The following is a 55,563-nucleotide window of genomic DNA, read 5'->3' as shown; positions in this document are numbered from 1 at the left end:
GATGGGACACCGAATCCCGCGCCGTACCGCCATTGTCGGGGCTCTTGGCGGCACCGCGGCGGTCTGTGGTCTGCTCGCGCGTTCGTTGCGGTCCTCCTCGGTGGACCCGCGCATCGCCCCCTACATCGTCGGCAAGGGCCTGATATCGGATCTCGAGGCAACCGGGCACTGGCTGCGGCGCGAGGCCTGGCCGATCGGCTGGCTGGCGCTGGTGTCGATGCCACGCTCCCGCTGGGCCCGGCTCGGTGCCGGCGTCATGGTGGGTCCGATCATCCGGGAATGGTTCGATCGCCGTCCGGACGTGGACATGGCGCGCTATGTCGCGCTGCATCTCGCCGAGGACGCCGCGTACGGCAGCGGCGTCCTCGCGCGGGCCCGGGGGCTTCACGGTCTTGCCGTGCTGGCGCCGCGGATTCGCCTGCCTCATCTGCCCCGCAGGGCCGCGATGAGGCAGGCGAACCGCCAACGCTAGATCAGTCATCACCCATGGCGATTTCGGCGCGCTTGTCGTCGCTGAGCGCCGTGAACCGCGCCGAAATCGATCATCAGAAGAAGCCCTGCGCCTTGTTGCTGTACGAGACCAGCAGGTTCTTGGTCTGCTGGTAGTGGTCGAGCATCATCAGGTGGTTTTCCCGACCGATGCCGGACTGCTTGTAGCCGCCGAACGCCGCATGCGCGGGGTACTGGTGGTAGCAGTTGGTCCACACCCGGCCGGCCTTGATGTCGCGGCCCGCCCGGTACGCGGTGTTGCCGTCGCGGCTCCACACACCCGCACCCAACCCGTAGAGCGTGTCGTTGGCGATCCGGATCGCGTCGTCGTAGTCGGTGAACGACGTCACCGCCACCACCGGGCCGAAGATCTCCTCCTGGAAGATCCTCATCTCGTTCTTCCCGGTGAACACCGTGGGCTGGACGTAGTAGCCACCAGCCAGATCACCGCCGAGATCGGCGCGCTCACCCCCGGTGAGCACTTGGGCGCCCTCGCTCTTGCCGATCTCGATGTAGGACAGGATCTTCTCCAACTGGTCGTTGGAGGCCTGGGCACCGATCATCGTCTCGGTGTCCAGGGGATCGCCCTGGCGCACCGCCTTGGTACGGATCGCCGCCATCGCCAGGAACTCGTCGAAGATGTCGGCCTGGATCAGCGAGCGCGACGGGCAGGTGCACACCTCACCCTGGTTGAGGGCGAACATGGTGAAGCCCTCCAGCGCCTTGTCCTGATAGTCGTCATTGGCGGCCAGGACATCGGAGAAGAAGATGTTCGGGCTCTTGCCGCCGAGCTCCAGGGTGACCGGGATCAGGTTCTGCGAGGCGTACTGCATGATCAGCCGCCCGGTGGTGGTCTCGCCGGTGAACGCGATCTTGGCGATCCGGTTCGACGACGCCAGCGGCTTGCCGGCCTCCACCCCGAAGCCGTTGACCACGTTGACCACGCCGTCGGGCAGCAGGTCAGCGATCACCGACATCAGGTACAGCACCGACACCGGGGTCTGCTCGGCCGGCTTGAGCACCACGGCGTTGCCGGCGGCCAGCGCCGGAGCCAGCTTCCAGACCGCCATCAGGATCGGGAAGTTCCACGGAATGATCTGGCCGACCACCCCCAGCGGCTCATGGAAGTGGTAGGCGACGGTGTCCTCGTCGAGCTGCGACAGCGAACCTTCCTGAGCCCGGATCGCGCCGGCGTAGTACCGGAAGTGGTCCACCGCCAACGGGATGTCGGCGTTGAGCGTCTCGCGGATCGGCTTGCCGTTGTCCCACGACTCGGCGAGCGCGATCGACTCCAGATTGGCTTCGATCCGATCAGCGATCTTGTTGAGGATCAGGGCCCGCTCGGCGGGCGAAGTCTTGCCCCACGCCGGGGCGGCCGCGTGTGCGGCGTCCAGCGCGAGCTCGATATCGGCCTCGGTCGAACGAGCTACCTCACAGAACACCTGGCCGGTCACCGGCGTGCGGTTCTCGAAATACTGCCCGCCGACCGGCGCGACCCATTGCCCGCCGATGAAGTTGTCGTAGCGGGCCTGGAAGGACATCACGGATCCTTCGGCGCCGGGCCTGGCGTACACGGTCATGGCACTTCTCCCCATTCAGGACGACGACCCTATTCAGGACGACGAAATATGTGTCGGTCGTCACTCAAGGTAGGCAAAGTGGGGTTGCACCACAGTTGCATGCGGGATGCGCCGTGGGACGGGCGTGTCAGGCCAGGTCGAGATCAAGGCCGGCGAGCCGGCCCCGGGCCTGGGCCTGAGCCACCGAACCGGGCAGCGTGCCGTCGCGCAGGGCCCGCCAGCCGTCCCGATCGTCGCGCCCGTCCGGACTGTCCAACCAGCGTCGCAACACCGCCGGGTTGCCGGCGGCCAGCACGGCCGACCGCAACGTCATGGTCAACTCGGTGCGCAGGCGCGCCACCGCCGGGGACATCGACTGCGGAAGCAGTGGACCCGGATACCGATCCAGCGCGGCCGTGACGTCGCCCGCCTCCAGCGCGTCGTAGACGTCGGCGATATCGGTGGTGATCGCGACGAGCAGCCGGTACGGGCGAGAGGCGATCACGTCAGCGCCGACCACCTTGCGCAACCGCGACATCTCGGCGCGCACGGTCACCACGTCGAGGTCCTTGTCGTCGAGCAGCATCGCCAGGTGATCGGCGCTCAGCCCCTCCGGGTGGCGGCTGAGCAGCACCAGGATGTCGGCGTGCCGGCCGGTCAGCGGGGTGGCACGCAGGTGACCGTATTCATCGGTGACCAACCAGCGGGGCCGTTCTGAGCCCAGCACCGCCAGCCGCGGCCGGCGCGGTGCGAGCTCCACCGTCGATCCGGTGAGGTGCAGCAGCGCCAGCTGGCTTTCGACCGCGACCGCGGTGGCCCGGACCAAGGCCAGCGCCTGCGGGGTCCCGACTTCCGGGCCACCGGTCAGGTCGAGCGCGCCCAGTAGGGCACCGGTGGACGGGTCGTGCAGGGGTACTGCGGTGCAACTCCACGGTTGCACCACCCGGGAGAAGTGTTCGGTGCCGTGGATCTGCAGTTCGGCGTTCAGCGCCAAGGCGGTGCCCGGCGCGTTGGTTCCCGCGCTGCGCTCGCTCCAGTCCGCACCGGGGACGAAGTTCATCCCCTCCGCGCGCCGACGGGCGGACGGATCGCCTTCCACCCAGAGCAGCGTGCCGTCGGCCGCGCTGACCGCGACCAGGACGCCCGACCCGGCCGCGTCGTCGACCAGCAGGCGCCGGATCAGCGGGAGGGTGGGGGCCAGCGGGTGGGTGTCGCGGAACCGCGCCAGCTGCTCCCCCACCGGCGACGGCTGAGCGCCCGAATCCGGGTCGACGCCCTTGGCCAGGCTGCGTTGCCAGCTTTTCGCCACGACGGGGCGCAGGCTCGATTCGAGATAGGAGGCGTCGACCTCGCCCGCGACGAACAGTTCGTGGACCGTGCGCAGAGCAGCAGAAGGCCCGGACCTGGACCCCCCGCCGGATGATCTGGATCTGCCCATCGGCGTTCACACTCCTCGCGCGGCCGCCCCGGCCGGCGTGTTCGGCCACGATACGCCAAATTCTGGCTGTTCGGGGCCGTGCGGTTCCGGCGGCTCTCCTCCGCCGGAACCGCACGAAGATCAGTGCCCGATACGCGTCAGCCCCACAGCCGGGCAGCGCGCCGGTCGGCCTCGGCGACGTCGGCAGCGCCGTCGCGTACCGCGTTGCCCAGCCGCACCAGGATGTCGTTCAAGGCCGCGGCGGACTGCTGCCAGCGGGCCTGCTCGGCGTGATACGCGGTGGCCGCTTCGCGCGTCCACACCTGCTGCAGCGGCGCGATCTGGCGGCGCAGATCATCCAAGGCGGCCCCCAGCCGTGCCGAGGTCTGCTGGATGTCGGCGAGCACGCCGGCGTCGATCTCGGCGAAGTTGTAGGACAGGATCGGTTCCACGGGACTCTCCTTCTACAGTTCGGCCGTGACGCCGCCGATGCGCGCGGCGTGCTGCTGGGCGGCGACGCGCAACGTCTGTTCGTTGTGCCGGATGGTTTCGGCGATGGCAGCCAACGCATCGGACAACCGGTGGGATTCGGTGTTCCACTGCATGACGACATCTCTGAATCGGGTGGCTGCCGGTCCGCCCCACACCGACGGCGGCACGGACTGCATGCGTGCGATGAAGCCGGCCAGCAGTGCCCGGATCTCCTCGTTGCGGGCCTCGGTGGCCGATGCGATGGTGCGCATCATGTCGAAATCAGTGTTGAGCGCCGCCATGGCTGTCTCCTGTCGAATTATGGATCTCCACAATGGTTTTGACGTTCATCGGGGTGCATCGGTTCCACCTGCTTCGTGTGCCGATCCGACCACTTGATCACAGACCGCGCTGACGGTCTCGAAACGGCCGGGCGGGCACTGACATCCGATACTGATCCGGGTGAAGCCGTCGATCAGGATGAACCAGTGGATGTCGCGCCCGACGCGCGCTTCGCGATAGCTCACGACCACACGGCCGGCGCGGTGGCCATTCGGTTCGAAATCGGCGAAGACACCGGGCGGTTCGAGTCCGATTGCCCGTTGCAGGACCTCGACCATGGTGTCGTGGGTCTGTCCCGGCGCGTAGGACCCGGTGATGTGCAGAGCTGCGGATGGATCGGTGTCGGAGACGAGTTCCACCCGTCGCGAACCCGGTCCGGTGGTGACCCGGCGCAGCTGCCAATCGGCGGGCACCTGCACGACGACGCGGCCCTCGGCCAGGGTCATGGTCCGACCCGGGGTTGTCGGCGGTTCGCCCCCGCGGCCGGCGAGCAACGCGACCCCACTCAGCGTGATGGCCACCGCGGCGGCCGCGGCGGCGGTAGCGACCCGGACCGGCACGCGGGGCGCGGCCGGCGAATCGGCACGTCTGACTTCGGGACGAGCGGCCGGTGGCACCGCGTCCTCGAACCGGCCGATACTGGCCCGGATACCCCTGGACGACAGTGTCTTTCGCAGCTCATGGGCCAGGTGCTCGGCGCCCGGAATGCCGTGCGGTGCATCGATAAGAACCTGCGATACCCCTTCGATGTCGCGGATGCGAGCAGCCAGGGCGTCAGGGTCGACGGTCCCGGACAGCACCTGCGGGGGCGCCGGACCGCGGCAGATCGCCACAGCGTCGGTACCGAGCTCGATCACCACCGCTGCCTGGCCGCCATGCGCCGTCAGCGTCGATCGAGCTCGGGTCTGCACCCGTCGCGCCGGCGCGCTCGCCCAGCCGGCGAGCCGTGCCACCCGGTGCGCCGGCCACCAGGATGGGTGCACCATGGTGAGGACGTCGCCCGACCGGAGCGCCGGTGCCGACAGAATCTCGCGCCACAACTGCTCGACGGCGACGGGCCGCTCGTCGAGCAGCACGGTGGTGTCGTCGATGCCGGCCAGCGCGGCGCGGATCCAGTCGGGGTCGGCCATGACGTCGTCTCCCGACGGCAGCTGGCGTACCGCCACGGGGCCCACTTCGAGGACCGTCACGGCGGACTCCAGCACACCTGAACACGGTGCGCGACAACAGTACTCACGAAAAGACCGCGTCCCGGTGGCTGAGGCGACGGTCGATGTCCACCGATGACCGATCCTTCTTCGGGAGAGCCGCTCATCAGCAGGGCCGGACAACGATCGTCACGCAGATGCGCGAGCAGCGGGTCGTAGAACGCGCGGGCGATGCCCGCGCAGCGCCGCGCAAGGACGACGTGCAGACCGATATCCGATGCGTGCGGCAGCAGCTCACCCAGCGCGGTGAGTGCCTCGCCACCGAGGCTGCAGACAAGGTCGTGATCGTCGATGACGACGAACACATCAGGGCCGTCCCACCAGGATCGGCTGCGCAGCTGGTCGGGTGTGAGATCGGCGGTCGGCAGTCGAGCGCGCAACAACGCGAGCAGGGCCGGCAGGGAGTCGGCGAGGGCCGCAGCGGAGAAGGCATACCCGCTCAGGTAGGCCGGGTCGACCAGGCCGAGTAGTCCGCGCCGGAAATCCACCACATAGAGCTGGGCCTGCTGCGGTGCCGCATTGCGGATGATCTCGAGGCACACGACCCGCAGTGTGGCGGTTTTGCCGCACTCCCGATCGCCGAGGATCAGCAGGTGGCCGTCTCTGGTGAGGTCGAGAACTGCAGGAGCCACATCGGATTCGCCGATGCCGAGGAGAACACCCGGGCGGTGGCCGGCCTGGTCGAGGACCGCGGTGTAGTCGACCAGTGCGGGAAGCAGCCGCACGGGCGGGGCCCGCCACGTCCCCACCGTGCCGGCTTCCAGCTCCGCCGAGGTGGCGATGGCGAAGTGGTGGCCGTCGCGGGTGACGCCGCGCCCAGGCCGGCCGAGCGGGACGAGAGCCGCTTGCTTGCGGTCCATCTCAGAGTCCTGCGGATCACCGAGACGCAGCTCCAGGCGGGTGCCGATCTGGTCTTTCAGCGCCGGCCGGAGGTCGGCCCAGCGTCCTGCGGTGAGGATGAGGTGCACACCGTAGGACAGGCCGCGGGTGGCCAGCGCGGTGAATCGTGGCTCGAGATCACCGAATTCGTCGCGCAGGGTTTGCCATCCGTCCACGACGAGGTAGACATCCCCGAACTCGTCGCAGTGCCCACTCTCGCGTGAGCGCACGATCGCTTCGACATGCCGGACCGTTGCCGCCACCAGCTCGGTGTCCCGGCGGGTGGCCAGCGAACCGAGGTGCGCAAGCACCCGCAACACCTCGAGTGCACCGCCGCCGAAGTCGAGGCAGTAGAACTGGATTCGACGGGCGTCGTGCCGGACGGCCAGCCCCGTGATCAGGGTGCACAGGGTCTGTGATTTACCACTCTGCGGCGCGCCGACGATGGCCACGTGGCCGCCGGCGCCGCCGGTGTGGACCGTCAGCGGCACCCGGCACTGGTCGAAGGGCCGGTCGATGAGTCCGATGTCCGCGCTCAGCTCTGGACCGGCGGCCGGCAGGTCAGACAGCCGCGGCGATGCGCTCAGTGGTGGCAGCCAGATCTGGCGCGACGGTGTTCCCCGGCGGGTGAGGTGGTCGAGGATCGAGTCCAGGACGGTGCGGTCCTGGGCGCCGGCCGGCGGTGGGCCAGGCTTCGACGTGAAGAGCCGGGCAGCGCCCCGGTGCTGCGCGGGAGCGTCGTCGACGAGCGGGACACCGAGGTAGGTCGCGTGGAACCTGGTCAGCCGCCCGTCACCGTCGCGCAGGAACGCCGAGCCCGGTGTGGTGGGCAGGTCGGCGGCGTCGGCCACGCCGATCACCGCGCGGGATTCGGCAGCTGTCGACGTCTTCAAACAGATCCGATACGACAGATGCGATTCCACCCCGCGCAGGCGCCCCTCGTCCAGCCGCTGGCTGGCCAGCAGCAGGTGCACCCCCAACGACCGGCCGAGCCGCCCGATCATGGCGAACAGATCCGCGAAGTCGGGTCTGCGGGCCAGCAGTTCGGCAACTTCATCGACGAGGATGAACAGTGACGGCAGTAGTGGAAGGCTCGGATCCTGTTGTCGCGCTTGTCGATAGGACTCCAGGTTGATCGCCTGTCCGGCGCTGGCCAGCAGCTGCTGACGGCGATGGATCTCCCCGGACAGCGCTTCCTCGGCTCGCATCACCAGGTGGTCGTCCTCGGCCAGGTTGGTGATGACCGCCGCGACGTGCGGCAAGCCGTTGAGCCCGCGGAACGTGGCGCCGCCCTTGAAGTCGACGAGGACGAAATTCAGTTCCTCGGGCGGATGCAGGCAGGCCATGCCGGTGACCACCGTGCGCAGGAGTTCGGACTTGCCCGATCCGGTCGCCCCGATGCACAAGCCGTGCGGTCCCTGACCGCCGGCAGCGGGCTCCTTGATGTCGAGTTCGACGATCTGGCCGTCGGGGGCGCGGCCGATCCGAACGCGCAGGGCGGCACGCTGGTCACGCGACGTCCGGGGCGCACCGTCGGCGGACTCGAAGCGGGCGAGCCAGTGCGCAACGTCGTCGGCGCCAGGGTGGTTCGCCCGGTAGCGCGCCAGTCGGCGGGCGCAGTCGCGCGCCTGGTCCACCGTCAACGCATCGGCGCGGGCGCAGTCCTCGCCGGTCACGGTGATCCGTTGAGATTCCAGATGCAACGGCAGCGCGTCGACATCCCCGGTGGCGCCGATCCGCAGCGCGGTCATCGGTGCCCGGTGTCGGGGCGCGCACCCGTCCGAGCGGTCCACGATCACCACGAGGTGGGGCCGCTGCGCATCGGCGACGAGAGCCTCGAGGTCGGTGGCGTCGTCATAGACCATCGGCGCGCCGGTGCGTGGATGACGAGTGTGCGGCAGCCACTTCAGCCAGTCCCATTCGGCGCGTCTGCTGCCGTCGACGAGCGCGGTGACGAGCACCGTCGCGGGCGCGTGCGACACGGTGAGCTGACAGATCATCGCCCGGATCAGCGCACGCGCCTCGGCCAGCGCGCCGTCGAACGTCACCGCGGGCACACCGGTGAGGGCAAGGGCGATCGGAAGATCCGGGACGACGGCGTGGTTGCGCACACAGCGTCGCAAGGCCTCGGCGGTGACCGGGTCGAGGTCCTCGGCAGGCGGTGTCGGGGGAAGAACGATGGGCCGGCAGAGTCGTTGTGGGCCGATCCCGATCCGCACGTGGCCGAAATCGGGGTCGCTCGCTCGGCGCTCCCACATCCGCGGACCGCCGACGAGCGACCACAGCGCTGCCGGCGGCGGATGCAGCCATGTCAGCGCGTGGTGTTGACGGTGCGCCGCATCGCGCATCTGAGCGCCGAGACCGTCGAGATGGTCGAGATATCGGCGCCGCTGGTCGTCGAGGCGTGCGCTGCCCCGCTCCCGGCCGCCGTGCACCATCATGGCGATCGTCGAGATCAGGGCCATGCCGGGCAGCAGCACCATCATCGGACTGATGGCGGTTCCGGATCGGACCGCCCAGACCAGCATGCCCGCCGCGGCGACGAGGCCGACCGCCGCCATCGCGGAGAGCCGTGCCGAGCCGCCGGTGTGGTCCGGCAGCGGCGGGGCGGCGACGACCACGGCGTCGGCGGGGATGGCCGGTGGTGTCAGCCGAGCATCACCGCTGAACTCGATGGTCGTCGCGGGCATGAACGGACGGTAGGCACCGGATGCGCACCCGGCAATTCACCTGTGGACAACGGAGTTCGCGGCCACTGCCCGATGACTACCGTGCGCCCCATGGCTGCCATGACCGCGATGTGCCGGTTGTCGATCAGGTCCGCGCTGACCGAGGTGGACGTGGAACTGCCCGCCGATCTGGCTGTGGCCGAGCTGCTCCCGACCGTCGTCGACCTGGTGGGTGAGATCCCATTCCCGGGCCCACTGCGGCTGGCCCGGCCGGACGGGACCGTGGTGGACGTCCGAGCCTCCTTGGCGGAGTGCGGTGTCCACGACGGTGACGTGCTGTTCCTGGTGCCGGTGGATCTCCCAGACCCACCGGTGCCGGTCGAGGTGGGTGCGGCCGTGGCGCAACTGAGCGAACAGGGCGGCCGTGCAGTGCCGGACTGGGCAACCGCCGTTCTGGTCACGGCGTGGTCGGCGATCGCTGTCGTGACGGCGCTGTGCGTGGGCTCCCGCACTACCGGTGTGTCTCTCGTATTTGCTACCGCTGCAATCGCTTTCACGCTGTGGGCGGCGGTCAGGGTGCGCCGGCACCGGACCGCGTCCACCGGCCTCGGCGTGATCGCCGCCGTCGTGGGTACGGTGTCGGCCTGGGGCATGGTCCCGGGGCTGGCCGGCGGCATGCTCGGGTCGTCGGCGCTGGCCGGCGTAGCACTGGTGGCCTGGCGGGTGCTCGATCACGGAGCACAGGTGTTCGTTCCGCTCTCCGGTGTGGGGCTGACCTCGGCCGCAACCGCGGCGGCGGTGATGTCGGACGTGCTGCCTGCGGCTGCGGCCGGCCCCCCGATGGGCACCGCAGCGGTGGCGATGCTCGCCGTGTCCCCGCGGTGGTCTCTCCGCGCCGGCGGGGTCTCCCCCTCGGCTCACCCGCAGGACGTGAAGAGCGGCGTCGGACGCGCGCGCAGCGCACTGGCCGCCACGGTGGCAGCTGCTGCCGGGGTGGGCATGTCCGGCGTGATGATGACCGCGGCGTGGTCGGCCGAGCCGGGCTGGGCTGCCACCTTCACCGGGCTGCTGTCGGCGGAATTCCTGTTGCGCAGCCGCTTTCACCAGGGATGCCCCTCGTGGTGGGTGATGATGAGCGCCGCGGCCAGCGCGGCGACGGTGTCCACCGGCCTGTTGACACGCAGCGCACCGTGGGCGACCGGGTGGGTGTGCGCGGCGGTCCTCACGGTGGCGGCAGGCACGGTGGTGGGGTCGACGGCCGCGGCCCGTTCTGTGCTGGCCGCCAGGGCGTTGGGAATCCTGGATGTCGTGGTGGGGGCGGCGGTCGTCCCGACGGCGTGCGCGGCGGCGGGTGTGTTCACCGCAATCGGTGCATTGCGGTGAGGATCGTCGCGATGGTGGCCGTCGCCGTTCTGGTCGCTTTACACTGTGCACCAACAGCTTTCGCCGTCTCACCGCCGCCGGTCGATGGTTCGCTACTGCCGCCGCCGGCCGCAGCGGCGCCGCCGGAGCCGACCGAACAACGCGAACCGTGCACGGTGCTCACCAGGACCGCACCGAAGGTCCGAGCGCATCAGCTCGACGGTGTCGACCTGCCGACTCTGTGGCGGCTGACCCGGGGAGCCGGTCAGCGGGTGGCCGTGATCGACACCGGGGTGCAACCGCACCCACGGCTGCCCGCTGTGGTCGCCGGCGGCGACTACGTCTCCACCGGGGACGGGAGGCAGGACTGCGACGGTCACGGCACCATCGTCGCCGGAATCATTGCGGCCCAGCCCGACGAATCGGACAGCAGCGGATTCGCCGGTATCGCACCGGATGCCACGGTGATCGCCGTGCGTCAGTCGAGCACGATGTTCGGGCCGACGTCCCAACCGTCGGCCCGGGGATCCGGTGACGTCGAGACGCTGGCGAAGGCGGTACGCACCGCGGCGGACATGGGGGCGTCGGTGATCAACATCTCCTCGGTGGCCTGTGCCGAGGGGATGCTGGATGACCGGGTGCTCGGCGCGGCGCTGTCCTACGCGGTGGATGTCAAGGATGCGGTGGTGGTGGCCGCCGCCGGCAATGTCGGCGGCCCGGGGCAATGCTCGGCGCAGAACACCGGCGGACAGTCCTCCGTCATCTCCAGCCCGGCCTGGTACGACGACTATGTGCTGACCGTGGCCTCGGTGGACGTACACGACAACGCGTCGCCCTTCAGCCTTCACGGACCGTGGGTGGATGTCGCGGCGCATGGGGAAGCCGTTGTCTCCCTGGACCGCAGCGGTCCGGGCGTCGTCGACACCATGGCGGGAACATCGGGACCGCTGCCGATCTCGGGTACCAGCTATGCCGCCCCGGTGGTCAGCGGCGTGGTGGCCCTCGTGCGGGCCCGGTTCCCGCGGCTCACGGCACGACAAGTGATGAGCCGGATCACCGAGTCGGCCCACAAGCCCTCCCGGGGCTGGGATTCGGCGGTCGGCAATGGTGTCGTGGACCCCCTCGCGGCGCTGAGTGATCAGCCGGTAGCAGCACCGACGACACCGCCCGCACCGGTTGCCGTCCCGGATGTGAGCCCAACCCGCCGTGCCGAGCCGCGGGCCGTGATCGGGGCCGGTGCGGTGGTGTGCCTGATCGGTATCGCGGCAGCGGCGTCGATGTGGTTACGGCACCGTCCCACCGATCACATCGCGCCCCGCTAACGCGGCCTGCTTGCTGAGTTCGGGTCCGGCGGGCAGCGCGGCGAGGATGGCCCACGGGATTGGCGTGGGCTGCCGACCAAGTCCGATCGCGGCCGCCGCGGTCGAATCCCGTACCGGAAAGACCACTCCCGCGTCGGTGACGACGTAGCGGCCCGCGGTCGCGGTGGCTGCCTCGACGTCGACTCCCGAACCGGGGGCAATGCTGAACGCGTCGAGATTGGGCCCGTCCCCATCGGCGACGGCCAACGGCACCGCGGTGGCGTCCGGTTCGACCGCGCCGGTGGCGACCCGGGTTGTTCCCTGGCGCCATGTCGCGCACACCCCCGCGTCGTGCGGATCCAGCAGTCGCGGTGCGGCGTCGGGATAGCCGCCCACGTCCAGGGAGTCGACCATGGTCGCGGTGGCGATCACGTCCGGCGGCACAAACGGAATGTCCGTACCGGCCATCGGGTCGGCGAATCGGATCAGGTCCGCAGTCAGCCGTCCGATGCGCTGGATACCCTGCGGCACAACGACATAGAACTCCTCAGCATCGGCCCGGGCGGTGCGCAGCACACCACCGACCCGGACCCCGGCGACCTCGGCGGGCGATCCGATGATCGGCGGCGGACCGATGGCCGGCGCTTCCGGGAGGACGTTGAGCAGCGTCGCCGACACCGGCCGGGGCCGCACCCCCTCGAGGTGCAACGCCCGTGCGGTGGCCGGGTTGCCCACGTCGATCCGCGCCCGCCTGCCGTCGTAGAGGAGGTAGACCGAGCCGTCGCCGTGTGCTGCTGACACCACGACGGCGGTGCCGGGCTGGAGTGTGGGCGGCCCGATGTGCGCGGTGACAGTGATAGCGGTGCTCCCGTCGGCGCGGTCGCAGACCGTCCAGTGCTGCTCGGCCGGGGAGAGCATCGTCCCCACCGAATGGGGCGCTCCAGGAATGCCCAGAACCGGCCCGCGTGCAACGGTGCGCAGTGCGGCGTCGTCGACAAGTCTCGGCGTTGCCGGTGTCCCCAGGATGAGCTGGGCCGACACCAGATTGGCCACCGGCCGCAGCCGATCACCCACCCGGACGAACAGCGCTCCGGATTGGCGTGACATGACCAGCGGGCTCTGGCCCGGCCCGCCGGGCGGGATCGGGAATGCAGTGGCCAGAACCCCGATGCCCAGGGCCACCGCACACCCGGCGGCCAGCGCACGGCGATGGGCGCGCACGGGATCGCCACCGGCGGGCATCGGATGCCCCAGAAGCGCGTATTCCAGCCGGCGCCAGAGGAACCGATCGCCGCTGGACTGCAATCGAAGCGATCCCTGGCGCCGCATGCACCCACGCTAGAGCGGCGGCGACGGGAGGGCTTTCCGGTATCAACAGCCCGACGTCGACTAGCTTTCCTTGGACCGCCGTTCCCGGTAGGCCGCCACGTGCTGACGGTTTCCGCAGTTGCCGGTGTCGCAGAACATCCGGGACCGGTTGCGGGACAGGTCCAGCAGCACCGCGTCACAGTCGGATGCCGCGCAGATCTTCAGCCGCCGCAACTCGCCGGAACGCACCAGGTCCGCCAATGCCATGGCCATCTCGGCACCCATCCGCTGCGCCAGCGGATCATGGATCGAGGCCAGGTGCAGGTGCCAATCGGGCATCTCCGGGTGGCGGGTCAGCCACGGCGAGGCGTGGGTGTCCGAGAGCAGGGCGTTGATCTGGCCCACCGCCCGCACCTCGTCACCAGCGGTCGCCCAGATCCGGCCCAGCCGCGCTCGAAGGGTGTGCACCGAGCCCAGCTCGGCGTCGTCGTGGTCACGCCGCCCGGTCCACCCCCAACTGGTCAGGTAGGCGTCCAGCGCCTGCTGGTCGCCCAACTGTTCACCGTCGCTGCGATCGCTGTTGACCAGCGCACAGGCAGCACGCAACGTGAGTTCGGTGTCATGACTGAAAAGCATTTGACGCATGACTCCTTCGGGACGTAACGTCATGAGCAATCTTCATTTTACTCATTACAGGCGGGGAGGTGCCTCATGTCGACCATGGTGCGCGGTCACGACCACTTCCGGCTCGGTTTGCTGTTCGCAGTCGGGTCGGCGTTCACCTTCGGAATGTCCGGGCCCTTCGCCAAAGCACTGATGGGCGCCGGATGGACGCCCACCGCCGCCGTCACCGCCCGCCTCGCCGGCGGGGCCCTCGTGATGGCCATCTTCGCCACCATCGTCAAACCGGACTGGATCCGCGAAGCCCGTGACCACATCCGCGTCGTCGTCGCCTACGGGCTGATCCCGATCGCCGGTGCCCAGCTGTGCTACTACAACGCCGTCTCGCACCTGTCGGTCGGCGTTGCTCTCCTGCTGGAGTACACCGCCCCGATCCTGGTCGTCGGCTGGATCTGGGGCACCACCCGCCGGCGGCCCCGCACGCTGACCCTGGCCGGGGTCGGGCTGGCGGTCGCGGGCATCATGCTGGTCCTCAACGTCTTCAGCGGGAATGCCCACATCAACGCCGTCGGCGTGGCGTGGGGACTGGCCGCGGCGATCTGCGCCGCCTGCTACTTCATGATGTCCGACCAGGTCAGCGCCGACGGCAACGGACTGAGCTCGATCACGCTGTCCGCGGCCGGACTGGTGGTCGGCACCGTCGCGGTCGCGGGCCTGGGCCTGACCGGCATCATGCCGTTGACCTTCACCACCAACGACGCCGTCGTGGCCGGACTGACCGTGCCGTGGTGGGTGCCGGTCGGCATGCTCGCCGTGGTCGCCACGGCGATCGCCTACACCCTGGGCATCAGCGGGGTGGCCCGGCTGCGTCCGAGCTTCGCATCACTGGTGGGCCTCGGCGAGGTGCTGTTCGCGGTGTTGTGCGCCTGGGTGCTGCTCGGCGAGTCGGTCAGCGTGACCCAGGGCCTGGGCGGGCTGGTGGTGCTGCTGGGCTTGGCGTTGGCCCGCCAGGGCGACCGCAGCGCCGAGATCACCGCGGCGACCTGGCCCGATGCCGGTCCGCTCGAGGAGATCGCGGCCGGCGCCCGTACCTAACACGCCACGCGAGAGCAAACGTCGGGAATGAAACTCACTTAGCTTGCGTAACATTACGGCGTGACGTTCTCCCCAGTCCTGCGTGCCGCCGCGGTCACCGCCCTGGTGACGGCAAGCGCCCTCGTCAGTCCGGTTCTGCCGGCAGCCCACGCCGACGGCTGCCGCGACATCCAAGTGGTGTTCGCCCGTGGAACCAGCGAGCCGCCGGGCATCGGACGGGTCGGTCAAGCGTTTGTCGACTCGCTGCGTAGCAAGGTACGGAACCGGTCGATCGGCGTCTACGCCGTCAACTATCCGGCCAGCTACGACTTTCTGGCGGCCGCCGACGGCGCCAACGACGCCAGCGCGTTCATTCAGAACGTGGTGAACACCTGCCCCGACACCAAGCTGGTCCTGGGCGGCTACTCGCAGGGTGCGGCCATCATCGACGTGATCACCTCGGTCCCGTTCCCCGCCGTCGGGTTCAACAACCCGCTGCCACCCGAGGTGCCCGACCACGTCGCCGCGCTGGCCGTGTTCGGCAACCCGACCACCAAGGTGGGGCTGCCGCTGACCTCCAGCCCGGTGTACGGCCCGAAGGCCATCGACCTGTGCAGTGTCGGGGACCCGGTGTGCTCGGACGGCAACGACGTTCCGGCCCACAGCAACTACAGCCAGGTCGGGATGACGAGCCAGGCGGCGTCCTTCGTCGCGGGCCTGCTCTGATGCCGACGAACGGTTTTGGGCACCGTGTCGCCTTGTGTGAGGATGAGCTGATTGTGGATCACGTCGATCAAGAGGGATGTGCGCGCGTGTTGAAGCCGCTCAAGACACCGGCCCGCCGACTCACCGTCGCCGGCGCGGCCATGGCTGCTGCGGCCGCCGCGACGCTCACCGCCACCGCGCCGGCCGCCGCCGCAGATCCCTGCCCGGACGTCCAGGTCGTCTTCGCCCGCGGCACCAGCGAGCCCGCCGGAATCGGCCGGGTGGGCCAGGCCCTGACCGACACGCTGCAGGCACAGCTGGGCGCCCGCACCGTCGGAACCTACGCGGTGGACTACCCCGCCACCTACGACTTCCTGGCCGCCGCCGACGGCGCCACCGATGCGACCAACCACATCCTGGCCACCGCCGCCGCCTGCCCGTCGACCCGCTTCGTGCTGGGCGGTTACTCGCAGGGCGCCGCGGTGGTCGACATGCTTCTGGGCATTCCGCCGCTGGGCAACAAGATCGGTGAGATCGGCTCGGCACCGCCGCTGCCGTCCAGCGTGGCCAACAAGGTCGCCGCCGTCGCGGTGTTCGGCAACCCGGCGACCAAGTTCGGCAACCCGGTATCGGCGGCGGGTGCACCGTTCGCGGGCAAGGGCATCGACCTGTGCAATGACGGCGATCCGATCTGCTCGCAGGGACGCAATCCGTTCGCGCACACCGATTATGAGAGCACCGACCTGCCAGGCCAGGCCGCCGGCTTCATCGCCGGGCTGTTGTAGATCTGTAATTCATTTGCTGGCAGGGGTCCTCGGGCCTCGCGTACGATGGCTGGCATGCAGACCAAGCGGCTCCTGAGCAGCCTGACGGCGGTAATGTCCGCTGCCGCTGTGATGTTGCTCGCTCCGGCGGTGTCACCGTCGGATTCACCGGTATCGGCCCCGAAGGCCAGTGCAGCACCATGCCCCGAGGTCGAGGTGGTGTTCGCCCGCGGGCGCGTCGAACCGCCGGGGACCGGCAAGGTCGGCCAGGCCTTCGTGGATGCGCTGCGCTCCAAGACATCCAAGAACGTCGGCTTCTACGCGGTGAACTATCCCGCCGACTATCAGGTCGACGTGGGCGCCAATGATATGAGCAAGCACATCCAGTACATGGCCAAGAACTGCCCGAACACCCGCCTGGTTCTGGGCGGGTACTCGCTGGGAGCGGCCGTTACCGATCTGGTGCTCGCCGCGCCGTCGCCGGTGTTCGGTTACAACAACCCGCTCCCGCTGGGCATGGACGGCCACGTCGCGGCAGTCGCCCTGTTCGGCAACGGCACTCGTAAGGTGTTCGGCCCGGTGTCCGACAACAGTCCGCTGTGGGGGGACAAGACCATCGATCTGTGCACCCCCGACGATCCGATCTGTAACGACAACATGGATCCGGAAAGCTGGGCGGGCAACTGGAATTCCCACCTGCAGGCGGCCTACATCGATTCCGGGTTGGTCGACCAGGCTGCCAGCTTCGTGGCCGGGAAGCTCTGATCAGAGCGTACGCAGATCGCGGGTCACCGCGATGCGGGCCGCCAGTTCATCGTCGGGCGGATAGTCCACGCCGACCAGGGTGAGCCCCCGCGCCGGAGCGGCCGCGAAGGCGCTGGATCGTTGCGGTTCGCTCAATAATGTTGCGCACCAAGCCGAATCGCGTCGTCCCTCACCGACGGCCAGCAGTGCCCCCACCAACGAGCGGACCATCGACCAGCAGAACGCGTCGGCGGTGACGAACGCGGTCACCATATCGCTGTCGGCCTCCCAGTCCAGCCGCTGCAGATCCCGGATCGTGGTGGCGCCCTCACGATGCCGGCAGAACGCCGCGAAGTCATGCAACCCCACCAGTTCCCGCGATGCGACGGTCATCGCCGCCACATCAAGCCGCCGGGGCCAAGGCGTGACGTACCGCGCGAGCTGCGGATCGACACCGTACGGTGCCGACGACAACCGGTAGACGTAATGGCGGCGCAGGGCAGAGAACCTGGCGTCGAAACCTGCTGGGGCGCGCGTGATCTCGCGGACGCGGACATCTTCAGGGAGGAATCGCGCCAGTCGGCGGATCAGCGGAAGGAACTCCGGATCACCGGGCCTGGGGTGACGGGGATAGGCATGCCCAAGGGCATCGGCCGGGATGTCGACGTGGGCAACCTGCCCGGTGGCGTGAACTCCGCTGTCGGTGCGGCCCGCGGCGAACAGCCGCACCGGGACCCTGAACACCGTGGATAGTGTCTCGTCGAGGACACCGGCGACGGTGCGATGCCCGTCCTGCGCCGCCCATCCGGTGAATTCGGTTCCGTCGTAAGCGATATCGAGCCGCAAGCGCACCGGGTCGGATAATGCGACGTGCCCGCCACCGAATTCGGTGGCGGGCACGTTCGCACTCATTGCGTCAGGACTTGTCAGCGTCCGAATCCTCGGCAGCTTCCTCGGCGACCTCAGCAGTCTGCGCGTCGGCGATCGCGGCGTCTTCAGCCTTGATCTCCTCGACGCTGTCGGCCACCGGCGCCTCCTCGACCGCAGACTCCTCGACCGGGGCCTCCTCGGCCTTCGGAGCCTCGGCAGCCTTCGGCGCAGCAGCCTTGCGAGCCCGGTTGGCCTCAGAGGTCACCGTCTTCTCGCGGACCAGCTCGATGACGGCCATCGGGGCGTTGTCACCCTTGCGTGCCTCGACCTTGATGATCCGGGTGTAGCCGCCCTCACGGTCGGCGAAGAACGGACCGATCTCGGCGAACAGGGTGTGCACCACGTCCTTGTCACGGATCTTCTTCATCACCTCACGCCGGTTGTGCAGCGTGCCCTTCTTGGCGTGGGTGATGAGCTTCTCCGCGTACGGCCGCAGCGCCCGCGCCTTGGGCTCCGTGGTCTTGATCCGGCCGTGCTCGAAGAGCGAAGTGGCCAGGTTGGCCAGCAGCGCCTTCTGGTGCGAGGACGACCCGCCGAGACGGGGGCCCTTGGTGGGCTTAGGCATTGCGACTATCTCCTATGTGGGGCCGACCCCCGTATCAGGTAGGGCCGGGACGGTTCTCTTTCGAGTGCTTAGAGCTGTTCGGTTTCGGCGTAGTCCTGGGTGTCGTCCAGGTCATAGCCGGCATCGCTGTTCCAGGTGCCGGTGGCCACGTCGTAGCCGGCGACCTCCGACGGATCGAAGGTGGCGGGGCTGTCCTTGAGCGACAGACCCAACTGGTGCAGCTTGATCTTGACCTCATCGATCGACTTCTGGCCGAAGTTACGGATGTCCAGCAGATCGGACTCCGTGCGGGCGACCAGCTCGCCGACGGTGTGCACACCCTCGCGCTTGAGGCAGTTGTACGACCGGACGGTCAGATCCAGATCGTCGATCGGCAGCGCGAACGCCGCGATGTGATCGGCTTCGGCAGGCGACGGGCCGATCTCGATGCCCTCGGCCTCGACGTTGAGTTCCCGTGCCAGACCGAACAGTTCGACCAGGGTCTTGCCGGCCGACGCCAGGGCGTCCCGCGGGCTGATCGAGTTCTTGGTCTCGACGTCCAGGATCAGCTTGTCGAAGTCGGTGCGCTGCTCGACGCGGGTGGCCTCCACCTTGTAGGTGACCTTCAGCACCGGCGAGTAGATGGAATCGACCGGGATACGGCCGATTTCAGCACCCGAGGCCTTGTTCTGAACGGCGGGGACGTAGCCGCGGCCGCGCTCGACGACGAGCTCGACCTCCAGCTTGCCCTTGTCGTTCAGGGTCGCGATGTGCATGTCCGGGTTGTGCACGGTCACCCCGGCCGGCGGGACGATGTCACCGGCGGTGACCTCACCCGGGCCCTGCTTGCGCAGGTACATGGTGACCGGCTCGTCCTCCTCGGACGACACGACCAGGCCCTTGAGGTTCAGGATGATGTCGGTGACGTCTTCCTTGACCCCGGGCACGGTGGTGAACTCATGCAGCACACCATCGATGCGGATGCTGGTGACGGCCGCGCCGGGAATCGACGACAGCAGCGTGCGCCGCAGCGAATTGCCAAGGGTGTAACCGAAACCCGGCTCCAGCGGTTCGATGACGAACTGGGAGCGGTTCTCGGCAATGACCTCTTCGCTCAGTGTGGGTCGCTGAGAAATCAGCATGGTGTTTCCATCTCCTTCTCGGCACCCGCTATTTGATGCCGTTAGGTGACCCGCGGAACGGATGTCCCGCGGACGTCTTCATTACTTCGAGTAGTACTCGACGATCAGCTGCTCGGCGAGCGGGACCTGGATCTGCTCGCGGGTGGGCAGCTGGTGCACGAGGATGCGCTGACGCTCCCCGACCACCTGCAGCCAGCCCGGGATCGGACGATCGCCTGCGGTCTCGCGGGCCACCTGGAACGGCAGCGTGTTGAGCGACTTCTCCTTGACGTCGATGATGTCGTACTGCGACACCCGGTAGCTCGGGATGTTCACCTTGACACCGTTGACGGTGAAGTGGCCGTGGCTGACCAGCTGACGGGCCATCCGGCGGGTACGCGCCAGACCGGCGCGGTACACGACGTTGTCCAGCCGGCTCTCCAGGATCTGCAGCAGGTTCTCGCCGGTCTTACCCGAGTGCCGCGAGGCCTCTTCGTAGTACTTGCGGAACTGCTTCTCCATGACGCCGTAGGTGAAGCGGGCCTTCTGCTTCTCCTGCAGCTGCTGGCGGTATTCGCTCTCCTTGATCCGCGCGCGGCCGTGCTGGCCGGGCGGGTAGGGGCGCTTCTCGAACGACTGATCACCGCCGACGAGGTCGACGCCGAGACGGCGCGACTTGCGAGTGACGGGTCCGGTATAACGAGCCATTTTCTAGATCCTCCCTAGACCCGGCGCCGCTTGGGCGGACGGCAGCCGTTGTGCGGCTGCGGAGTGACGTCGGAGATGGCGCCGACCTCGAGGCCGGCCGCCTGCAGCGAGCGGATTGCCGTCTCGCGACCCGAACCCGGGCCCTTGACGAACACGTCGACCTTCTTCACGCCGTGTTCCTGCGCCTTGCGGGCCGCGTTCTCGGCAGCCAGCTGCGCGGCGAACGGGGTCGACTTACGCGAGCCCTTGAAGCCGACGTGACCGGAGGACGCCCATGCGATGACGTTGCCCTGCGGATCGGTGATGGAGACGATCGTGTTGTTGAACGTGCTCTTGATGTGGGCGGCGCCGTGGGGAACGTTCTTCTTTTCCCTGCGGCGGGTCTTGGCTGCACCCTTCTTGGGAGCGCCACCCTTCTTTGCTTGTGCCATCCGGGATTACCTGGCCTTCTTCTTGCCGGCGATGGTGCGCTTCGGGCCCTTGCGGGTACGCGCATTGGTCTTGGTTCGCTGGCCGCGCACCGGCAGACCGCGGCGGTGCCGCAGACCCTGGTAGCAGCCGATCTCGATCTTGCGACGGATGTCGGCCTGCACCTCACGGCGCAGGTCACCTTCCACCTTGAGATCGTTGCCCTCGATGTAGTCGCGGAGCTGGGTCACCTGATCGTCGGTGAGGTCCTTGCTGCGCAGATCCCGGTCGATACCGGTCGCCGCAAGGATTTCCTGCGAGCGGGTACGGCCAATGCCGTAGATATAGGTCAGCGCGATCTCCATGCGCTTGTCGCGCGGGAGGTCAACGCCCATGAGACGTGCCATCAGGCAGTGATTCCTTCTTCTATGCGGAGGTCTGTTCCCAGTCCGTTCCCCGCCCGAAAAAGATCGGAGCGTCGGGGCCCGGCCTCCGTCCGGGCGTGTCTGGCTGGCGAATCCAGTCAGTGGTACTGGGAGGTCTGCATTCAGTTGTGTTGGCCGATCAGCAATCTGCTGTCGGCAGGCTCAGCCCTGCCGCTGCTTGTGGCGCGGATCAGAGCAGATCACCATGACCCGCCCATGCCGGCGGATCACCCTGCACTTGTCGCAGATCGGCTTGACGCTCGGGTTCACCTTCACGGCTGTTCGATCCTTCTAGTTCTCGTCGGTTGACTGTTTCGTGCTGACTCGAAGTCTGGGCAACTACTTGTACCGGTACACAATGCGACCCCGGGTCAGGTCGTAGGGAGACAACTCCACCACCACCCGGTCCTCGGGAAGGATGCGGATGTAGTGCTGCCGCATCTTGCCGCTGATGTGAGCGAGCACCTTGTGACCGTTCTCCAGCTCAATGCGAAACATCGCATTGGGCAGGGGCTCGACCACGCGGCCCTCGACCTCGATGGCACCGTCTTTCTTGGCCATAACCTCTCAGATCCTGCATTGTCGGTTCTGCTTGCACCCGCCGCTCGCGGCGACGAGTCCTCGCAGTCGGGGCAGCATTCGCCCCGACTGCAAAACGTGAGCCGGTGACAGGAAATTCCAGGACTGGGCACGCGAGAGTCGGCGCGGGCACCGCACCGTTGGTCCACGATACCCGCTTCGCGGCGCTACTCCAAAACGCGAGCTGAGCTGGTCACCACACATTAATGCGCAGGTGAACGATCTGCGACCGGAATCGCGGGCAAGCCAGCCAATCCTCATAACCACTGGACGCGCACGGCGCCCGACGGCGCATACTGGACAGTGATGACTGGACCTCTCCCCCAGCCCAAAAAACCCGTGATTCTCACCGTCGACGACGACCCTGCCGTTTCCCGTGCGGTGGCCCGGGATCTGCGTCGTCACTACGGCGAGAGATACCGGATCGTGCGGGCCGAATCGGGACTCGACGCGCTGGAAACACTCAACGAACTGAAGCTGCGCGGGGAAACCGTGGCGGTCTTCGTCGCCGACTACCGGATGCCGCAGATGAGCGGCATCCAGTTCCTCGAAGAGGCGATGGACGTCTACCCCATGGCGCGCCGCGTCCTGCTGACCGCCTACGCCGACACCCATGCCGCGATCGACGCCATCAACGTCGTCGACCTCGACCACTACCTGCTCAAGCCGTGGGATCCGCCCGAGGAGAAGCTCTACCCCGTTCTCGACGCGCTGCTCGAGGCCTGGCACGCCACCGGCGACCGCGCCATTCCGCACACCAAGGTGATCGGCCACCGCTGGAGCGAGCGGTCCTGGGAGGTGCGTCAGTTCCTGGCACGCAACCAGCATTCGTTCCGCTCGTTCATGGCCGACGAGCCCAAGGGCCGCCAGTTGCTCGACGCCGCCGGCCTGGACGGCTTCCAGCTGCCGGTGGTCATCACCGAACAGGGTGAGACCCTCGTCGACCCCACCGATGCCGAACTGGCGGGGATGCTGGGGCTGTCGACGGTTCCGTCGCTGGAGATGTATGACCTGGCCGTCATCGGCGGCGGCCCGGCCGGTCTGGCGGCCGCGGTGTACGGCGCCTCCGAAGGCCTCAAGACGGTGCTCATCGAGGAGACGACGACGGGCGGGCAAGCCGGACGCAGCTCGCGCATCGAGAACTACCTCGGCTTCCCGACCGGGATCTCCGGCGCGGAATTGACCACCTCGGCGCGCAGGCAGGCCGAGCGGTTCGGTGCCGAGGTGATCACCACCCGCAAGGCGGTCGGACTGACTGCCGGTGACGCCGGCACCGCGCGCACCATCACCTTCTCCGACGGTGGCGAAATCGCCGCTCGCTCAGTCATTTTGGCCACCGGCGTGGATTACCGGCAGCTTCGCGTCACCGGCTGCTGGGACAACCCGGACGACTCGTCCTGCAACTATGTCGGCCGCGGGGTCTACTACGGCGCCTCGGTGTCGGACGCCTCGGAATGCGAAGGCGAGGACGTCTACCTGGTCGGCGGCGCCAACTCCGCGGGGCAGGCGGCACTGTTCATGGCCGAGCGGGCGAAGTCGGTGACCATGCTGGTGCGCGGGCCGTCACTGGAGGCCTCGATGTCGCACTACCTGATCGCCCGGATCGAGAAGCACCCGAAGATCACCGTGCGCACCTGCACCGAGGTGGTCGACACGCTCGGCGAGGACGACCACCTGACCGGCCTGATCCTGGAGAACAAGCAGACCGGCGAACGCGACACCGTCGCCTCGACCCGGATGTGCTGTTTCATCGGCGCCGAGCCGCGCACCGAATGGCTCAAGGAGATCGTCGCCGTCGACGACCACGGATTCGTCCTGGCCGGACCGGACCTGCGTGACGTCGCCGGCTGGACACTGGACCGCCCGCCGCACCACCTGGAAACAAGTGTGCCCGGTGTGTTTGTTGCAGGAGACGTGCGCGCCGAGTCCGCCAAACGGGTGGCGGCCGCCGTCGGCGAAGGATCGATGGCGGTCATGTTGGTGCACCGGTACTTGGCGGAGGCCTAGAAAGGCGACGGATATGGGCCACACCTGTCTGCCCGACGAACTGAGGACGTTGTTCCTCTTCGAGAAGCTGTCCGACGACCAGCTGCAGACGCTGTGCGACAACGGCCACATCGCGACCTTCGAGCCCGGCCCCGTTGTGGTCGAAGGCGACCCGGCCACCTGCTTCTACGTGCTGCTGGACGGCGAACTGGTGATGTCCAAGCGGTCCGGTGGGGTGGACATCGAGACCAACCGCACCTCTCAGCGCGGTGTCTACTGCGGCGCGTGGTCGGCCTACATCCCCGACGAGGAGCAGCTCTACCAGGCCTCGGTGCGGGTCACCACACCGTCGCGGTTCTTCGTGCTCGACGCCGAGGCCTTCGCGCGGTTCATGCACGACGAGTTCCCGATGGCCGTCCATCTGCTCGAGGGCCACATGGTCGGCGGCCGGCGGCAGAGCCAGATCATCGGCCAGCGGCAGAAGCTACTGGCGCTGGGCACCATCACCGCCGGCCTGACCCACCAGCTCAACAACCCGGCGGCGGCGACCGCGCGTGCCGTCGCCGATCTGCGCGAGGGCGTCGGCAAGATGCGGCACAAGCTGGCCATGCTCGCCGACGGTAAATTCACTCCCGAGGCGCTGCGCGCCCTGGTCAGCATTCAGGACGAGGTAGCCGAGCAGGTGGCCAAATCCAAGGTCCAGCAGCTGACCGCGCTGGAGACCACCGACCGCGAAGATCAGGTCGGCGACTGGCTCGAAGAGCACGGCATCGCCAGCGCCTGGGACTACGCACCCACCTTCGTCGAAGCCGGCCTGGACGTCGAATGGCTGGAGCGAATCGAAGCGTCCATCGATTCGGTGGACTGCTCGGCGACACTGCAGAGCGCCATCGGCTGGCTGAAGTACACCATCGACACCGAACTGCGGATGAACGAGATCGCCGATGCCAGCGAGCGGATCTCGGGCCTGTTGGCCGGGGCCAAGAAGTACTCCCAGATGGACCGGGCCGAATACCAGGTCGCCAACGTCCACGAGTTGCTGCACAGCACGCTCAAGACGCTCTTCGGCGACAAGGTCGGCCCCGACAAGCCCATCAAGCTGGTCAAGGACTGGGACAAGTCGCTGCCCGAAATCGGTTGCTACCCAGGCGGTTTGAACGAGGTCTGGGACGTCGTGATCAACAACGCGATCCAGGCGATGCGCGGGCGCGGCACGCTGACGATCCGGACCGCGCGCCAGGGCGACGACATGATCCGGGTCGACATCAGCGATGACGGCCCCGGTATCCCCGAGGAGATCATCGACCGGATCTTCACGGCGTTCTTCACCACCAAGCCGTTCGGCGAGGGTGACGGTCTCGGATTGGACCTGGCGCGCCGCATCGTCGTCGAAAAGCACCAGGGCGACATCCAGGTCACGTCCGAGCCCGGCAACACCTGCTTCACCATTCTGCTGCCTCTGGTCGCGCCAGCGCCCCTGGCCACGACACCGGTGGAACTGCCCGCGCCGGAATAGTTGGCGACCGAAGTGAGGTTGGACGAGCAATGAGCGACACCAAACCTGACTTGGGCCGCTTCGGCTCGTTCAGCCGCGGCGTCACGCCGCAGCAAGCCAAGGAGATCGAAGCGCTCGGCTATGGAGCGGTGTGGGTGGGCGGCTCGCCGCCGGCCGAATTGGATTGGGTGGAGCCGATCCTGGAGCAGACCACCACGCTCAAGGTGGCCACCGGGATCGTCAACATCTGGACCGCCGCGGCCGGCCCGGTCGCCGAGTCGTTCCACCGCATCGAGGCCGCCTACCCCGGCCGGTTCATCCTGGGCATCGGCGTCGGCCACCCCGAAGCACATCAGCAGTACCAGAAGCCGATCGACGCGCTCACCACGTATCTGGACAAGCTCGACGAATACGGGGTACCCAAGGGCAGCCGCGTCGTCGCCGCACTCGGACCGAAGGTTCTGACGCTTTCGGCGCGGCGCAGCGCCGGTGCGCATCCCTACCTGACCACGCCCGAGCACACCGCGCAGGCACGCGCCCTGATCGGACCGGAGGCTTTCCTGGCACCTGAGCACAAGGCCGTCCTGACCACCGACCCGGAGCAGGCGCGGGCCGTCGGCCGCAAGGCCCTCGACATCTACCTCAATCTGCAGAACTACCTCAACAGCTGGAAGCGGTTGGGCTTCACCGACGCCGACGTCGCCCGCCCGGGCAGCGACAGGCTGGTCGATGCCGTCGTCGCCTACGGCACGCGGGAGGCCATCGCCGCACGCCTGACCGAGCACCTGGACGCCGGCGCCGACCATGTGCCGGTGCAGGTCTTGACCTCACCCGACAAACTCGTCCCGGCGCTGGCCGAACTGGCCGGACCGCTCGGCCTGTAATCCGAAGGAGAAACGTCGTGACCGACCCCACCCTGCTCAAGCCCGACCTCGGCCGATTCGGGGTGTGGACCGCCGGTGCGCCGCATCTCGAGCAGGCCGGTGAGATCGAACGACTGGGCTACGGCGCGGTCTGGGTCGGCGGCTCGCCGCCGGCCGGACTGGATTTCGTCGAACCGATCCTGGCGGCCACCGAGAACCTGTCCGTGGCCACCGGCATCGTCAACATCTGGAGCGCCCCTGCCGACGAGGTGGCCGCGTCGTATCACCGCATCGAAGCGGCCTACCCGGGGCGGTTCCTCCTCGGCGTGGGCGTGGGCCACCCCGAACACACCCAGGAGTACCAGAAGCCCTTCTCGGCGCTGGTGGACTACCTCGACGCGCTGGACGCCCAGCAGGTGCCCACCAGCCGACGCGTGATCGCCGCGCTGGGCCCCAAGGTATTGCAGCTGGCGGCCGAACGCAGCGCCGGCGCCCATCCCTATCTCACCACCCCGGAACACACCGCCCAGGCCCGCGATCTGGTGGGCGGCTCGGTGTTCCTGGCTCCCGAGCACAAGGTGGTGCTGTCCACCGACGCCGAAGCCGCCCGCGCACTCGGCCGCGACAGCGTCGGCTTCTATCTGGACCTGAGCAACTACGTCAACAACTGGAAGCGGCTGGGCTTCACCGACACCGACGTCACCAAGCCGGGCAGCGACAAACTGATCGACGCGGTGGTGGCCCACGGCACGGCCGAAGCGGTGGCCGCGCGCCTGACCGAGCACCTCGACTCCGGTGCCGACCATGTGGCGATCCAGGTCCTGGGCGGTCCGGACACGCTCATCCCGACGCTGACCGCACTGGCCGGCCCGCTGGGGTTGACCGACTGAGCAGCCCGCTGATGGGCAGTGGCCGCCGGTTAGGGTGAGCCGATGCGACTGTTGGTCACCGGCGGGGCCGGGTTCATCGGCGCCAATTTCGTGCACAGCACTGTGCGGGAGCGCCCCGGCACCTCGATCACCGTCATCGACGCACTCACCTACGCCGGAAGCCGGGAATCGCTGGCCGGCGTGCAGGACCAGATCCGGCTCGTCGAAGGCGATCTGACCGACGAGGTGCTGGTGGAGCGGCTCGTCGGCGAGTCCGACGCAGTGGTTCACTTCGCCGCCGAAACCCACGTGGACAACTCGCTGGCCGATCCGTCGATCTTCTTGCGCAGCAACGTCGTCGGCACCTTCTCCGTCCTGGAAGCGGTGCGCAGGCATGGCGTTCGGCTGCACCATGTGTCCACCGACGAGGTCTACGGTGACCTGCCGCTGGGCAGCGACCTGCGCTTCACGGCGTCGACGCCGTACAACCCGTCGAGCCCGTACTCGGCGACGAAGGCCTCGGCTGATCTGTTGGTCCGGGCCTGGGTGCGCTCTTACGGTGTGCGCGCGACGATCTCGAACTGCTCCAACAACTATGGGCCGTATCAGCACATCGAGAAGTTCATTCCGCGCCAGATCACCAACATCCTGACCGGGCGCCGACCCAAGCTGTACGGCGCGGGCACGAATGTCCGGGACTGGATCCACGTGGCGGACCACAACACCGGGGTGTGGCGGATTCTCGAGGAGGGCCGGATCGGTCGGACCTATCTGATCGGGGCCGACGGCGAACGCGACAATCTGTCGGTGCTGCGGTTGATCCTGCACCTGATGGACCGCGACCCCGACGACTTCGACCACGTCACCGACCGGGTCGGCCACGACCTTCGCTACGCCATCGACTCCAGCGCGCTGCGCGCCGAACTCGGCTGGACACCCGAGCGCACCGATTTCGCCGACGGGCTCTCGAACACGATCGCCTGGTACCGCGACAACCAGTGGTGGTGGGGTCCGCTGAAAGAACAGGTCGAGGCGACCTACGCCAAACGCGGCCACTGACAGTCGCTTTCGAGGAGCCCGCATATCGGCCCTTGCGATAGCTCGGCCCACGTTACTAGGATGTCCTAGTATTCACCCGCCAGGCCATGCGAGGGACAGTTATGAGCACAACCATCCAGCACTTCATCGACGGCAAGCGCAGCAATCTCAGCAGCACGCGCACCGCTGATGTCCTGAACCCCAGCACCGGCGAAGTACAGGCCCAGGTGCTGCTGGCCAGCGAGGCCGACGTGGCCACCGCAGTCGCCTCGGCCGTGGAAGCCCAGAAGGAATGGGCCGCCTGGAACCCGCAGCGCCGCGCCCGGGTCTTGATGAAGTTCATCGAGCTGGTCAACGCCAACGCCAATGAACTGGCCGAGCTCCTCAGCATCGAACACGGCAAGACCGTCGCGGACTCCCTCGGTGACATCCAGCGCGGCATCGAGGTCATCGAGTTCGCCATCGGCATTCCGCACCTGCTCAAGGGCGAGTTCACCGAGGGTGCCGGCGGCGGCATCGACGTCTACTCGATCCGCCAGCCGCTGGGCGTGGTCGCCGGCATCACCCCGTTCAACTTCCCCGCGATGATCCCGCTGTGGAAGGCCGGCCCGGCCCTGGCATGCGGCAACGCGTTCATCCTCAAGCCCTCCGAGCGGGACCCCTCGGTGCCGGTGCGGCTGGCCGAACTCTTCCTCGAAGCCGGCCTGCCCGCGGGTGTGTTCCAGGTGGTCCAGGGCGACAAGGAAGCTGTCGACGCGATCCTGACCCACCCCGATGTCAAGGCCGTCGGCTTCGTCGGCAGCTCCGACATCGCGCAATACATCTACTCCACCGCGGCTGCCAACGGGAAGCGTTCACAGTGCTTCGGCGGCGCCAAGAACCACATGATCATCATGCCCGACGCCGACCTCGACCAGGCCGTCGACGCCCTGATCGGTGCCGGCTACGGCAGCGCCGGTGAGCGCTGCATGGCGATCAGCGTCGCCGTGCCGGTCGGCGAAGAAACCGCAAACCGGTTGCGCGCCAGGCTCGTCGAGCGGATCAACGGCCTGCGCGTCGGCCACAGCCTGGACCCGAAGGCCGACTACGGCCCGCTGGTCACCGGCGCCGCCCTCAAGCGGGTGCGGGACTACATCGACGCCGGCGTGGCCGCCGGTGCCGAGATCGTGGTCGACGGCCGGGAGAAGGGCGCCGATGATCTGACCTTCGGCGACGCCAACCTGGAGGGCGGATACTTCATCGGCCCCACCCTGTTCGATCACGTCAGCACCGACATGTCGATCTACACCGACGAGATCTTCGGACCGGTGCTGTGCATCGTGCGGGCGCACGACTACGAAGAGGCCCTTCGCCTTCCGACCGAGCACGAATACGGCAACGGCGTGGCGATCTTCACCCGCGACGGTGACGCCGCCCGCGACTTCGTCTCCCGTGTCCAGGTGGGCATGGTCGGCGTCAACGTGCCGATCCCGGTCCCGGTGTCCTACCACACCTTTGGTGGCTGGAAGCGTTCCGGCTTCGGTGATCTCAACCAGCACGGCCCGCACTCGATCCTGTTCTACACCAAGACCAAGACCGTCACCGAGCGCTGGCCCTCGGGGATCAAGGATGGCGCCGAGTTCGTCATCCCCACCATGGACTAGAGGGGCCATGAGCCTCTTCACCCTCGATGACGACGAGCGCGTGATCGCCGAGACGGCGGCCGCGTTCGCCGCCAAACGTCTTGCGCCCCATGCCCTGGAGTGGGACCACTCCAAGCAGTTCCCGGTCGAGGTCCTGCGTGCGGCCGCCGCACTGGGGATGGGGGCGATCTACTGCGGCGAGGACGTCGGCGGTAGCGGTCTGCGCCGTATCGACGCGGTGCGGATCTTCGAGGAACTCTCCGCCGCCGATCCGGCCCTGGCCGCGTTCATCTCGATCCACAACATGTGCGCCTGGATGATCGACACCTACGGGACCGCCGAGCAGCGCCGCTCGTGGATCCCGCGACTGGCGTCCATGGAGACGATCGCCAGCTACTGCCTCACCGAACCCGGAGCCGGTTCGGATGCAGCGGCATTGCGCACCCGGGCCGTCCGGGACGGCGACGAGTACGTGCTCGACGGCGTCAAACAGTTCATCTCCGGTGCCGGCGCCTCCGACGTCTACCTCATCATGGCGCGCACCGGGGCGGACGGACCACGCGGAATCTCGGCCTTCATCGTCGAAAAGGGCACTCCCGGGCTCAGTTTCGGCCCCAACGAAGAGAAGATGGGCTGGAACGTCCAGCCCACCGCTCAGGTGATCCTGGAAGGCGCCCGGGTTCCCGCATCGGCGATGCTCGGCGGCCCTGACGGAGAAGGCAGCGGATTCGGCATCGCGATGAACGGCCTCAACGGCGGTCGGCTCAACATCGCCGCCTGCTCGCTGGGCGGTGCGCAGGCGGCCTACGACAAGACGGTGTCCTACCTGGCGGATCGGGAAGCCTTCGGCGCTGCACTGCTCGACGAGCCGACGATCCGGTTCACCCTCGCCGATATGGCCACCGCGCTGGAAACCTCACGGCTGATGCTGTGGCGTGCGGCGGTCGCCCTGGACGGCGGCGAGCCGGACAAGGTGCAACTGTGCGCGATGGCCAAGCGCTACGTCACCGATTCCTGCTATGACGTGGCCGACCAGGCGCTGCAGTTGCACGGCGGCTACGGCTATCTGCGGGAATACGGGCTGGAGAAGATCGTTCGCGATCTGCGCGTGCACCGAATCCTGGAGGGCACCAACGAAATCATGCGTGTGGTCATCGGGCGCGCGGAAGCCGCCCGGGTGCGCGCGACGGCTTAGGACACTGAGGCACGAGGGCAAAGGAGCCGGCACATGACGACGATCGCATTCCTGGGGCTGGGCCACATGGGTGGCCCGATGGCGGCCAATCTGGTCAACGCCGGCTACACCGTGCGCGGCTTCGACCCGGTGCCCGCGCTGCGCGCCACCGCCGAAGAGAAGGGGGCGACGGTGTTCGAGACCGGTGCCGCGGCGGTGAGCGGAGCCGACGTCGTCATCACCTCACTGCCCAACGGCACGGTCGTGAAAGCCTGCTACGCCGAAGCACTTCCGGCCGCAACGCCCGGCACGCTGTTCATCGACACCTCCACCATCTCCGTCGACGACGCCCGCGAGGTCAACGCCCAAGCGACGGCGGCCGGAATGGCCCAGCTCGACGCGCCGGTGTCCGGCGGCATCAAAGGCGCGACCGCAGGCACCCTGGCCTTCATGGTCGGTGGTGACGGCACCGCACTCGAGACGGCCAGACCGGTGCTGGACCCGATGGCCAGCAAGGTGATTCACTGCGGGGCATCCGGCGCGGGACAGGCCGCCAAACTGTGCAACAACATGGTGCTGGCGGTGCAACAGATTGCCATCGGCGAGGCGTTCGTGCTGGCCGAGAAGTTGGGCCTGCCCGCACAGTCGCTGTTCGACGTCATCACCGGAGCCACCGGAAACTGCTGGGCTGTGCACACCAATTGCCCTGTGCCCGGACCGGTTCCGGCCTCACCGGCCAACAATGACTTCAAGCCTGGCTTTGCCACCGCCCTGATGAACAAGGATCTGGGTTTGGCGATGGATGCCGTGTCCTCGACGGGTGCATCGGCACCGCTGGGCACTCACGCCGCCGAGATCTACCGGCAGTTCGCCAAGGACCACGCCGACCTGGACTTCAGCGCGATCATCCAAACCCTGCGCTGAGCGCCGATCACCCCTGCTCAGGGTGGGCGATGACCATCACGACATGGGCGGCCTCGTGCTCAACCAACCGCCATCGATGCCGTAGCGAGGCCGGGTGGGTGAGAAAGTCACCACTGTGCAGACGCACGCTGGGGTGACCTTCGACGTCAACCTCGAGTAGGCCGCTGACGAGATAGAGGCCGAGTTCGCCGGGTGAGGAGAACCACTCCTCGACATACTGACCCGGCTCGATCCGGTATTCGATGACCTCGAGCGGATTTTCCGGCTGCATCAGAATGGCGCGCCCCACCGCAGCATCCGCACGGTTCGCCACCGGGATCGTCCGGCCCTCGTCAGCGCGGACGACAGTCACCCGGGTGGGCATCAGGGCCGGCAACAACGCGCCCGGGAGGATGTCGAGAGCCTCGGCCAATCGGTAGATGGTCACCATCGAGGGCGCGCTGACGCCCCTCTCGATCTGACTGAGGAACGGCTGGCTGACCCCGGCGCGGCGGGCGAGCTCACGCATCGATAAGCCCGACTTCTCACGCATGGTCCGGACGGTCTCGCCGATCAGGACGTTCACCGTGCGGTCGTCATCGTCCATGCAGTAACACCCCAGTAACCCAATCTGAACGCTGAGGACATTCAGAAAGCCCAAAGTGATTGTTCACAGCTATCGCATTGCCGCGGATGGCCGCCCTCCTCACTACACCGCATCCCAGGGAGAACTCAATTATGACTGCAGATGCCACCGTCGCCCTGTCCGGGCAGCAGCCACCACCGATAACCACCGCCAGTCAACCGCTGATCGAGAAGCACGGCATCGACCTCATCGACCACGATGAACGGCACGGGACGGCACGACAGATCGGCATGATGTGGAGCGGTCTGGTGCTCAACGTGCAGGTCGTCGTCTACGGCGCGCTGTTGGTGGTGTTCGGGCTCAACTGGTGGCAGTGCGTCCTGGCGATCCTGCTGGGCAACCTGACCTGGGTGCTGACCGGCCTGTGCAGCCTGGCCGGACCCGCCGCGGGCACCACGACCTTCACCATCAACCGGGCGGCCTTCGGCCATCACGGTAATCGGCTGCTGGCCCTGTTCAACTGGGTCATGCAGATCGGCTATGAAGTCCTCGACCTCGCCCTGATGTCGCTGGCCGCCATCGCCCTGTTCGGCCTCGCCGGTGTCACACTGGGCACCCCGGGCACGGTCACGGTGGTTCTGGCGCTGGCCGTCGCGCAGAGCCTGCTGCCGATCCTCGGCCACCGGGCCATCACGAAAGTGCTTCGCAGCCTGATCATCCCGTTCACCGCACTGTTCCTGGTACTGGCCTGGTTGACCGCCAGCCGGCTGGAGATCACCACCGTCGCCCCCGGCAGCCTCGCGGTCTTCCTCGGCGGGGTCGCGTTGGCAGCCAGCGGGTCCGGGCTGGGCTGGTGCCCCAACGCCGCCGACTACTCGCGCTACCTACCCCCGACCGTCTCCAAGAAGGCACTCGTGGGTTGGGTGTTCGTCGGTGGCGCACTGCCACAGAGCGTGCTGATGCTGCTCGGCGTGGCCGTCGCCATGGTGATCCCCGCCGCCACCGACCCGATCGGCGGGCTCACCACCGGATACCCGGCCTGGTTCGTGGTGCCCTACCTGATCTTCCTCATCATCCAGATGATCACGGTGAACGCCGTCGACCTGTACTCCTCCGGAGTCACCCTGCAGGCCATGGGAATTCGCATCGGCCGATGGCAGGCGGTCGCCGTGGACGGCGTGATCTGCGCCGCGGTCGGACTCCTGGTCGTCCTGTCCGGGTCGTTCAACGCCTTCCTCGGTAATTTCCTGTTGTTCATGATCGTCTGGTTTGCACCCTGGGCCGGCATCTTCATCGTCGACTACCTGCTGCGCCGCGGCAGCTACGAGCCACGGCTCCTCACTGGCGGCGGACCCGGATTCGGCTACCGCGGCCTGGCCGCCCAGGCCGCCGGCATGATCGCCGCGCTGCTCTGGCTGAACACCACCCCGTTCGTCGGGCCACTGGCTGCCGCCACCGGTGGCCTGGACCTGAGCGCACCAGCCGGCCTGATCGTCGGTGCGATCACCTACTACCTGCTGTCCCGCCGTATCACCCTGAGCGCCAAGGAGATCTAACAGATGATTCCCCTCATCGACATTCGCCCGTGCCGGACCGGCTCGGACACCGGCATCACCACAACGGCCCGGGCAGTCGACGACGCCCTGCGCACATCGGGTTTCATGATGCTGACCGGGCACCCAGTGAGCGCCAACCTCGCTGCTGACATCCGCGCCGCGGCACGACGGTTCTTCGCCCTGCCGGCCGAGACCAAGACGCGCTACGCGGCACCCGTCTATGGCCGCGGATGGGTAGGCCAAGGCAGGGAGACCAATAGCTTCTACGGTGAGTCCACCGACAACACCCCCGCCGATCTGAAAGAGAGCTTCACCCTCGGGCGCCCGCTTCGGACCGGCAACAAGACCGTCGACCGCGAGTGGTTCGCCGAGAACGTCTGGCCGGCCGAAGTCCCTGAGCTGCAACCACTATGCGAGCGGTACGCAGCCGACATGCACGCCCTCTACTTGGACCTGCTGCGCATCTGTGCCGCCGCGCTCGGATTGCCCACCGATTGGTTCGTGACCCGCTCCCTGAACTCACCGCACACCTTCAACATCAACCGTTACCCGCCGCTGACCGCGACCGGAGTGCCAGCACCCGGCCAGTACCGGATCGCCCCGCACACCGACTGGGGCATGCTCACACTGCTGGACCGCCAGCCCGGCTACGGTGGACTGGAAGTGCAGCTGCCCGACGACACCTGGGAGCCGGCGCCCTACCTCGACGGTGCGCTGACCATCAACATCGGTGACCTGTTAGCCCGCTGGACCGGTGACCGTTGGCGATCCACCCGGCATCGGGTGCTCCCACCAAGCGACACCGCACCCGACGAAGACCTGGTGTCGCTGATCATGTTCTGCGAGACCGACGTCGACACCATCGTCGAGCCCATCCCAGGCATCGGTCACGCCGACTACCCGCCGGTGCGCTCCGGGGACTATCTACTGGAACGCGGCGCCGCCGCCACCGTCGCCTGAACCGAAGGAGGACACCAACCATGGCGAGTGCCAGGACCACGGACGGACAGCTCCACATCCCCTCCATCGACATCACCGCCTACCGAGACGGCGATGCCACCGAACGCGACCGGGACACCGTCGCCGCCCAGATCGACCAAGCGGCAAGGACGGTCGGCTTCATGCAGATCATCGGGCACGGCATCAGCGCAGGAACACTGGCCGCCTTCACCGCCGCCACCGACGCGTTCTTCGCCCTCGACGCCGCCACCAAGATGACCTACCGCTGCCCGCCCGCGGTGAATCGGGGCTACAGCCCGCCCAAATCCGAGGCACTGGCCACCAGCCTTGGCCTGATCACCCCGGCCGACCTCTTCGAGTCGTTCAACGTCGGCAGCCAAGCCGGTGACTTCACCGATATCACCCTGCCGCAGGAGGATTACCCGGACAACATCTGGCCCGCCGAGGTGCCTGGCTTCGCCGGCGCCGTGCAAGCCTGGTTCGAGGCCGCCGGCGGTGTGGCACGGACACTGGTCCGGGCGTTCGGGCGCGCCCTCGGTGTCGGAGACGACGGCCTGAGCAGATTCACCACCCACTCCATCGACACCCTGCGGATGGTCAACTACCGGTTGCCCGCCGCCGACATGACGGTCGAACCCGACCAGCTCGGCATGGGCGCGCACACCGACTACGGCATCGTCACCGTGCTGTGGGCCGACCAGGCGCCTGGCCTGGAAGTCCTTGGCAGCGAAGGATTCTGGCACCCGGTTCAGCCGGCTCCGGGGGCGCTGCTGGTGAACCTCGGTGACGCCCTGGCGCGGTGGACCAACGACCAGTGGATCTCCACCATGCACCGCGTCGCCGCGCCGATCGTTGGTGGTGTGCTGGTGCCGCGCCGCTCGGCGGCGTTCTTCCACGACGGAAACGTCGACGCCGTCATCGCCCCACTGCCGACGTGCGTCGAGGCCACCTCACCTGCCCTCTACGAACCGGTGACCGTGGGAGAACACCTGCGCGCCAAACTCGCCGGCTCGCGCAGCCAGATCCCGGTCGCCGATGCGCAACGGGAAGCTGCCCGCCTGGCCAGCCGCTGACGAGCAGACGCAAAATCGCACGAATTCAGCCGAATTCATGCGATTTTTCGTCTGCTCACGCCGCGCGGCGAGCTCAGAAGTCGCCGGCGTGGTGGCGCAGGGTCTCGATCGAACCCACCAGCGCCCGGGCCTGTGTCGGCGACATCCCGATGTCGGCGAACACCTGCTGGTTGAGCGTGGCGGTGGCGTCCTCGACCGTCGAGCGGCCAAGGTCGGTGATCTGCACCAGCGTGGTGCGTCCGTCGGTCGGATGCGGCACCCGCATGACCAAACCGTCGGACTCGAGCCGGCGGATGGCATGGGTCACGCTGGTGACGTGCACCTGCAGCCGGTCAGAGGCCTTGGTGATGGGCAGCGCACCGGTGCGGCTGAAGGCCAGCAGCCGCAATAACTCGAACCGCGAGAAGCTGAGGTCGTAGGGGCGCAACGCGGTCTCCACCCGGGCCAGCAGGATCTGGTGAGCGCGCATCACCGAGGTGACGGCGACCATCCCCTCGGCCACATCACCCCAGCCGGCGCGCTCCCAGTTGGCGCGCGCCGCAGCAATGGGATCTCGCTTCTCAGGTGCCGGCATCCGCCCATAGTGCCCTACACCCGCGGCTCACAGGCTGTGCTGTAGCAGCACGTCGCCGGTGTCCGCCGACACCACCTGCACGGCGGCGATATCGCCGATGGCCATCGAGGTACTGCCGGACGGCGAGGCAGTGGCCCCCTGCTGCGCCATCCAGGTCGCCAGTTGTACCCGCGAACCGTCCCGGCCGATCGCGTACATGGCCAGCTTGTCGCCGCCGGAGCCGTCATGGGAGGCCGACTCCTCGCGATAGGTGCACGTCATCTCCACGTGAGTGCCCCATCCCTCGCTGCGCAGCACCACGGTGGCATCGAATTCCGAGGGCGTTGCGGCCGGCGTCATGTTCAGCGCGACGACGCCGACCCGCGCGTCCTTCGGGGAACCCCCGAGCTGCGCGGGTGCGATCGTCAGGATCACCCCGACCAGCAGCACCGCCGCGGCGGCAGCGCTCACCGACCAGGTCAACCAGCGGGTGCGACGACGGCGCCGATGGACTTCGGCCAGCACCTCGTCGAGCAATTCCGCCCGGATCGGCGGCGGCTCCAGAGCGCCCTCGTCGATCGCGGCGACGTCCTGCGGTCCGATCATCGCCAGCAGCGCGGGCATCCCGCTGAGCTCGGCCACCGCCGAACGGCACGGCGAGCACTGCGCCAGGTGGGCTTCGTATTCGCGGCGCTCAGTACTGGACAACGAGCCGAGGACGTAGGCGGCGTCCCACATCTCGTAGGGGTCGGCGCCGGTCATCTCGTCACCCCCATCTCCTGAAGTGTGAGCCTTAGCGCGCGCACCGCGTAATGCAGCCGCGACTTCACCGTCCCCTCGGCGATCTGCAGATCCGCGGCAATCTGCGCGGTGCTCCAGCCCAGATAGTAGGACCGCCGGATCACGGCACGGTGATCGGCAGAGAGCTGAGCCAGGGCGTCGCCCAGCAGCAGCCGGTCCAGCGCCACGTTGACCTCATCGGGCCCCGGCCGGTCGGGTGCACCGGGGGTGTCCAGCGAGTCCGTTTCCTTGCGGAAGCGGGCACTGCGGCGCTCATCGATGATCATGTTGCGTGCCACGGTGAACAGCCAGGCCCGCGCGGAGCGCTCGGCGTCCTCGGTCACCTCCGGATGCTGCCAGGCCCGCAGCAGGGTCTCCTGAACCACATCTTCGGCGCGAACCGGATCACCGGTGAGCCGCACCGCATAGCGCCACAGCGCAGCGGCGTGGTCACGATAGAGCACCCGCATCAACCCGGCCTCCGGATCGTCCATAGGAAAGACACCTCCGGAAGGAGACACGAGACCGGCCAACGCCTGGTTCAAGTGTGCGCCGGAGGCGCGAGATACCGGATGCGGCCCGGCGAAATCAGGCGGTGAGGATGCGCGGACCGTCTTCGGTGACGGCCACCGTGTGCTCCCAGTGTGCCGCCCGGGTGCCGTCCGAGGTGACGACGGTCCACTCGTCGGCCAGCACCCTGGTCTTGACGGTGCCCAGAGTCAGCATGGGCTCGATCGCCAGCACGGACCCGACCACCAGGTGCGGGCCGCGACCGGGTTGGCCCTCATTGGGCAGGAACGGGTCCATGTGCATCTGCCTGCCGATGCCGTGCCCGCCGTAGCCCTCGACGATGCCGAAGCGACGCCCATAGGTGCGCTCGGCGGCGCGGGTGCCCATCTCAATGGCGTGCGAGACGTCGGTGAGGCGGTTGCCGGGAATCATCGCGGCGATACCTGCCTCCATCGACTCCCGGGTGGCCGCCGACAGCGCCTCGTCCATCGGGGTCAGGGCCCCGATGCCGAACGTGATCGCCGAGTCGCCGTGCCAGCCGTCGAGGATCGCGCCGCAGTCGATGGACACCAGGTCCCCCGACGCCAGCTTCTCCTCAGCCGTCGGGATGCCGTGCACCACGCGGTCGTTGACCGACGAACAGATGCTCGCCGGGTAACCGTGGTAGCCCAGGAACGACGGAATGCCACCGGCCTCGCGGATCACCGTCTCCGCGGCGTCGTCGAGATCCTTGGTGGACAGACCGACCGCGGCTGCCTCCCGGACCGCCCGCAACGCGGCGGCCACCACCGCGCCGGCGGCGGCCATCGCGTCCAGCTCGCCGGCCGTGCGGGCCGGCACGGTCTTGCGATTACGCAGTCCGGGCAGCGAGACCATCAGGGTTCAGCGACCCAGTGCCTGCAGGGCCCGGGCGAAGACCTCGTCGAGAGAGCCGACCGCGTCGACGGTCTTGAGCTCGCCGGCGTAGTAGTCCAGCAGCGGGGCGGTCTCGTCGCGGTAGACCTTGAACCGGTTGCGAATGACATCTTCGGTGTCGTCGGCGCGGCCGCGGCCCTTGAGCCGCTCGACCAGCTCGTCCTCGGGAACCCGGAACTCGACGACGGCGTCCAGCCCGAGGTTGCGCTTGGCGAGCATCTGCTTGAGCGCCTCGGCCTGCTCGACCGAGCGCGGGAAGCCGTCGAGGATGAAGCCGCCGGTGACGTCGGCATCATCGAGCCGGTCGTCGACCAGGGCGTTGGTGAGGGCGGCAGGCACCAGGTCACCGGCGTCGAGGTACTTCTTGGCCTCCAGCCCCAGCTCGGTGCCGGTGCTGATGTTGTGCCGGAACAGATCGCCGGTCGAGATCTGCGGGATTCCCAGCTTCTCCGCCAGCTTGACCGCCTGCGTTCCTTTGCCCGCGCCGGGCGGTCCAAGCAAAACGATTCTCACTTCAGGAACCCTTCGTAGTTGCGCTGCATGAGCTGGCTCTCGATCTGTTTGACGGTATCCAGACCGACGCCAATCATGATCAGAACCGCTGTGCCGCCGAACGGCAAGTTCTGGACGCCTCCGCTGTTGCCCATCTGCAGGAACACGTTGGGCAGAACCGCGATCACACCCAGGTAGATCGACCCGGGAAGGGTAATACGGTTCAGCACGTAGCGCAGGTAGTCGGCGGTGGGCTTACCCGGGCGGATGCCGGGAATGAAGCCACCGAACTTCTTCATCTCGTCAGCCCGCTCGTCGGGGTTGAACGTGATCGAGACGTAGAAGTAGGTGAAGAAGATGATCAGACCGAAATAGATGCCGATGTAGACCGGGTCGGCCGGGTTGGTCAGGTAGTTCGCGACGAAGCGGTCCCACCAGTTGTTGCTCGGCGTCTTGCGCCCGCTCTGGATCAGCTGGGTGATCAGGTGCGGGATGTAGATCAGCGACGAGGCGAAGATGACCGGGATGACGCCGGCCTGGTTGACCTTCAGCGGCAGGTAGGTCGAGGTGCCGCCGTACATCTTGCGGCCGACCATGCGCTTGGCGTACTGCACCGGGATGCGGCGCTGGCCCTGCTCGACGAACACGACGCCGACGATGATCAGCAGCGCGGCCGCGCAGACCGCGGTGAACACCAGGCCGCCGCGGCTGTCCAGGATGCTCTTGCCTTCGGCCGGGATGCGGGCGGCGATACCGGCGAAGATCAGCAGCGACATACCGTTGCCGACGCCCCGCTCGGTGACCAGCTCGCCCATCCACATCACCAGGGCGGCGCCCGCAGTCATCACCAGGACGATGATGATCAGGGCGAAGATGCTCTGATCGGCGATGATGTCCAGGGTGCAGCCCTGCAGCAGGCCGCCGTTGGCGGCCAGCGCCACGATGCTGGTGGCCTGCAGGATGGCCAGCGCGATCGCGAGATAACGCGTGTACTGCGTCATCTTGGCCTGGCCGGCCTGGCCTTCTTTTCGCAGCTGCTCGAAGCGCGGGATGACCACCGTCAGCAGCTGCACGATGATGCTCGCGGTGATGTAGGGCATGACGCCCACCGCGAACACCGTGAGCTGCAGCAGCGCACCACCGGAGAACAGGTTGATCAGCGAGTAGATCTGCGCGCCACTTCCGCCGCTGACCTGCTCGATGCACTGGTGGACGTTCTTGTAGTTGACGCCCGGGGACGGCAGGGAGGCACCGACCCGGTACAGGATCACGATGCCCAGGGTGAACAGGATCTTTCGCCTCAGGTCGACTGTCCGCAGCGATGAGATGAAAGCCGAGAGCACTCTTCCTCCTGGGCAGCCGGACGGCATGTCACGGCGTGCCATTGGGGCTGGTCTGGCCAGCGGTTGGGTAATCCTGCCTTGCGGCGATCGCCGCCAGCTGGGAAGCCTGCAACACCGCGCGCTCAAACAGTCTACGAGAGTAACAGTCCGCCCAGGCAGGACGGCAATCCACGGGCTTGCGCCGTGGCCCCGCGTCGGTCCCGGCCCCGCGCACCGGCGCCCGTACGTCGACGCGGCGTACAGTCGCTGGTGATTACCTTAGCTAAGTAGCGGTTGGACCTGTGAGGTTGAGACGATGACACGCACCGAGAACGACACCTGGGACCTGGCCTCCAGCGTCGGGGTGACGGCCACCCTGGTGGCCGCGGCCCGCGCCGCAGCGTCCCGAGAAGAGCGGCCACTGATCAACGATCCCTACGCCGAACTACTGGTTCGGGCGGTGGGCATCGACTTCTTCACCAGAATGGCGGGCGGGGACCTGCCCGCCGCCGACGACCAGAGCGCAGTGGGCGTGAGCCGGATGACTGACAACATGGCGGTCCGGACCCGGTTCTTCGACGAGTTCTTCCTCACCGCCGCCGCTGGGCCGGCGGCATCAGACCCCGCCGCTGGGCCGGGGATCCGGCAGGCCGTGATCCTGGCCTCGGGCCTCGACGCCCGCGCCTACCGGCTGGACTGGCCGGCCGGCATGGTGGTGTTCGAGATCGACCAGCCCGATGTGCTCGCCTTCAAGACCGGCACCCTGGCCGAGCATGGGGCGGCACCCCGCTGCGATCGCCGCCCGGTGCCGATCGATCTGCGCGACGATTGGGCCGGCGCACTGCGCGAAGCCGGCTTCGACCCGCAGGCACCGACAGCGTGGAGCGCCGAGGGCCTGCTGGCCTATCTGCCCCCGGAAGCCCAGGACCGGCTGCTCGACGGCATCACCGAACTGTCCGCACCCCGAAGCCGGGTGGCCATCGATTGCGCCCCGCCGATCCCCGCCGACGACGAACAACGGACCCGCGAGGAGATGCAGACCCACGCCGCTGCCTGGCGCGAGCAGGGATTGGATCTCGACTTCGGCGACCTCGTCTACCTCGGTGAGCGCAACGAGCCGGGCGACTACCTCGACAGGCGCGGATGGCAGACCGCCATTTCCACGGTCAACGAACTACTGACGGCCGCCGGCCGGACCGCCCTGAACGACGACGATCCGATGAGCCAGCTGTACTACATCAGCGCCACCCTGGGCGGCGACCGATGAGCCGCCGCGACGGCGACTCGTGGGACCTGGCCACCAGCGTCGGCACCACGGCCACCATGGTCGCGGCAGCTCGGGCCGTGGCCAGCGGCGAGGACAACGCGCTCATCGACGACCCGTTCGCCGCGCCACTGGTCCGCGCCGTCGGCATCGACCTGTTCACCAGGATGGTCGACGGCGATCTCGACATGGCCGCCGTCGACGGCGCGGGCACCGCGCGGGTGATGACCGACGTGATGGCCGTGCGGACCCGGTTCTTCGACGACTTCTTCCTCGAGGCGACCGCCGCCGGCGTGCGACAGGTCGTGATCCTGGCCTCCGGCTTGGACTCCCGCTCCTATCGGCTGGATTGGCCGGCGGGCACGGTGGTCTATGAGATCGACCAGGCCAAGGTCATCGAATTCAAGACCGAAACGCTGGCCGCCCTCGGCGCCTCCCCCACCGCCGAACTGCGCACAGTGGCTGTCGATCTGCGGGAGGACTGGCCGGCAGCCTTGCGGGCCCACGGGTTCGACGCCACCGTGCCGACCGCCTGGAGCGCCGAGGGGCTGCTCGCCTACCTGCCGCCGGAAGCCCAGGATCGGTTGTTCGACAACATCACCGAACTGTCCCCGCCCGGCAGCCGGCTGGCCACCGAGTATCACCCGGACGGCGGCGCCGGGCTGGCCGATCGTTCCAAGGCGATCAGCAGCCGCTGGCGCGACCTCGGGCTGGATCTCAACATGGCCGACCTGTTCTACACCGGTGAGCGCAATGCCGTGGTCGATTATCTTCAGGCGCGGAGCTGGAACGTCAGCGCCCGCAGCCGCCCGGAGATGTTCGCCCTCCACGGCCGGGAGTTCCCGACCGGGGATCTCAGTGTCTCGCTGAGCAATTCGTTGTCCGTCACGGCGATTCGAAAGTAGACAAAGTAGACAATGGTGACACGTACCGATGACGACACCTGGGACCTGACCTCCAGCGTCGGGGCCACCGCGACGATGGTGGCGGCCGGGCGGGCCATGGCGACCAGGGATCCGCGCCATCTGATCGACGACCCGTTCGCCGAGCCGCTGGTGCGCGCGGTCGGGATCGACTTCTTCGTCAAGATGATCGACGGCGAACTCGACACCTCACCGTTCGGCGATGAGGGCGCCGACCGCGTGCAGGCCATGATCGGTGGAATGGCCATGCGCACCAAGTTCTTCGACGAGTACTTCGTGGCTTCGGCAGGCGCCGGGATCCGGCAGGTGGTCATCCTGGCCGCCGGCCTGGACTCCCGCGCCTACCGGCTGCCGTGGCCCGCCGGCTCCGTGGTGTACGAGATCGACCAACCGCAGGTCATCGACTTCAAAGCCGGGGTCTTCGCCGAGCTGCAGGCCCAGCCGATCGCCGAGCTGCGCACCGTGGGCATCGACCTGCGGGAAGACTGGCCGGCCGCGTTGCGCGCCGCCGGCTTCGATGCCGCGGCGCCCACCGCATGGCTGGCCGAGGGATTGCTCATCTATCTGCCCCCGGCCGCCCAGGACACGCTGTTCGACACCATCACCACCCTGAGCGCACCGGGCAGCACACTGGCCACCGAATACGTGCCGGGGATCATGGATTTCGATGTCGAGAAGGCTCGCGAGATGGCGTCGAACATGCGCCAACACGGCTTCTCGCTCGATATGCCGTCGCTGATCTACCCCGGCCCCCGTAGCCATGTCATGGAGTATCTGCGCGGCAACGACTGGGATGTGAAGGGCGTTGCGGGCGATGAATTGTTCCGGCACAACGGCTTACAGCCGCCGAACCGGGACGGTTACGATCCGCTGGGCGAGATCGTCTACGTCAGCGCCACCCTGCGCTGATACCGCTACTTGACGCAGGGCACGGACTCCCCGGCCATGTGACTGAGGTCGGTGGGGGCCGGTGAGGCGGTTCCGGTCGCCGTGGCGGAGACGGTGGCGACCGTGCTGGTGCTCGGCGCGGCCGAGTCGGCGCGGGCACTGTCACCGAGGTACTCCCCCGCCGGGAAGTCACCGCCCACGGTGAGCTTCACCTGGCTGGCCGAAAGTGCGTCATTGCCAGTGGCGGACAGATTGAGCTGTGCCGCGAGCGCCTTACCGGCACTGTCGGCACCGGGCCCGTACTCCACTTCGCTGGTGGCCGAGGTATCTGCCGCCGTGCTGGTTCTGCCCTGCTGGAAACCGTTGGCGCTGAAGGTCTTTTCGAGTTGAGCGGCCAGCCCGTCGTGATCGGTGGCGTTCACCACGTCCAGGACGGCGCCGGTGCCGTACATCGGGTCGGCGGCCGGCGCCGGCGCCCCGGACGGGGTCGAGGGTGCCGGGTCGCCGGACAACAGGTTCTGCACGATCGAGCGCACCGCCGCCACGTCGATCAGATTGACGTCCTCTCCGGCCGGGTCCTGACCGAACCCGGTGATCGGCAGCGTGTACAGCGCGGGCGCGTGGGACACCATCGTCGAGGCCCGCTGGGCGAATGCGCCCAGATCCAGGCCGGCGTCGACCGCGACGTTCTGTTTGGTGACGTCGAGCAGTTTGTTCATGGCCAGCGGGTTGTCGAGATCTCCGCTGTGGCGCAGCGCGCTGACCAGTGACACCAGGAACGCCTGCTGGCGGCGGGTGCGGTCCATATCGGTGAAGTCGGCGTTACTGACGTCGCGGCGCTGACGGACGAACGCCATCGCCTGCGCGGCATCGATCTGCTGCAGCCCTTGGTGAAAGTCGGCTCCGGAGAAATCGTCGGCAGTGTCCTCGTTGAGGCACACCGTAATCGGCGCGACCGCCTTGGCGATCTCGAAGAACGCCCCCAACGTCACCTCCACGAAGTGGTCGATGGGGACGTTCAACAACTGCTGGACTGTCGCGATCTCGGCCTTGCGGCCCGCTTCGCGCCCACGCTGCTCCTTGGCCTGCGGATCAAGGGAGTTGTTCAGCGCATCGTCGGCGCCGATGACCTCCAGCGCGTGTTGGTAGGCCAGCCCGTAAGCCTGTTTGATTTTGCCCTGGCAGACCCCCGTCGGGCAGTCCGCAAGATCCACATAGTCGTCGCGCGGGATCGAGATCGCGACAGGGGCGCCGTCGGCGGGGATGTGAACCAGGATCAGCACATTGGCGTTGTAACCACCGACTGTCTCGTCGCCGGCGTGCAGCGCGTCGTACACGTCCTGAGGTAGTGGCTGCCCGTGTTCGTCAAGGCGGCTGTCGAGGCCCATGATGAGAATGTTCTGGGCACCCTGGCCGGATGAGGTACCCCCCAGCAAGGCCTCCGACGTGATGATCCCGCCCAGTGCCCGGTGCACACCCAGCCAACCCACACCGGTCACCGCGATGGCAGCCACTGCCATCAGGGCACCCAGCGACCGTGCCACCACGTGCCGACCGTGCGGTTGGGACTGCCCATCTGGTGTCGTCACCGACACCGGCGCACCCTGACCCGTACCGGAGCTCGTCGCATAGCAGTGCAGCATGATCGGCCGGTGGCGGCGAGCACCAGCGCCACGCCGGACACACAGCATGTCTCCAGCTGGCCTTGCGTCGGACAGCGGCAGTCGGGATGCTCCCCGGTAGGGCTCGCACCCACCATCACTAGCGGTTCAGAACCGGCTGTCGCCCAGCCACAGTGCGGTCGAACCGGTCAGGGCGCGTTCTCCGCGTTCGACGACACCACGGATCGTCTGGCCGAGCAGGGCCGCGACGGCATCGGGCAGCGACGCGGCGGCGGGCTGAGATGATGCCTTGGGCCGCAATAGATCTCGTAGCGACGAGCCCGGAAGAGCCACCAGCTCGACATCGGCTTCGGGATCCAGGCCGGCATGCACCTTGGCCCGCCGTATCGCAGCGCGCAGTCCGCCGAGCTCGTCGACCAGGCCGCGCTCGAGGGCATCGGCACCGGTCCATACCCGGCCGCGTGCCACCGCATCGACTGCGTCGACCGACATGCCGCGCGCCTGGGCCACCCGCTGGATGAAGTCGGCGTAGAACAGGTCCGCCTCGGCCTCGACCAGAGCGTGCTGTTCCTCGGTGAACGGCGCGTTCGGCGACCAGGCATCGGCATTGTCGTTGGTGCGCACCGAATCCGAACTGACTCCGAGCCGCTCCTTGAGGCCGCGAGCGATCAGCTTGCCGGTCAGCACGCCGATCGACCCGGTGATGGTTGCCGGATTGGCGACGATCGTGTCGGCGTCCATCGAGATGTAGTAACCGCCGGAGGCTGCCACCGCACCCATGGACGCCACCACCGGCGTGCCCTTCGCGCGCAGACGGGCCACCTCGCGCCAGATCGTCTCCGAACCGGTCACCGACCCGCCCGGGCTGTCGACCCGCAACACCACCGCCGCGATACCGGTGTCGGCACCCGCCCGGCGCAACGCCGCGGCGATGGTGTCGGCACCCGCGCTGGGCCTGCCCAGCGGCGCGAGGTTCGGGCCGCCGCGCCCGTTGACGATCGCACCGGCCACGGTGACCACGGCGATCTTCGGCTTCTTGCGGCCGGGCAGCGACGGCATGGCCGGCCCACCGCGGCCGGCCTGGGCATAGCGGGACAGGAACAACCGGGGCGGCCCGTCCTCGGAGTCGCCGTCGCCGGTTTCCGGGGAGATGCCCTCCACACCGGCCAGTTCGGCGATCCGGCTGTAGGCCTCGTCCCGGAATCCGATCCGATCCACCAGGTGTCCGGTGACGGCGTCGTCACGCAACAACGGGGCGCGGTTGGCCAGTTCGTCGACGGCGGCGACGTCGATGCCGCGGGAATCGGCGATGGCCTGCCACACCTGGGTGTGCAGGCTTTCGATCAGCCGGGAGTCGGCTTCCCGGTGTGCATCGGTGTAGTGGTCCTGGGTGAAAACGTTGACCGCCGACTTGTACTCACCGCGCGTGATGAACTGGGCTTCGATCCCCGCCTTGTCGAGGGCGTCACGCAGGAACAGGGCGTTGGTGGCGAACCCGACCAGCCCGACGGTTCCCGACGGTTGCAGCCACACTTCGGTGAACGCCGAGGCGAGGTAATACGCCAGGGTGCCCGGGTAGGTTTCGGCCCAGGCCACCGAGGGTTTGCGCGCGGTGAACGCGGCGATCGCCTCCCGGAGCTCCTGGACGGGGCCGGCCGGCGCGGCCGAAAGCTGTACGCGGGCAATCAAGCCCGCGACCCGATCGTCATCGGCGGCGCGGTGGATGGCGGCCACGGCATCGGCAAGCAGCAGCGGGCGGCCGCCGCCGGTGATGAAGACCACCGGGTCGAATCCGGCGGTCTCAGCGGGCACGGTCTGCAGGTCCAGCTCGAGGATCACCCCGGCGGGCACTCCGTGATGGCGCGCGGTGTCGATGCGGCGCAGCGCATCGCGGACGTCGTCGGCGCCCGGAACTCCGGACAGGAAGGCGAACATACAGTCGACACTACCGGCGCTGAACCGGTCCTGATTCGGTCCTGGTTCGGGTGCGAGGGCGTGGTCCGTTCGACACCGTCTGCGAGGAATCTTGCTGTCAGCCCTGGCCGTCACCGCGTGGCGTCGTTAGCATCAGGATCCGACGGTCGCGTCAATTCGGGGGGTACGGCGATGGTTTCTGCGGGGCGAGATGTCGATCAGCCGGACGTTTCTGGACCCCGCAGAAATCCGGGCGCGCGGATGTGGCTCAACGCCGGTGCCGTGACGCTCGGTGTCGGCGCGGCCATGGTGGCCGGAGCCGCGGTTGCCACCGCCGACACCGGCGCCGACTCGGGGCCCGCGACCGGCCACACCGCGTCCGCCGCTGCCCGCTCACATGCCTCGCCGTCGACGGCGAAGTCCCCCCGCGTGCGCAGCGCCACGACCACGCCGGTGGCCTCGGCCCGCAGCGCCGCGTCGGCGACGCCGGCTGCGAGGACCGACATCATCGCTGCGCCGTCGAGGCCGACCACCGCAGTGGCGGGATCACGCCGCACTCCAAGCACCGCCGCGCTGGCCGCGGCGTCGACCACCTCAACGGCGAACTCCCGATCGGTCGTACTGGCGACACCGACGCCCAACACCGTCCTGCAAGGCCTCGAGGAGTTCGGGCACAACGTCTACCTGACGGTCGCGAACCAGATTTCGGGCGCGCAAGCCAATCTGGCCGTACTCGGCGAGGACCTGGCCGCCGTGTTCGGGATCTCCCGAGAGACGATCACGAACCCCGGGATCTACGGCAACCCCACCCAGAACAAGCAGTACTACGTGCCCATGGCCGACTACGTGTCAGCTCCGCTGGCCACCGTCGCGATGGCCTACGGGCAGCTCACCGGCACGGCGCCCGATCTTCCCGGCTTCACCACCGCGGCCCTCGACACCGAAAGCCTGGTGTACCCCGGCTACAAGATCTACCGCGGTGTCGGCACGAACTGGTTCGTCAAGTGGACCGACAGCTACGAGCTGTTGCAGGACAAGAACGTTCGCATCATCACGCGCTCCTACTACGACGATCAGCAGACCAAAGCGATCAATGACCTCGCGGCCGGACTCGAGGATCCGACCAAGGTGATGATCGCGGCGATCAAGGGCCCCGTCGACGGACAGACCGGCCCGGGCACCAAGACAGTCGTGGTGCTTGGTCTGGACACCACGCGAAACGTCGTGACGATCAACGACCCAACACAGGCCGACGGTCAAGGCCTGGAGATGAGTCTCGACGACTTCACCCAGCAGTGGAGTAGCCAGCGCTACCAGCTCGTGACCGCCCAGCAGGCCGCGTCGTCGTCGGTTCCGCTGCCCCCACCGGCGACGAAGCTGGTGTGGTCGCTGCCGGCGCCCAACGAGATCGGCCAGGCCCTGCAAGCGGGATTGAAGAACGTCGCCGTGCTGGTCGTGCATCAGATCGAGGGGCTGCAAGCCAACGTCGGCCAGCTCGCCGAAGACCTCAGCTACACCTTCGGGATCAACGATCCCAACATCGCTCCGCCATCGCCGGAAAGCGTTGAGTACGGCAACTACACCAAGAACTACCCGTACTTCGTCTATCAAGGCAATTATCCGACCTGCCTGATCATGGCGACGGCCGCGATCATCGGCCAGCTCAGGGGCGGCGCGATGCCCGCCGATCTCGGGCAACAGATTCTCGACCAGGCGACGTCCACCCCGAGCGGCGTCTATCCCGGCGAGAGTATCTTCGAGCCCAACGGCACCGGGAAGAACGGGTTGCACTGGGGTACCAACAGCGCCGACGCCGTCAAACTGCTGAACATGAACGGCATCAACGCCGACTGGACGACCTACCTCAAGAGCCAGGGCGACGTGGCGATGGACACCATGACCTCGGCGCTGAACCAGAATCAAGGTGTCATCGTCGCCCTGGCGAGCAACGTCATCTGGAACGCCTACACCCGCAAGTACTTCGACGAGACCAGGACTGAGCCGGGACCCAACGGCGTGGCCAGTGACCACTCCGTCGTGGTGATCAGCGTCGACATGACCAAGAAGGCCGTCTACATCAACGACAGCGCACTGCAGAACGGCCAAGGATTCCCGATACCCCTCGACGAATTCATGAAGGCCTGGCAGTACAGCAACTACTCGCTGATCACCGCCGAAGCGGCGGCCACCTAGGGCCCGGCACACGAAGAAGCCCCCGCACTCGGCGGGGGCTTCTTCCTTGCGAGGTATTACAGCTCGGTGGCCGTACCACCGGCGGCGGTGATGGCCTCACGGGCGCTGCCGCTGAACTTGTGCGCGGTCACGTCGATCTTGGCGGTCAGCTTGCCGTCGCCGAGGACCTTGACCAGCACGTTCTTGCGAACCAGGCCCTTGGCCACCAGCTCGTCGACACCGACGGTGCCACCCTCGGGGAACACCCGGTTGATGTCACCGACGTTCACCACGGCGTACTCGGTGCGGAACCGGTTGCGGAAGCCCTTGAGCTTGGGCAGCCGCATGTGGATCGGCATCTGCCCACCCTCGAAGGTCACCGGCACGTTCTTACGCGCCTTGGTGCCCTTGGTGCCGCGACCGGCGGTCTTACCCTTGGAGCCTTCGCCGCGACCGACGCGGGTCTTCGGCGTCTTGGAGCCGGGAGCCGGCTTCAAGTCGTGCAGCTTGATGACACTCATTTGACTTCCTCAACCTCGACGAGGTGGTGGACGGCCCGGATCAGTCCGCGGGTCTGCGGGTTGTCTTCCCGGACCACCGACTGCCGAATCTTCTTCAGGCCCAACGTCCGCAGGCTTTCACGCTGCTTCCAGCGTGCACCGACGGTGCCGCGCACCTGGGTGATCTTCACTTCTGCCATGGTTATGCGCTTCCCTCACGCGCTGCCGCAGCGGCCAGCGCTTCGCTTTCCCGACGCGCGCGCAGCATGCCGGCCGGCGCGACGTCTTCGATGGGCAGCCCGCGACGAGCGGCCACCTCTTCGGGACGCTGCAGCAGCTTGAGCGCGGCAACGGTGGCGTGCACCACGTTGATCGCGTTGTCACTGCCCAGCGACTTGGCCAGCACGTCGTGGACGCCGGCGCATTCCAGCACTGCGCGGCAGGCACCACCGGCGATGACACCGGTACCCGGGCTGGCCGGACGCAGCATCACGACACCGGCAGCGGCCTCGCCCTGAACCGGATGGGTGACGGTGCCGCCGATCAGCGGGACGCGGAAGAAGTTCTTGCGAGCCTCTTCGACACCCTTGGCGATCGCGGCCGGAACTTCCTTGGCCTTGCCGTAGCCGACACCGACCAGGCCGTTGCCGTCGCCGACGATCACCAGAGCGGTGAAGCTGAACCGGCGACCACCCTTGACGACCTTCGACACCCGGTTGATCGTGACGACGCGCTCGAGGTAGTTGCTCTTCTCGCCGCTGTCGCGTCCGCCACGACCGCCACGGTCACCGCGGTCGTCACGGCGGCCACGGCCACCGCGATCGTCGCGCCCACCGCGCTGCTCGTCGGTGCGGGTGCCGGCGCTCGGGCCACCGGTGTTGGTCACCGGGGCGTCTGAAGCCTGGTCCGCCATTATGCGGTCCTTCCGTTGTCTGCAGTCATCAGAATTTCAGTCCGTTCTCGCGAGCGGCGTCGGCCAGCGCCGCGATCCGGCCGCTGTAGGTGTTGCCACCGCGGTCGAACACGACGGCCTCGATGCCGGCGGCCTTGGCGCGCTCGGCGATCAGCTGTCCGACCCGCACGCTGTGGGCCTTCTTGTCGCCTTCGAGCGCGCGGACGTCGGCCTCGATGGACGACGCGGCGGCCAAGGTGGTGCCGGTGGCGTCGTCGACCAGCTGGACGTGGATGTGCCGCGAGGAGCGGTTGACCACGAGGCGCGGACGCTCGGCGGTGCCGACGACCTTCTTACGCAGCCGGTTGTGCCTGCGCAGCCGCGAGGCGCGACGGGCGGCCGAGACGCTGGTGCCGACCGGGGTGCGATCGGGGGCGGTCTGTGCTTGAGCCATTGCTACTTACCTGTCTTTCCGACCTTGCGGCGGATCTGCTCACCCTCGTAGCGCACACCCTTACCCTTGTACGGGTCCGGGCGACGCAGGCGACGGATGTTGGCCGAGATCTGGCCGACCTTCTGCTTGTCGATACCCGCGACCGAGAACTTCGTGGGGGTCTCCACCGCGAAGGTGATGCCCTCAGGAGCCTCGATGACCACCGGGTGGCTGTATCCGAGCGCGAACTCCAGGTTGCTGCCCTTGAGCTGGACGCGGTAGCCGACGCCGAAGATCTCCATCTTCGTGACGTAACCCTCGGTCACACCGGTGACCAGGTTGGCGACCAGCGTGCGGGACAGGCCGTGCAGCGAGCGGCTACGACGCTCGTCATCGGGCCGGCTCACCACGATGGCGCCGTCGTCGTTGCGCGACACCGTGATCGGCTCCGCGACCTCCAGGGCCAGCGTGCCCTTGGGGCCCTTGACCGACAGGTTCTGCCCGTCGATCGTCACATCGACACCGGCGGGAACCGGCACCGGCTGCTTACCAATACGCGACATGGTTCTACGTCTCCTATCCCGCTACCAGACGTACGCGAGGACTTCGCCGCCCACGCCCTGTCGGGCTGCCTGGCGGTCGGTCAGCAGGCCCGAGGACGTGGAGATGATCGCCACGCCCAGGCCGCCGAGCACGCGCGGCAGATTGGTGGATTTCGCGTAGACCCGCAGGCCGGGCTTGGACACCCGGCGCAGACCGGCGAGGCTGCGCTCGCGGTTGGGGCCGTACTTGAGCTGGACGACCAGCGACTTACCGACCCGGGCATCCTCGGTGCGGAAATCGCTGATGTAACCCTCGGTCTTGAGGATCTCGGCGATGTTCGCCTTGATCTTCGAGTGCGGCAGGGTCACTTCGTCGTGATACGCCGAATTGGCGTTGCGCAGACGTGTCAAGAAGTCTGCGATCGGGTCCGTCATAGTCATGACTGGGCCTGTCTACCTTCCTCGCAACGGTTCCCGGACGGGCCTGCTGCGCTGTTCATCAAAAGGGTCTGGGGGTCTTTACCAGCTGGACTTCTGCACACCGGGCAGTTCGCCGGCGTGTGCCATCTCGCGCAAGCAGATGCGGCACAGGCCGAACTTGCGGTACACGGCGTGCGGACGACCGCACTTGTTGCAGCGGGTGTAGGCCCGCACGGCGAACTTCGGCTTCTTCGCGGCCTTGTTGACCAGTGCCTTCTTTGCCATCTGCTCAGTTCTCCTTGAACGGGAAGCCGAGGGCCCGCAGCAGCGCGCGACCTTCGTCGTCGTTCGTCGCCGACGTGACGACGGTGATGTCCATGCCCCGGGGCCGGTCGATGGAGTCCACGTCGATCTCGTGGAACACCGACTGCTCGGCCAGGCCGAAGGTGTAGTTGCCGTGGCCGTCGAACTGCTTTGGCGACAGGCCGCGGAAGTCGCGGATACGCGGCAGGGCGATCGACACGAGGCGGTCGAGGAACTCCCACATCCGGTCGCCGCGCAGGGTCACCCGCGCACCGATCGGCATGCCCTCGCGCAGCTTGAACTGGGCGATGGACTTGCGAGCCTTGCGGATCTCCGGCTTCTGACCGGTGATCAGCGCCAGGTCGTTGACCGCACCGTTGATCAGCTTGGCGTCGCGGGCGGCGTCACCGACACCCATGTTGACGACAACCTTGACCACGCCGGGGATCTGCATGACGTTGGCGTAGTTGAATTCGTTGTTGAGCGCGTCCTTGATCTCGGCGCGGTAGCGCTCCTTCAGCCGGGGCTGAACTTTTTCTGCGGTAGTCATATCTCTCAGAGGTCCTTGCCGTTGCTCTTGGCGATGCGGACGTTCTTGCCGGTCTCCTCATCGCGGCGGTAGCCGATGCGGGTCGGCTTGCCGTCGGAGTCGACGACCATCACGTTGGAGACGTGGATGGGTGCCTCCTGGGTGACGATGCCGCCCGAGGATGCGCCGCGCTCGTTGGCCGACTGCGCGGTGTGCTTCTTGATGCGGTTGACGCCCTCGACCAGGACCCGGTTACGAGTCGGGTAGGCCTGCAGGACCTTGCCCTTGGCGCCCTTGTCCTTACCGGCGATGACCAGCACGGTGTCGCCCTTGTGGACCTTCATTTACAAAACCTCCGGGGCCAGCGAGACGATCTTCATGAACTTCTTCTCGCGCAGCTCGCGGCCGACGGGGCCGAAGATGCGGGTGCCACGCGGGTCATTGTCGTTCTTGATGATGACCGCGGCGTTCTCGTCGAACTTGATGTAGCTGCCGTCGGCCCGGCGACGCTCCTTGACGGTGCGCACCACGACGGCCTTGACCACGTCACCACGCTTGACGTTGCCACCAGGGATGGCGTCCTTGACGGTCGCCACGATGATGTCGCCGATACCGGCGTAGCGCCGCGACGAGCCACCCAACACGCGGATGCACAAGATCTCCTTGGCGCCCGTGTTGTCGGCGACTTTGAGCCGCGATTCCTGCTGAATCACTAGATCTCCTCGGATCTGGTAACTGTGTGCACGCCAAAAACCCAATGGACAGGCCAAAAGGAACTTGACGTGCGCGGTCTTTGTCACCGAAGGGGCACGCAGGGCCAACCAGATCCGGAAAGAACCGGTATCGGCCAGCCGAGGTCTGCCCTAGGCAACCCCTACATACTAGGGGAGCAGCGGCAATGCTCCAAATCAGCGCTGATCGGGGCGCAACCCGGACCTCACGAGGGCCCTCACCACCGGCCCCCCGCCGGCCTCACCGCCGAAACTGTACTTATCGACAACAGTTGCGAGTAGACGTGTCGACAACTACAGGCTGGCCGCATCGCCGAGCGCGCTCGGAGGTCGCCACCAGCGGTTCCGCCTGGACGAACGTAGCCGTCCGTCCCACCCGCGCCGTACGAGGGCCGCATATGTGCGGTCGAGGATCTCCTGGTCACGATCCTCCTTGATCACTCGGATCACGTTCCAGCCGAGCTGCGCCACCTTGGGCATCAGCCGCTGGTCCTTCACGTACTGCGCCCGGTCGGTACGGTGCTGATCGCCGTCGTACTCGGAGGCGACGTGGAAGTCACGCCACCCCATGTCCAGGGTGCGCAGGACCTTCCACCGCTCTTCGAGGACGGCGATCTGCGTGGTCGGCCGGGGAAACCCGGCGTCGTGATACAGCAACCGCAACCGCGTTTCTTGTGGTGAAGCCGCGCCACCGTCGACAAGCGGCAGCAATTCGAGCAACTGCCGCACACCACGAGCTCCCTTGTATCGCTGTGTCAGCGCGATGACTTCGTCGTCGAGGAAGGCTGTCGCCCGCTTGAGTGCGTCCAGGCGCATCAACGCCTCCCCTCGCGGGAGATGCCGGCCAAGGTCGAAAGCGGTACGGGCCGCGGTCGTGACCGGGATGCACTCGCAGGTGGTGATCTCGTCGGGCTCGAGCCGTTCGGCCCGGGCGATGATCCCGTGCGGAGGCCTCGTGTTGTCCCAGATCAGTTCGACAGGAATGCCGGCTTCTATCCACGATGCGCCGTGCAGTGCGGCTGCCGCGACCCCGGCGACCACTCCTTTACGGCCGGACCGCAACCAGGCTCCGTCGATGAGGTCCACCAGGTCGAGCACATAACCCTTGGGCAGGTAGACATCCCGATACATACGCACGTAGCCGCGGCGCAGCTCGTATTCGGTCACGGTCTGCGCCCGCCGTGCCTGACTGCCGACGATCAGTCTCCTCATGCCGGGATAGTCGCAACGCAGACCGACAGATTGCGGCGAGGCTGTTGTTATCGCGCAATCGCCCAAGTAGCTGTGTCGATAACGACAGGCTGGGCGCCAACTACCGGCTGACCACGCAGCGGAACCCGATATGCGTCGTCGAACTGTCCTGGGACTGCGGCGATCGCGCGGCCGGGCGGTACCGGTGGCAGTACTCCGGCGCGCACAGATGTGAGCCGCCCTTGAGCGTCTGGTTGACGGACGGATCCGGGTCCGCCGGTGGCGGGCAGCAGGCGCTCTTCTGCTGCTCACCGAGGTGATGCGCCGAGAACCGGGTGGTGGTCCACTCCCAGACGTTGCCGATCATGTCGACCAACCCGAACCCGTTGGCCGGGAAGGTGCCCACCGGCGAGGTGCCGGTGAAGCCCAGCGCACCGTCATTGCGGTAGGGAAAGCGGCCCTGCCAGGTGTTGGCCATCAGGGCACCGCCGACGGTCGGTTCCTGCCCCCAGGCATAAGTGGTGTCGCTGCCGGCGCGTGCCGCGTACTCCCACTCGGCCTCGGTCGGCAGCCGCCGCCCGGCCCACGCCGCGTAGGCGGCCGCGTCGGGATAGGCGACCTGCACCACGGGGTGGTCGTCCTTGCCGACCAGGTCGCTGCCGGCCCCGAACGGCTGGCGCCAGTGCGCGCCCGGCGCCCAGTCCCACCACTGCCGCCAGTCGCGCAGATCCACCGGACCCGGCGTCGGCCGGAAGACCAGGGCGCCGGGCAGCAGGTCGGCTTCGGCGACCCCCGGGTAGAGCGCCGGGTCCAGCGGCCGCTCGGCGACGGTGACGTAGCCGGTGTCGGCCACGAACTCGGCAAAGGCGGCGTTGGTCACCGGGTGGCGTTCGATCGCGAACGGGGCGACGGTC

Annotated in this window: 60 protein-coding genes (2 of these 60 cut by a window edge); 22 read left to right on the top strand and 38 right to left on the bottom strand. The window is 67.7% G+C overall.

Annotated elements, in window-relative coordinates; translation table 11 throughout:
* A protein-coding gene (gene mftF / locus G6N35_RS25055; protein WP_163807067.1) for a mycofactocin biosynthesis glycosyltransferase MftF crosses the window boundary here: on the top strand, nt 1-472 show its final stretch. Its footprint begins 1,007 nt before the window's first position; 472 of the gene's 1,479 nt are visible here — the last part of the coding sequence; the start codon falls outside the window, past its left edge; its stop codon occupies nt 470-472.
* A gap of 73 nt (nt 473-545) precedes the next feature.
* Here the strand turns inward: mftF and adh are convergent, their stop codons facing one another.
* The 6 genes from adh to eccCa form a co-directional block, all read right to left on the bottom strand.
* A complete protein-coding gene (gene adh / locus G6N35_RS25050; RefSeq protein WP_163807066.1) occupies nt 546-2,069 on the bottom strand; it encodes an aldehyde dehydrogenase in 1,524 nt (507 codons plus the stop codon).
* Nucleotides 2,070-2,196: 127 nt separating this feature from the next.
* Nucleotides 2,197-3,486 (bottom strand): GAF domain-containing protein, encoded by a 1,290-nt coding sequence (locus G6N35_RS25045; RefSeq protein ID WP_163807065.1) that lies wholly within the window; start codon nt 3,484-3,486, stop codon nt 2,197-2,199.
* A 137-nt stretch (nt 3,487-3,623) separates the two neighbouring features.
* Nucleotides 3,624-3,917: a WXG100 family type VII secretion target gene (locus G6N35_RS25040; protein WP_163807064.1), complete on the bottom strand. Its 294-nt coding sequence runs from the start codon at nt 3,915-3,917 to the stop codon at nt 3,624-3,626.
* Between the two features lie 12 nt (nt 3,918-3,929).
* Nucleotides 3,930-4,238, bottom strand: coding sequence for a WXG100 family type VII secretion target (locus tag G6N35_RS25035; protein WP_163807063.1), 309 nt, complete (start codon nt 4,236-4,238; stop codon nt 3,930-3,932).
* Nucleotides 4,239-4,283: 45 nt separating this feature from the next.
* A complete protein-coding gene (locus G6N35_RS25030) occupies nt 4,284-5,468 on the bottom strand; it encodes a type VII secretion-associated protein (RefSeq protein ID WP_163807062.1) in 1,185 nt (394 codons plus the stop codon).
* On the bottom strand, nt 5,465-9,055 hold the full coding sequence (gene eccCa / locus G6N35_RS25025; RefSeq protein ID WP_163807061.1) for a type VII secretion protein EccCa: 3,591 nt from the start codon (nt 9,053-9,055) through the stop codon (nt 5,465-5,467). The genes G6N35_RS25030 and eccCa overlap by 4 nt, the downstream gene beginning before the upstream one ends.
* A gap of 90 nt (nt 9,056-9,145) precedes the next feature.
* On the opposite strand from eccCa, the gene G6N35_RS25020 reads away from it, so the two are divergent.
* On the top strand, nt 9,146-10,417 hold the full coding sequence (locus tag G6N35_RS25020; protein WP_163807060.1) for an EsaB/YukD family protein: 1,272 nt from the start codon (nt 9,146-9,148) through the stop codon (nt 10,415-10,417).
* Between the two features lie 11 nt (nt 10,418-10,428).
* Nucleotides 10,429-11,718 (top strand): type VII secretion-associated serine protease mycosin, encoded by a 1,290-nt coding sequence (gene mycP, locus G6N35_RS25015; RefSeq protein WP_163807919.1) that lies wholly within the window; start codon nt 10,429-10,431, stop codon nt 11,716-11,718.
* On the opposite strand, the gene eccB is transcribed toward mycP, so the two are convergent.
* Nucleotides 11,680-13,026 carry a type VII secretion protein EccB gene (gene eccB / locus G6N35_RS25010; RefSeq protein WP_163807059.1) on the bottom strand — a complete coding sequence of 449 codons (1,347 nt, stop codon included), beginning with the start codon at nt 13,024-13,026 and terminating at the stop codon, nt 11,680-11,682. The genes mycP and eccB overlap by 39 nt on opposite strands.
* Before the next feature lie 60 nt (nt 13,027-13,086).
* Nucleotides 13,087-13,641, bottom strand: a complete 555-nt coding sequence (locus G6N35_RS25005; RefSeq protein WP_163807058.1) for a CGNR zinc finger domain-containing protein — start codon at nt 13,639-13,641, stop codon at nt 13,087-13,089.
* A 75-nt stretch (nt 13,642-13,716) separates the two neighbouring features.
* Between G6N35_RS25005 and G6N35_RS25000 the strand changes: the two genes are divergently transcribed.
* From G6N35_RS25000 to G6N35_RS24985, 4 genes are all read left to right on the top strand, one after another.
* Nucleotides 13,717-14,721: an EamA family transporter gene (locus G6N35_RS25000; protein ID WP_179967419.1), complete on the top strand. Its 1,005-nt coding sequence runs from the start codon at nt 13,717-13,719 to the stop codon at nt 14,719-14,721.
* 60 nt (nt 14,722-14,781) lie between these two features.
* Nucleotides 14,782-15,426 carry a cutinase family protein gene (locus G6N35_RS24995; RefSeq protein WP_246224503.1) on the top strand — a complete coding sequence of 215 codons (645 nt, stop codon included), beginning with the start codon at nt 14,782-14,784 and terminating at the stop codon, nt 15,424-15,426.
* 140 nt (nt 15,427-15,566) lie between these two features.
* Nucleotides 15,567-16,190 carry a cutinase family protein gene (locus G6N35_RS24990; RefSeq protein WP_163807916.1) on the top strand — a complete coding sequence of 208 codons (624 nt, stop codon included), beginning with the start codon at nt 15,567-15,569 and terminating at the stop codon, nt 16,188-16,190.
* Between the two features lie 45 nt (nt 16,191-16,235).
* Nucleotides 16,236-16,934 (top strand): cutinase family protein, encoded by a 699-nt coding sequence (locus G6N35_RS24985; RefSeq protein ID WP_163807057.1) that lies wholly within the window; start codon nt 16,236-16,238, stop codon nt 16,932-16,934.
* On the opposite strand, the gene truA is transcribed toward G6N35_RS24985, so the two are convergent.
* The 8 genes from truA to infA all read right to left on the bottom strand — a co-directional run bounded on the left by truA (nt 16,935) and on the right by infA (nt 21,610).
* A complete protein-coding gene (gene truA / locus G6N35_RS24980) occupies nt 16,935-17,825 on the bottom strand; it encodes a tRNA pseudouridine(38-40) synthase TruA (RefSeq protein ID WP_179967418.1) in 891 nt (296 codons plus the stop codon). It abuts the gene before it with no gap.
* Between the two features lie 4 nt (nt 17,826-17,829).
* Complete coding sequence (rplQ, locus tag G6N35_RS24975; RefSeq protein WP_163807055.1) at nt 17,830-18,408, bottom strand: 50S ribosomal protein L17; 579 nt, start codon at nt 18,406-18,408, stop codon at nt 17,830-17,832.
* Between the two features lie 68 nt (nt 18,409-18,476).
* A complete protein-coding gene (locus tag G6N35_RS24970; protein WP_163807054.1) occupies nt 18,477-19,529 on the bottom strand; it encodes a DNA-directed RNA polymerase subunit alpha in 1,053 nt (350 codons plus the stop codon).
* 81 nt (nt 19,530-19,610) lie between these two features.
* Nucleotides 19,611-20,216 (bottom strand): 30S ribosomal protein S4, encoded by a 606-nt coding sequence (gene rpsD / locus G6N35_RS24965; protein ID WP_163807053.1) that lies wholly within the window; start codon nt 20,214-20,216, stop codon nt 19,611-19,613.
* Nucleotides 20,217-20,230: 14 nt separating this feature from the next.
* Nucleotides 20,231-20,647 carry a 30S ribosomal protein S11 gene (rpsK, locus tag G6N35_RS24960; RefSeq protein WP_163807052.1) on the bottom strand — a complete coding sequence of 139 codons (417 nt, stop codon included), beginning with the start codon at nt 20,645-20,647 and terminating at the stop codon, nt 20,231-20,233.
* Between the two features lie 6 nt (nt 20,648-20,653).
* The gene (gene rpsM / locus G6N35_RS24955) at nt 20,654-21,031 is read right to left on the bottom strand and encodes a 30S ribosomal protein S13 (RefSeq protein ID WP_059016004.1); all 378 of its coding nucleotides are present in this window, start codon (nt 21,029-21,031) and stop codon (nt 20,654-20,656) included.
* Nucleotides 21,032-21,211: 180 nt separating this feature from the next.
* Nucleotides 21,212-21,325, bottom strand: coding sequence for a 50S ribosomal protein L36 (gene rpmJ, locus G6N35_RS24950; protein ID WP_003879483.1), 114 nt, complete (start codon nt 21,323-21,325; stop codon nt 21,212-21,214).
* Between the two features lie 63 nt (nt 21,326-21,388).
* Nucleotides 21,389-21,610 carry a translation initiation factor IF-1 gene (gene infA / locus G6N35_RS24945; RefSeq protein ID WP_005140011.1) on the bottom strand — a complete coding sequence of 74 codons (222 nt, stop codon included), beginning with the start codon at nt 21,608-21,610 and terminating at the stop codon, nt 21,389-21,391.
* Between the two features lie 324 nt (nt 21,611-21,934).
* On the opposite strand from infA, the gene G6N35_RS24940 reads away from it, so the two are divergent.
* From G6N35_RS24940 to mmsB, 8 genes are all read left to right on the top strand, one after another.
* Nucleotides 21,935-23,635: an NAD(P)/FAD-dependent oxidoreductase gene (locus G6N35_RS24940; RefSeq protein ID WP_163807051.1), complete on the top strand. Its 1,701-nt coding sequence runs from the start codon at nt 21,935-21,937 to the stop codon at nt 23,633-23,635.
* 13 nt (nt 23,636-23,648) lie between these two features.
* Nucleotides 23,649-25,130, top strand: coding sequence for an ATP-binding protein (locus G6N35_RS24935; RefSeq protein ID WP_163807050.1), 1,482 nt, complete (start codon nt 23,649-23,651; stop codon nt 25,128-25,130).
* Nucleotides 25,131-25,159: 29 nt separating this feature from the next.
* Complete coding sequence (locus G6N35_RS24930) at nt 25,160-25,993, top strand: LLM class F420-dependent oxidoreductase (RefSeq protein WP_163807049.1); 834 nt, start codon at nt 25,160-25,162, stop codon at nt 25,991-25,993.
* A 17-nt stretch (nt 25,994-26,010) separates the two neighbouring features.
* Entirely contained in the window at nt 26,011-26,862 is an 852-nt protein-coding gene (locus G6N35_RS24925) for an LLM class F420-dependent oxidoreductase (RefSeq protein ID WP_163807048.1), read from the top strand.
* A 42-nt stretch (nt 26,863-26,904) separates the two neighbouring features.
* Complete coding sequence (gene rfbB / locus G6N35_RS24920) at nt 26,905-27,900, top strand: dTDP-glucose 4,6-dehydratase (RefSeq protein ID WP_163807047.1); 996 nt, start codon at nt 26,905-26,907, stop codon at nt 27,898-27,900.
* Between the two features lie 101 nt (nt 27,901-28,001).
* Entirely contained in the window at nt 28,002-29,522 is a 1,521-nt protein-coding gene (locus G6N35_RS24915; RefSeq protein ID WP_163807046.1) for a CoA-acylating methylmalonate-semialdehyde dehydrogenase, read from the top strand.
* A gap of 7 nt (nt 29,523-29,529) precedes the next feature.
* Nucleotides 29,530-30,696: an acyl-CoA dehydrogenase family protein gene (locus G6N35_RS24910; protein WP_163807045.1), complete on the top strand. Its 1,167-nt coding sequence runs from the start codon at nt 29,530-29,532 to the stop codon at nt 30,694-30,696.
* A 33-nt stretch (nt 30,697-30,729) separates the two neighbouring features.
* Entirely contained in the window at nt 30,730-31,599 is an 870-nt protein-coding gene (gene mmsB, locus G6N35_RS24905; protein WP_163807044.1) for a 3-hydroxyisobutyrate dehydrogenase, read from the top strand.
* 7 nt (nt 31,600-31,606) lie between these two features.
* Here the strand turns inward: mmsB and G6N35_RS24900 are convergent, their stop codons facing one another.
* Complete coding sequence (locus tag G6N35_RS24900; RefSeq protein WP_163807043.1) at nt 31,607-32,185, bottom strand: type II toxin-antitoxin system RelB family anti-toxin; 579 nt, start codon at nt 32,183-32,185, stop codon at nt 31,607-31,609.
* Between the two features lie 131 nt (nt 32,186-32,316).
* Here G6N35_RS24900 and G6N35_RS24895 point away from each other — a divergent pair, with 131 nt between their 5' ends.
* Genes G6N35_RS24895 through G6N35_RS24885 form a run of 3 tightly spaced genes read left to right on the top strand, consistent with a single transcriptional unit; the run spans nt 32,317 to nt 35,753 of the window.
* Nucleotides 32,317-33,720, top strand: a complete 1,404-nt coding sequence (locus G6N35_RS24895) for a purine-cytosine permease family protein (RefSeq protein ID WP_163807042.1) — start codon at nt 32,317-32,319, stop codon at nt 33,718-33,720.
* A gap of 3 nt (nt 33,721-33,723) precedes the next feature.
* Nucleotides 33,724-34,680, top strand: a complete 957-nt coding sequence (locus G6N35_RS24890; protein ID WP_163807041.1) for an isopenicillin N synthase family dioxygenase — start codon at nt 33,724-33,726, stop codon at nt 34,678-34,680.
* Between the two features lie 20 nt (nt 34,681-34,700).
* Nucleotides 34,701-35,753, top strand: coding sequence for an isopenicillin N synthase family dioxygenase (locus G6N35_RS24885; RefSeq protein ID WP_163807040.1), 1,053 nt, complete (start codon nt 34,701-34,703; stop codon nt 35,751-35,753).
* A 73-nt stretch (nt 35,754-35,826) separates the two neighbouring features.
* On the opposite strand, the gene G6N35_RS24880 is transcribed toward G6N35_RS24885, so the two are convergent.
* The 6 genes from G6N35_RS24880 to secY form a co-directional block, all read right to left on the bottom strand.
* The gene (locus G6N35_RS24880) at nt 35,827-36,327 is read right to left on the bottom strand and encodes a MarR family transcriptional regulator (RefSeq protein WP_163807039.1); all 501 of its coding nucleotides are present in this window, start codon (nt 36,325-36,327) and stop codon (nt 35,827-35,829) included.
* Nucleotides 36,328-36,354: 27 nt separating this feature from the next.
* Nucleotides 36,355-37,068 (bottom strand): anti-sigma factor family protein, encoded by a 714-nt coding sequence (locus G6N35_RS24875; RefSeq protein WP_163807038.1) that lies wholly within the window; start codon nt 37,066-37,068, stop codon nt 36,355-36,357.
* On the bottom strand, nt 37,065-37,580 hold the full coding sequence (locus G6N35_RS24870; RefSeq protein ID WP_163807037.1) for a sigma-70 family RNA polymerase sigma factor: 516 nt from the start codon (nt 37,578-37,580) through the stop codon (nt 37,065-37,067). Before G6N35_RS24870 ends, G6N35_RS24875 begins: the two co-directional genes overlap by 4 nt.
* 94 nt (nt 37,581-37,674) lie before the next feature.
* Entirely contained in the window at nt 37,675-38,472 is a 798-nt protein-coding gene (map, locus tag G6N35_RS24865) for a type I methionyl aminopeptidase (RefSeq protein ID WP_163807036.1), read from the bottom strand.
* A 6-nt stretch (nt 38,473-38,478) separates the two neighbouring features.
* The gene (locus tag G6N35_RS24860; RefSeq protein ID WP_163807035.1) at nt 38,479-39,024 is read right to left on the bottom strand and encodes an adenylate kinase; all 546 of its coding nucleotides are present in this window, start codon (nt 39,022-39,024) and stop codon (nt 38,479-38,481) included.
* Nucleotides 39,021-40,346, bottom strand: coding sequence for a preprotein translocase subunit SecY (gene secY / locus G6N35_RS24855; protein WP_163807034.1), 1,326 nt, complete (start codon nt 40,344-40,346; stop codon nt 39,021-39,023). The genes G6N35_RS24860 and secY overlap by 4 nt, the downstream gene beginning before the upstream one ends.
* Nucleotides 40,347-40,641: 295 nt before the next feature.
* On the opposite strand from secY, the gene G6N35_RS24850 reads away from it, so the two are divergent.
* The 3 genes from G6N35_RS24850 to G6N35_RS24840 are packed head-to-tail and all read left to right on the top strand — an operon-like array spanning nt 40,642 to nt 43,421.
* Nucleotides 40,642-41,592 (top strand): SAM-dependent methyltransferase, encoded by a 951-nt coding sequence (locus G6N35_RS24850; protein WP_163807033.1) that lies wholly within the window; start codon nt 40,642-40,644, stop codon nt 41,590-41,592.
* Nucleotides 41,589-42,494 carry a class I SAM-dependent methyltransferase gene (locus G6N35_RS24845; protein ID WP_163807032.1) on the top strand — a complete coding sequence of 302 codons (906 nt, stop codon included), beginning with the start codon at nt 41,589-41,591 and terminating at the stop codon, nt 42,492-42,494. The genes G6N35_RS24850 and G6N35_RS24845 overlap by 4 nt, the downstream gene beginning before the upstream one ends.
* Nucleotides 42,495-42,509: 15 nt before the next feature.
* Nucleotides 42,510-43,421, top strand: a complete 912-nt coding sequence (locus G6N35_RS24840) for a class I SAM-dependent methyltransferase (RefSeq protein ID WP_163807031.1) — start codon at nt 42,510-42,512, stop codon at nt 43,419-43,421.
* Nucleotides 43,422-43,426: 5 nt separating this feature from the next.
* Here G6N35_RS24840 and G6N35_RS24835 read toward each other — a convergent pair whose 3' ends face one another.
* The 3 genes from G6N35_RS24835 to G6N35_RS24825 form a co-directional block, all read right to left on the bottom strand.
* Complete coding sequence (locus G6N35_RS24835; RefSeq protein ID WP_179967417.1) at nt 43,427-44,989, bottom strand: LCP family protein; 1,563 nt, start codon at nt 44,987-44,989, stop codon at nt 43,427-43,429.
* Between the two features lie 180 nt (nt 44,990-45,169).
* Nucleotides 45,170-46,957, bottom strand: coding sequence for a signal peptide peptidase SppA (gene sppA, locus G6N35_RS24830; RefSeq protein WP_163807030.1), 1,788 nt, complete (start codon nt 46,955-46,957; stop codon nt 45,170-45,172).
* Nucleotides 46,958-47,154: 197 nt separating this feature from the next.
* Nucleotides 47,155-47,493, bottom strand: a complete 339-nt coding sequence (locus tag G6N35_RS24825; protein ID WP_163807029.1) for a hypothetical protein — start codon at nt 47,491-47,493, stop codon at nt 47,155-47,157.
* Here G6N35_RS24825 and G6N35_RS24820 point away from each other — a divergent pair.
* Entirely contained in the window at nt 47,474-49,129 is a 1,656-nt protein-coding gene (locus G6N35_RS24820; protein WP_163807028.1) for a hypothetical protein, read from the top strand. The two genes, G6N35_RS24825 and G6N35_RS24820, sit on opposite strands and share 20 nt — an antisense overlap.
* A gap of 56 nt (nt 49,130-49,185) precedes the next feature.
* Here the strand turns inward: G6N35_RS24820 and rplO are convergent, their stop codons facing one another.
* From rplO to G6N35_RS24760, 12 genes are all read right to left on the bottom strand, one after another.
* Nucleotides 49,186-49,629, bottom strand: coding sequence for a 50S ribosomal protein L15 (rplO, locus tag G6N35_RS24815; RefSeq protein WP_059015982.1), 444 nt, complete (start codon nt 49,627-49,629; stop codon nt 49,186-49,188).
* On the bottom strand, nt 49,626-49,808 hold the full coding sequence (gene rpmD, locus G6N35_RS24810) for a 50S ribosomal protein L30 (RefSeq protein WP_163807027.1): 183 nt from the start codon (nt 49,806-49,808) through the stop codon (nt 49,626-49,628). The genes rplO and rpmD overlap by 4 nt, the downstream gene beginning before the upstream one ends.
* A gap of 2 nt (nt 49,809-49,810) precedes the next feature.
* Entirely contained in the window at nt 49,811-50,524 is a 714-nt protein-coding gene (gene rpsE, locus G6N35_RS24805) for a 30S ribosomal protein S5 (RefSeq protein ID WP_407664641.1), read from the bottom strand.
* A gap of 25 nt (nt 50,525-50,549) precedes the next feature.
* Nucleotides 50,550-50,954 (bottom strand): 50S ribosomal protein L18, encoded by a 405-nt coding sequence (gene rplR / locus G6N35_RS24800; RefSeq protein WP_163807025.1) that lies wholly within the window; start codon nt 50,952-50,954, stop codon nt 50,550-50,552.
* A 2-nt stretch (nt 50,955-50,956) separates the two neighbouring features.
* Nucleotides 50,957-51,496 (bottom strand): 50S ribosomal protein L6, encoded by a 540-nt coding sequence (gene rplF, locus G6N35_RS24795; RefSeq protein ID WP_163807024.1) that lies wholly within the window; start codon nt 51,494-51,496, stop codon nt 50,957-50,959.
* A gap of 21 nt (nt 51,497-51,517) precedes the next feature.
* A complete protein-coding gene (gene rpsH, locus G6N35_RS24790) occupies nt 51,518-51,916 on the bottom strand; it encodes a 30S ribosomal protein S8 (protein WP_163807023.1) in 399 nt (132 codons plus the stop codon).
* A 78-nt stretch (nt 51,917-51,994) separates the two neighbouring features.
* Nucleotides 51,995-52,180: a type Z 30S ribosomal protein S14 gene (locus G6N35_RS24785; RefSeq protein ID WP_163807022.1), complete on the bottom strand. Its 186-nt coding sequence runs from the start codon at nt 52,178-52,180 to the stop codon at nt 51,995-51,997.
* A 4-nt stretch (nt 52,181-52,184) separates the two neighbouring features.
* Nucleotides 52,185-52,748: a 50S ribosomal protein L5 gene (gene rplE, locus G6N35_RS24780; RefSeq protein WP_163807021.1), complete on the bottom strand. Its 564-nt coding sequence runs from the start codon at nt 52,746-52,748 to the stop codon at nt 52,185-52,187.
* 5 nt (nt 52,749-52,753) lie between these two features.
* The gene (rplX, locus tag G6N35_RS24775; RefSeq protein ID WP_163807020.1) at nt 52,754-53,071 is read right to left on the bottom strand and encodes a 50S ribosomal protein L24; all 318 of its coding nucleotides are present in this window, start codon (nt 53,069-53,071) and stop codon (nt 52,754-52,756) included.
* Entirely contained in the window at nt 53,072-53,440 is a 369-nt protein-coding gene (rplN, locus tag G6N35_RS24770) for a 50S ribosomal protein L14 (protein ID WP_018601827.1), read from the bottom strand.
* Between the two features lie 312 nt (nt 53,441-53,752).
* Nucleotides 53,753-54,670, bottom strand: coding sequence for a hypothetical protein (locus G6N35_RS24765; protein ID WP_163807019.1), 918 nt, complete (start codon nt 54,668-54,670; stop codon nt 53,753-53,755).
* Nucleotides 54,671-54,770: 100 nt separating this feature from the next.
* Nucleotides 54,771-55,563, bottom strand: the 3' portion of a protein-coding gene (locus G6N35_RS24760) for a formylglycine-generating enzyme family protein (protein ID WP_163807018.1). Its footprint extends 89 nt past the window's final position; only the last 793 of its 882 coding nucleotides appear in the window; its start codon lies off the right edge, out of view; its stop codon occupies nt 54,771-54,773.

The sequence above is a fragment of the Mycolicibacterium anyangense genome, from assembly GCF_010731855.1.
Lineage (GTDB): Bacteria > Actinomycetota > Actinomycetes > Mycobacteriales > Mycobacteriaceae > Mycobacterium > Mycobacterium anyangense.
The sequence above is the reverse complement of the archived record's forward strand: the minus strand, read 5'-3'. Positions and strand labels throughout refer to the sequence as shown.

What these genes read in the sequence shown, in the direction of transcription:
- mycP (WP_163807919.1), top strand. Translation starts at nt 10,429, where the DNA reads ATGGTGGCCGTCGCCGTTCTGGTCGCTTTACACTGTGCACCAACAGCT.
- rpsD (WP_163807053.1), bottom strand. Translation starts at nt 20,216, where the DNA reads ATGGCTCGTTATACCGGACCCGTCACTCGCAAGTCGCGCCGTCTCGGC.
- eccB (WP_163807059.1), bottom strand. Translation starts at nt 13,026, where the DNA reads ATGCGGCGCCAGGGATCGCTTCGATTGCAGTCCAGCGGCGATCGGTTC.
- rpmD (WP_163807027.1), bottom strand. Translation starts at nt 49,808, where the DNA reads ATGGCAGAAGTGAAGATCACCCAGGTGCGCGGCACCGTCGGTGCACGC.
- map (WP_163807036.1), bottom strand. Translation starts at nt 38,472, where the DNA reads ATGGTCTCGCTGCCCGGACTGCGTAATCGCAAGACCGTGCCGGCCCGC.
- mmsB (WP_163807044.1), top strand. Translation starts at nt 30,730, where the DNA reads ATGACGACGATCGCATTCCTGGGGCTGGGCCACATGGGTGGCCCGATG.
- rplX (WP_163807020.1), bottom strand. Translation starts at nt 53,071, where the DNA reads ATGAAGGTCCACAAGGGCGACACCGTGCTGGTCATCGCCGGTAAGGAC.
- G6N35_RS25020 (WP_163807060.1), top strand. Translation starts at nt 9,146, where the DNA reads ATGGCTGCCATGACCGCGATGTGCCGGTTGTCGATCAGGTCCGCGCTG.
- G6N35_RS25005 (WP_163807058.1), bottom strand. Translation starts at nt 13,641, where the DNA reads ATGCTTTTCAGTCATGACACCGAACTCACGTTGCGTGCTGCCTGTGCG.
- rfbB (WP_163807047.1), top strand. Translation starts at nt 26,905, where the DNA reads ATGCGACTGTTGGTCACCGGCGGGGCCGGGTTCATCGGCGCCAATTTC.
- G6N35_RS24765 (WP_163807019.1), bottom strand. Translation starts at nt 54,670, where the DNA reads ATGAGGAGACTGATCGTCGGCAGTCAGGCACGGCGGGCGCAGACCGTG.
- rplO (WP_059015982.1), bottom strand. Translation starts at nt 49,629, where the DNA reads ATGAGTGTCATCAAGCTGCACGACTTGAAGCCGGCTCCCGGCTCCAAG.
- G6N35_RS24885 (WP_163807040.1), top strand. Translation starts at nt 34,701, where the DNA reads ATGGCGAGTGCCAGGACCACGGACGGACAGCTCCACATCCCCTCCATC.
- G6N35_RS24970 (WP_163807054.1), bottom strand. Translation starts at nt 19,529, where the DNA reads ATGCTGATTTCTCAGCGACCCACACTGAGCGAAGAGGTCATTGCCGAG.
- rplF (WP_163807024.1), bottom strand. Translation starts at nt 51,496, where the DNA reads ATGTCGCGTATTGGTAAGCAGCCGGTGCCGGTTCCCGCCGGTGTCGAT.
- G6N35_RS24910 (WP_163807045.1), top strand. Translation starts at nt 29,530, where the DNA reads ATGAGCCTCTTCACCCTCGATGACGACGAGCGCGTGATCGCCGAGACG.
- G6N35_RS24870 (WP_163807037.1), bottom strand. Translation starts at nt 37,580, where the DNA reads ATGGACGATCCGGAGGCCGGGTTGATGCGGGTGCTCTATCGTGACCAC.
- G6N35_RS24880 (WP_163807039.1), bottom strand. Translation starts at nt 36,327, where the DNA reads ATGCCGGCACCTGAGAAGCGAGATCCCATTGCTGCGGCGCGCGCCAAC.
- rplR (WP_163807025.1), bottom strand. Translation starts at nt 50,954, where the DNA reads ATGGCTCAAGCACAGACCGCCCCCGATCGCACCCCGGTCGGCACCAGC.
- rpsM (WP_059016004.1), bottom strand. Translation starts at nt 21,031, where the DNA reads ATGGCACGTCTCATGGGCGTTGACCTCCCGCGCGACAAGCGCATGGAG.
- rpsK (WP_163807052.1), bottom strand. Translation starts at nt 20,647, where the DNA reads ATGGCACAAGCAAAGAAGGGTGGCGCTCCCAAGAAGGGTGCAGCCAAG.
- rpsH (WP_163807023.1), bottom strand. Translation starts at nt 51,916, where the DNA reads ATGACTATGACGGACCCGATCGCAGACTTCTTGACACGTCTGCGCAAC.
- G6N35_RS24900 (WP_163807043.1), bottom strand. Translation starts at nt 32,185, where the DNA reads ATGGACGATGACGACCGCACGGTGAACGTCCTGATCGGCGAGACCGTC.
- G6N35_RS24930 (WP_163807049.1), top strand. Translation starts at nt 25,160, where the DNA reads ATGAGCGACACCAAACCTGACTTGGGCCGCTTCGGCTCGTTCAGCCGC.
- G6N35_RS24990 (WP_163807916.1), top strand. Translation starts at nt 15,567, where the DNA reads ATGGCTGCTGCGGCCGCCGCGACGCTCACCGCCACCGCGCCGGCCGCC.
- G6N35_RS25035 (WP_163807063.1), bottom strand. Translation starts at nt 4,238, where the DNA reads ATGGCGGCGCTCAACACTGATTTCGACATGATGCGCACCATCGCATCG.
- G6N35_RS25045 (WP_163807065.1), bottom strand. Translation starts at nt 3,486, where the DNA reads ATGGGCAGATCCAGATCATCCGGCGGGGGGTCCAGGTCCGGGCCTTCT.
- G6N35_RS24940 (WP_163807051.1), top strand. Translation starts at nt 21,935, where the DNA reads ATGACTGGACCTCTCCCCCAGCCCAAAAAACCCGTGATTCTCACCGTC.
- G6N35_RS24915 (WP_163807046.1), top strand. Translation starts at nt 28,002, where the DNA reads ATGAGCACAACCATCCAGCACTTCATCGACGGCAAGCGCAGCAATCTC.
- eccCa (WP_163807061.1), bottom strand. Translation starts at nt 9,055, where the DNA reads ATGCCCGCGACGACCATCGAGTTCAGCGGTGATGCTCGGCTGACACCA.
- G6N35_RS24785 (WP_163807022.1), bottom strand. Translation starts at nt 52,180, where the DNA reads ATGGCAAAGAAGGCACTGGTCAACAAGGCCGCGAAGAAGCCGAAGTTC.
- G6N35_RS24850 (WP_163807033.1), top strand. Translation starts at nt 40,642, where the DNA reads ATGACACGCACCGAGAACGACACCTGGGACCTGGCCTCCAGCGTCGGG.
- G6N35_RS24875 (WP_163807038.1), bottom strand. Translation starts at nt 37,068, where the DNA reads ATGACCGGCGCCGACCCCTACGAGATGTGGGACGCCGCCTACGTCCTC.
- sppA (WP_163807030.1), bottom strand. Translation starts at nt 46,957, where the DNA reads ATGTTCGCCTTCCTGTCCGGAGTTCCGGGCGCCGACGACGTCCGCGAT.
- rplQ (WP_163807055.1), bottom strand. Translation starts at nt 18,408, where the DNA reads ATGCCTAAGCCCACCAAGGGCCCCCGTCTCGGCGGGTCGTCCTCGCAC.
- infA (WP_005140011.1), bottom strand. Translation starts at nt 21,610, where the DNA reads ATGGCCAAGAAAGACGGTGCCATCGAGGTCGAGGGCCGCGTGGTCGAG.
- G6N35_RS24845 (WP_163807032.1), top strand. Translation starts at nt 41,589, where the DNA reads ATGAGCCGCCGCGACGGCGACTCGTGGGACCTGGCCACCAGCGTCGGC.
- G6N35_RS24890 (WP_163807041.1), top strand. Translation starts at nt 33,724, where the DNA reads ATGATTCCCCTCATCGACATTCGCCCGTGCCGGACCGGCTCGGACACC.
- G6N35_RS25000 (WP_179967419.1), top strand. Translation starts at nt 13,717, where the DNA reads ATGTCGACCATGGTGCGCGGTCACGACCACTTCCGGCTCGGTTTGCTG.
- adh (WP_163807066.1), bottom strand. Translation starts at nt 2,069, where the DNA reads ATGACCGTGTACGCCAGGCCCGGCGCCGAAGGATCCGTGATGTCCTTC.
- rplE (WP_163807021.1), bottom strand. Translation starts at nt 52,748, where the DNA reads ATGACTACCGCAGAAAAAGTTCAGCCCCGGCTGAAGGAGCGCTACCGC.
- G6N35_RS24935 (WP_163807050.1), top strand. Translation starts at nt 23,649, where the DNA reads ATGGGCCACACCTGTCTGCCCGACGAACTGAGGACGTTGTTCCTCTTC.
- G6N35_RS24985 (WP_163807057.1), top strand. Translation starts at nt 16,236, where the DNA reads ATGGCTGGCATGCAGACCAAGCGGCTCCTGAGCAGCCTGACGGCGGTA.
- G6N35_RS24895 (WP_163807042.1), top strand. Translation starts at nt 32,317, where the DNA reads ATGACTGCAGATGCCACCGTCGCCCTGTCCGGGCAGCAGCCACCACCG.
- truA (WP_179967418.1), bottom strand. Translation starts at nt 17,825, where the DNA reads ATGAGTGCGAACGTGCCCGCCACCGAATTCGGTGGCGGGCACGTCGCA.